Genomic DNA, 54,532 nt, shown 5'->3' on the forward strand with positions numbered 1-54,532 from the left:
AGCCACTTGTAAGCACTGCGGAGGCTGATCCCGGCTTCCGCCGCTAGGGTCTTGGGACGGCGGTGACACTCCGACCCTGGCGACCTCACACCCCCGTGTCAGCTGAGCAACGTGGTGGGGCGACACACTTAGTAGGGAATTACCGCAGCCAGAGCCGTGATGGCGACAGCCTAAGTGGAGGCTCATACAATGATTTTGCCAGCGTGAAATTGCATGACTGCATAAGAGAGCGCGCCCAAATCCTAAGCACGCTGCTTTGATGGCAAAGAGAACTCTGAATCACCAATCACCATCTAAAGCATCAGAAGAACTGGGACATCGGTCGAAATAGTAGCCATAAAGACCAACCAACTGAAAACCAAAGATCTTGTCTACTAGTCAAGCGCTCAGGGGTGACTCGACGATCTGAAAACGCATTCCGGGCATCTGGGTCTCGCGGAAACCGGGAGCCAAGCAGAACCCCCCTGGCCAGGCCCGACGTGGGTACGAGGAGAAGACGAACGACAAAATCGTTACAACCACAAGGAGATCAGACAATCTGATTCCGGCCATCAAATGGAGGCGAATCCGCCTCCATTTCGCCTAAATCAAGCCCAGAAACCGAGTCCAATGAGTCAGCAGATGCCAACAAAAGCGTCGCTGCGGCAGAGAGTCTTGTTGAGACGCCTTCCGGACTCAAACCAGGCCGCCGCCAGTCATCGGTGTATCGAATAGAACATCGTCCACGCAAATCCAATGCATCTTCTTGGCCCAGCTGATTAAGGACAATTCCAAGAGCATCACACATGCAGCAAAGGGTGATCGGCTCCATCGGTTTGCGTACCCAAACAGCGGCGCATCGCGCCAATTCTGTGTGAGGACTCCCATGAAACTCGTCCAGCAACTCCTGCTGGCCCCAGCAGCCCTGGGTCTTCTGGCCCCGATGGCTGCATCGGCCGCCGATTTCAACCTTGACGCCGTCAACAAGTACGCCGGCACCGAGGAACAAGTCACCAGCATCACCCAATTCTCCGACGTCCAGCCCACCTCCTGAGCCTATCAAGCACTTTCAAACTTGGTTGAGCGCTACGGCTGCGTCGCCGGCTATCCCAACAGCACCTTCAAGGGCTCTCAGCCCCTGACTCGCTGGGAAGCTGCTGCCCTGCTCAACGCCTGCCTTGATCGGATCACCGAAGTGACCGACGAACTCAAAAGGCTCATGGAGGAATTCAAGAAAGAACTCGCCGTGCTGCGCGGCCGCGTCGATGGCCTCGAAGCGAAGGTGGGTGAGCTGGAGGCCAATCAGTTCTCAACCACCACCAAGCTCCGTGGTGTAGCCACCTTCGTGGTCGGGGGCAACTCCTTCGGTGGCTCCAACAACCCCCTGGTCGAGTTCAACAAGGCCGCCCAGGGGGCCGTCACGTTCAACTACGACCTGCGCCTCGCCTTCGACACCAGCTTCAGCGGCAAGGATTTGCTCCGCACCGAGCTGAGGGCCGGCAACTTCCAGGTTTCCCGCTTCGGAGCAGGGACGACCGTCCTCAACCTCCTCTCCAACGCCTGGCAACAACCGCCAACCGCGGACACGGTAGCGATCAATCGCCTCTTGTATCAGTTCCCGATCGGCTCAGAGTTCACCGCCACCGTCGGCACAAAAGTCCGTCAGGACGACATGCTGGCCCTGTGGCCGACGGTGTGCTCATCCGATCCGATCCTGGCCTTCTTTGTCCACAACGGCACCTACTCCGTCAACCTCGGCTCCGGCGCCGGCCTGTGGTGGAAAAGAAACAACTTCTCGGTCAGCGCCAACTACGTCAGTGCGAACGGGAATCAGGGCAATCCCAACCTGGGAGGCATCGGCACCAGCGGATCGCAATCCACCGGTACGGTGCAACTGGCCTACACACAACCCCGCTGGGCGATCTCAACCGCCTACACTTACAGCCAGAGCCAGGGCCCCAACATGGGCACGTGGAACGGCGCTGTTCCACTGGTTGCACTCGGCGGTGGTGGTAACACCTCGCTCAAGACCAACGCTGTTTCCATCAACGGCTACTGGCAGCCTTCCACCACTGGCTGGACCCCCTCGATCAGCGCCGGATGGGGCTACATCAGCTACAGCTCCGACAGTTTTGATGGGGGCCCAGGCGTGGGTTCTTTCTCCGCCAACGGTCTCAAAAGTCAGTCGTGGTTCGTAGGCCTGAACGGGAAGGATGCGTTCGTCAAGGGCAACGAACTCGGTGCTGCCGTCGGCCAGGCACCGTTCATCACCAGTTATGGCGGTTACAGTGGTTGGGAAAACCAGTTCGGCGACACACCTCGCGACTCAAACTTCATCACGGAGCTCTGCTACAAATTCCAGATCACTGACAACATCAGCGTGACTCCAGCAGTTTTCTACATCAGCAATCTCAATGGACAGGGACAACAACCCACTGCCAACGTCGCCGGTCCCGGTCAGGGCTTAAACAACTTCGGAGCCCTGGTGAAGACCACCTTCAAGTTCTGAGTCTTGCCCCAGGCCACGGCCAGATTTTCACACACACAAACCGCTCGAGCCGTGGCGATCCGCCACGGCTTTTCTTCTGGGGCTGATGCAGACGTTGATCCAGCCAGGGGCCGCCTTCAGCCGCTGGTGGTGGATCTGAGGCGGATCGGGCGGTTGTTTCGACCGGACAGTGGGGGAGGCCGAACCGGTGGGGGGCACCGTACCGGGCCGGTCGGTTCTCCCCATCGATGTCCCCAGGGACCTTGGCCACAGTGTCGTCACGGGTGAAGCGTTCTCACCCCCAACCACTCCAACCCGAGGACAACCCATGCTGACCCTGCGCCAATCCCCCCTCGATCTTTTCGGTCGCCTGGAGCAACAGGTGCTCCAGGCCGAGCGGGTTCCCGCTGCCGAAATCCATGACAATGAGCAGGCTTACACGATCGTTCTGGAGCTCCCTGGCGTGGACAAGGGCTCCATCGACGTCAAGGCCACCGACCGATCCCTGGTGATCAGTGCTGAGCGCAAGTCCGAAACCTGCCTGCGCTCCGACGACGGCGCTGCCGAATCCAGCGGCCCCCTGCACAGCGAATTCCGCTATGGCACCTGGAGCCGCACCTTCCGCTTCCCTGGCGGCCTCGACAGGGAGCGCCTGGAGGCCCGCTACCGCGATGGCCTGCTCACCGTCACCGCCCCCAAGGCCCAGACCAGCACCACGGTGTCGGTGAAGGTGGAGGACTGAGGCGCCCAGGCGACGCCGGGATGGCCCCCGAGCCCACGAGACGGTTCAGTGTTAGGTCCCAGCCCCGGCTCTTGCCGGGGCTTTTTGCTGGGGGCTTGAGACTGGGCCGAGCCGATCTGAACCCGACGGCTCATTCGGTGTCGTCGTGGGCGAACCGGCTATAGAGGAAATCGAGCGCCCGGTTGCGCAGGTCGTAATAGAGGGGGTCCTCCATGATCTCCTCACGGTTGCGGGGCCGCGGGAAGCTGATCTCCATGATTTCGCCGATCTTCGCGGCCGGGCCGTTGGTCATCATCACCAGCCGATCGGCGAGGAACAGGGCCTCGTCGATGTCGTGGGTGATCATCAACACGGTGCACTTCTGGGTGTTCCAGATCGTGAGCAGCTCCTCCTGCAGTTCCTCCTTGGTGATCGCATCGAGGGCCCCGAAGGGTTCATCGAGGATCAGCACCTCCGGCCGGATCGCCAGGGCCCGGGCGATCGCCACCCGCTGCTTCATGCCGCCGGAGAGCTGCAGGATCTTCTTCTCGGCCGCCTCGGTGAGCCCGACCATCGCCAGGTGCTCCCGGGCAATCTCCTTCTTCTCCCGCTCGGGAAGATGCGGCTTCGCCGAATCGATCGCCAGATACACGTTTTCGTAGGCGGTGAACCAGGGCAGCAGCGCATACCCCTGGAACACCACCATGCGGTCGGGCCCCGGTCTGGTGATCGTGTTGCCATGCAACACCACCTGGCCCTCGCTAGGGGTGGCGAAGCCCGAGACCATGTTCAGCAGGGTGGACTTGCCGCAACCGGAGTGGCCGATCACGCACATGAACTCCCCCTGGTTCACGGCCATGTCGATGCCATCCAGCACCGTGTAGGGCCCCTTGGCCGTGGGGTACACCTTGCTGACGTTTTCGAAACGCAGGAACGCTTCGGTGGGCGGCGCGCCGAGGTCGGGCACGGGGGACTGGATCACGGCGGACATGGGAGGGATGCGGTGGAGAGAAACTGGACTGGAAACGAAGCCATCAAGGGGAGGTCCGCTGGCCGGCGTCAACGGCGACTGGGGGGCGCCAGGGGGATCTCGGCAACGCTGAAATCACGCTTGATCACCTGGGCATTGAGGTAACCAATCGGGTCATCGGCGTTGAAGGGGAGGCCGTCGAACAGGTCGATGCCCTGGCGCTGGTAGCTGACCGCCTCGAGCCCCAGTTCCCGGGCAGCGGTGCTGAACACCCCCACCTGGCAGACCCGCTCGAGGATCTCCACCCAGTTACGCGGCAGGGGGATCTCACCCCAGCGGGCCATCTGGGTCATCATCCAGAGGTGCTCAGTGCGGCTGGGACGGTTCAGGCCTTCGCCGAAGAAGAGGTGATGGGGCACGGCCGCCTCGCTCTCCGGGCCGGCCCGGTCAACGTCGGGGCTGCCCTCACTGAAGCGGATCAGCTCCGGCTTGATGCCGAGATAGCGGCGATCACTCAGCAGCTCGCTCAGCTCCGCCCAATGGGCCGGATCAGCGCAGTACTGGCAGGCCTCCAGCAAGGCCTTGGTGAGGGCGATGTGGGTGTTCGGGTAGGCCATCGCCCAGTCTTCACGCACGCCCAGCACCTTGCCGGGGTGGCCGGGCCAGATCGCCAGGTCGCCCGCCATCGCGATGCCATGGCCGTCGCGGATCGCCCGGTCCAGCCAGGGGGCGCCCACGCAATAGCCATCGATGCTGCCGTCCTTGAGGTCGGCGAGCATCTGGGCCGGCGGCAGGGCCTGCAGGTGCACGTCCTTGTCGGGATCGATGCCGTTGGCCGCCAGCCAGTAGCGCAGCAGCAGATTGTGCATCGAGGCCTCATGCACGATTCCCATCGTGTGGGGCTCGCGCTCATGGCTCTTGAGATAGGCGCGGTAGTCCTCCACGGTGTGCACGCCCTGCTCAGCCAGGCGGCGCCCCAGGGTGATGCCGTTGCCGTTGCGGCTCAAGGTGAGCGCCGAAACGATCGGCAGCGGCGCGCCCCCATGGCCGCCGGCCGTCATCCAGGTGGGCATGCCCGCAGGCATCAGCGAGGCGTCGAGGGTGCCATCCACCAGCCCATCGACAATGCCGCGCCAGGTGGGTTCGCGGATCAGCTGCACCTCGTCGAGGCCATGCTTGGCGAACAGGCCGTGGGCTTCGGCCACCGCCAGGGGCGCACTGGCGGCCAGGGGCAGGAAGCCCAGATCCAGGTTCACCTTCTCGAGGCCGTGGCGGGCCACCGTCTGGTGGGGCCGGGCCCGCCACTGCTTCACCCGCTTCTGGCGGTTGAGGAAGTAGATGATCTCCGAGCGCAGGCTGTAATAGCTGGGGTGGTGCACCACCTCCAGCCGCTGGCGTGGCCGGGGGATGTCCACCTCCAGGATGCCGCCGATCCCCGAGCCCGGGCCGTTGGTGAGCATCACGATGCGGTCGGAGAGCAGCACCGCCTCGTCCACGTCGTGGGTGACCATCACAGCGGTGAGTTCGTGCTCATTGCAGATCTGCATGAGCTTCTCCTGCAGGTTGCCCCGGGTGAGGGCGTCGAGGGCACCAAAGGGCTCGTCGAGCAGCAGCAGCTTGGGGCGGATCGCCAGGGCGCGCGCGATCGCCACCCGCTGGCGCATGCCACCGGAGAGCTGCTGGGGCAGCTTGGCCTCGGCGGGACCCAAGCCCACCATCTCGATGTGCTCCTGAACGATGGCGTTGCGCTCCTCCCTGGGGAGATCGCCCATCACTTCATCGACGGCCAGGCCGATGTTCTCGCGCACCGTGAGCCAGGGCAGCAGGGAATAGTTCTGAAACACCACCATCTTGTCGGGGCCGGGGCGCTTGACGGCTTCGCCGTCGAGCAGCACAACACCTTCGGTCGGAAGATCCAGACCGGCGATCATGTTCAGCAGGGTGGACTTGCCACAGCCGGAGTGACCTATCAGGGAGATGAACTCTCCCTTCGTGATCTCTAGATCGATACCCTTGAGGGCCAGGTAGGTGCCGCCGCCGCGCAAGTCGAAACTCTTGTCGATTGTGCGGACGTCAACCAGGGATGTCGTCATCGTTGGGGGTTGGCTCTGATGGGCCAAGGCAAAGGAACGGGGCGATCAAGAGGCGGGGTGGCGGTCACTGACCCGGGGAGATGCGGGTCTGCAGCCAGGCCATCAGGCGATCGAGCACCAGACCGATGGCACCGATCCAGATCACACCGAGCACGATCTCGCCCACGTAGTTCTGCTGGTAGGCGTCCCAGATGAAGAAGCCGATGCCAAGGGTGCCGGGCATCACGATCTCAGCGGCGATGATCGCCAGCCAGGCCAGGCCGATGGAGATGCGCAGGCCGGTGAAGATGTAAGGGAGAGCCGAAGGGATCAGCACCTTGGTGAAGAAGCGCCGGTTCGACATCTGCAGCACGAGGGCCACATTGCGGTAATCCTGGGGAATCTGGCGCACCCCTTCGGCGGTGTTGATCAGGATCGGCCAGATCGCGGTGATGAAGATCACGAAGATGGCCGCGGGCTGGTTCTTCTGGAAGAGCACCAGGGCGATCGGCACCCAGGCCAGGGGCGCCACCATGCGCAGGAACTGAAACAGGGGATCGAAAGCCCGGTTGATCGTGGGCTTCAGCCCGATGGTGATGCCCACGGCGATGCCCACCAGGGCGGCGAGGGTGTAGCCCTGGGCGACCCGGCCCAAACTGGCCATCGTCTGCCAGAACAGGCCCTTATCGAGGCCGCCCCGGTCATAGAAGGGGTAGAGGATCAGGTTGCGGGTGCGCTCCTCGGTGAACAAGCTGGTGGGCGCCGGCAGGGCGATCATTTTGGTGATCGAAAGGATCTGCCAGAGCAGCAGGAACCCACCGATGCCGAGCAGCGGCGGCAGCCAGCTGCCGGAGCTGCGGGTGAGCCATCCCAGGGGACTGGGGGTCGCACCCGGGCGGCGCGGTGAGGTGGGGACCATGAAAGGAAGACTCCGAAAAACGAGGAAGGGGAAGGGATTCGGTCCGCAGCGGCCGAGACCGGGCAGTGGACCTTAAGGGAATTGGAGCCGAAGTGACTCAGTGTCTTGAAAAACTCCAGGGGTTGGAAGCCCCTGGAGATGGATCAATCCAGACTCACTTCTTAATCTTCAGGCTGTCGAGATAGGCCTGGGGATTCTCCGGGTCATAGACGACGCCATCGAAGAAGGTTTCCTTGCCGCGGCTGGAGCCGGTGGGGATATCGGCGGCGGGTAGGCCCAGTTCCTTGGCCGCCTGGAGCCAGAGATCGTCGCGAACCGTTCTGTCGTTGATCGCCTTGGCCTGTTCGACCGAGTCGATCACCCCCGGATAGAACTTCCAGCGCATCGATTCGAGCAGGAACCACAGGGTCAGGCTCTTGTAGGGGTAGGAGATCACGCCCCGATCGCTGGCCCAGTAGAGCGGTCCCATGGCCGGGTCGGTCTCGGGCTTGCCGGCGGCACCCATCAGGTACTCACCCTTGAGCGACTGCTCCAGCACCGGCACCGGAATGTTGTACCACTTGCGGGAGCTGAGGATCTTGGCGGCTTCGGCCTTGTTCTCAGCCTTGTCGAGCCACTGCTGGGCTTCGATCACCCCCTTGAGCAGGGCCACGGCGGCCTTGGGGTGCTTGTCCACCCAGTCGGCCCGCACCGCCAGATACTCCTCAGGGTGCACCTTCCAGAGCTGGGCGGTGGTGGCCGCCAGGTAGCCCACCTTGTCCTTGACGATCCGGGAGGGCCAGGGGTCGCCGGTGGAGAAGGCCTGCATCGTGCCGTTCTTCATCCCCTGGAGGGTTTCAGTGGCGGGCACCGTGAGCAACTCCACCTGCTTGTCGGGGTCGACGCCGCCTGCCGCCAGCCAGTAACGGATCCAGATCTCCTGGTTGGCCTTCGGGAAGGTGTAGGAGGCCTTGAACTTGTTGCCCGTCTTCTGGGCAAAGGAATCGAAGAAGCCCGGGGAGGTCTTCTTGAGATCGACGCTGAGGTTGCCGTCCTTGACGGCGTTGGCGGCGGCGATGCCGTTGCCCTGGCTCATCAGCATCGCCAGCACGACCATCGGAACCTTCTTGCCATCGGTGATCGCGCCTTCACTGATCATCTGGGGCATCGGCATCTGCCACTGACCACCGTCGATGCCACCCCCGGCGGAGCCGAGTACCACGTTGTCGCGGGCGGAGGGCCAGCTGGCCTGCTTGGTGAGGTTCACATCCAGGCCATGCTTGGCGAAGAAGCCCTTCTCGACCGCCACCACCAAGGGCGCGGCCTCAAGGATGGGGATGAAGCCAAGACTGATCGTCTTGGTCTCCAGGCCCTTATCAGTTGCGGCCGAAGGAGCTGTCTTGTCGCCCCCACCGCCTGCGGTGTCTGGGGGATTGCCCAAGCACCCCCCCAGCATCACACTGCCGACCAGGGTTGCGCTCATGAGAGCAAGGAATTGACGACGCTTTGACATCGAATCAAGGGCAAAGGAAAGGAGCTGATCGACAACCTGTTGATCAGCGAGGGAATGTGAACGTTCAAAAAAGCTGGGGAAAATTCAGCCTGCCAATGGCAAAACCAGTGGCCGAATCAGGGGGCCCTAGGGATGGATCATGGGTCACCGTTGCGGCGGTCGAGAGAAGTTAATGGCTGGGCGAGCCGGTTGGGTGCTTTGGTAACGCAGGATCACCAATGGCAGCGATCAGCGCAGCCAATCAATCCCCGCCGCCGTCAAACGTCGACTTCGCCCACCCGCCTGTGGCCCGGTCAGTGCTCGCTCAAATGCCGCACCCGCGCTGACATCTTCCCCTCTGGGTCGACCCCGGCGAAGGTGGGCGGCAGCCAGACCCTGACCACCAGCAACACGGCCATGGCCATCAAAAAGGCGCAGACCGCCAGAATCTGACGCCAATCGGCTTCGAGCACGCCTTTGACGATCACCTCCCGCAGGGCCGAAACGATGGCAATCTCCACCGACACCCCGATCGACACCCGCTGCTCCTGCAAATAGATGATCAACAGGCGGAACAACTCCACCAGGATCAGGATGTAAAGGATGTCGGCCGTGACCTCATGGAATTGGGGCGCGGAAAGCAGGGCCATGAAGATCGAGCGCAGCTCCAGCACCATCACGCAGAAGAGCCCCATGCAGAGGCAGATGGCGATGAGGTCCTGAATCGACTCGAGGGCCTGAACGATCTGGACCCGCCTGAACTGCTGGTGCCAGGGCACCGCTGGGGCTGGGATGACCGGGGTCTCGGTCGTGGTGGCTTGGGTCATGGCGGTGGGTTAACGGGAGAAGAAGGGAAGAGAGTGGTCACAGGGTCCAGGGGTGTCCGTGGATTCCATGGGGAAGCAGCAGGTCGACCTCTCTTGTGGCCACGATCAGGCCCCTGGATTTGAAGCGGCTCAGGGCCTTGGTCACGCTCACCCGGGTCATGCCGGTGAGATCAGCCAGCGTGCGGTGGGTCAGGTTCATCTCCTGAAGGGACAAGACGGTGCCCTGGCTGTTGATGATCCCGAAGCGCGCTCCGATCCAGTGCAGCAGGTGAATCAACCTGGTATCAACAGGGCGAAGCCTGCCGATCCGGAGCAGGGTGATCGCCTGGGCCATCTGGTTGTTGAGGCAAACAGTCAGCTCCTCATTCGAGGGGCTGACTTCCTCGACGCTGACCCTGGTGAGGCAGACGATCTCGCTTGCTTCCCCCGCTAAATTCAGGGGGGCGATCAGGTCGCCGGGACCCGCCAACCCGATCGTCACCACATCACCCTCCGATGTCCAGGTGTTGGAACGGATGTAGCCATCAGCCAATCTCCAACAGAGATGGGAGGGGAGGAGGCTTGAGGGTTCCAGCGTAAGCTGAAGATTCTTTACATTTAGGCTGTTCATCATGGCCCATGGCAAGGGGAAAACACATCAAACGTTCGTATTCGTGTGGCGTCTCGCTGGGTGGTGGTGAACACTAAGGACTGGAGCGTGACCTTGGACTCAATCTGGCCACAGGATTCTTAATCCAGGCAATCAGCTCTCGTGATCGGATAACCTGTTCCCCCATTCCTCACACATTTGGGTTCACGAATCAGCCTCGAAGATGATGTCCACCGATCCCAATGATGGCGCTCCGAGCGTGAGTCCCGGGCAGGGAACTGATCCCTCGGGCCTGGGCTGGCTGGTCCGGGGTCGGCCCGTGAGCCTGGCCACCCGGCATGGCAAGGAGCGCGTGATCGCCAGGCCTTTTCGCAAGGGGCTGGGGTCTGAGCTGGTGCTGGCCACCAGCTTCGACACCGACAGCCTCGGCACCTTCAGCGGCGAGCGCCCTCGGCTGGAAGCGGCCGAAACCACCTGCCGCCTCAAGGCCGAAGCGGGGATGGCGGAAACCGGCCTGGATCTGGGCCTGGCCAGCGAAGGCAGCTTCGGGCCCCATCCGGCCCTCCCCTTCCTGCCCCTGGCAATCGAGTGGATGACCTGGGTGGATCAGGCGCAAGGCCAGGTGATCACCGAACGGCTGGTGGGTTGTCGCACCAACTTCAATCACTGCACCGCCGACGCCGGCAGCGACCTGGATCCATGGCTGGAGCGGATCGGCTTCCCGGCCCATGCCGTGATCGTGCGGCCCCATCAGAGCGACGCGCAACCCTTCCTGCGCAAGGGTCTCCAGGGCAGAGCCGAGCTGCGGGAGGCGATCGCCCTGGCCAGCCATGCCTCCACCGATGGCCTTGCCCTGGTCGAAACCGACATGCGCGCCCACCGCAATCCCACCCGGATGGCCTCGATCCGCCGCCTCGCCTTCCGGCTGGTGCGCCGGATCGCCACGCCCTGCCCGGCCTGCGGCGCTCCGGGCTGGGGGAAGGTGGATGTGGTGGCTGGTCTGCCCTGCGGGTGGTGCGGATCCCCCACCGAATGGATCCAGCACGAGCTCTTCGGTTGCCCCAGCTGCCCTCACACCGAGCCACGGCCGCGCTCTGACGGACTGACCCAGGCCGATCCCCAGCACTGCCCCTTCTGCAATCCCTGAGCGGCCCTTCCTATCGGAACCATTAGCGAGGCCAATGGCCGGAGGCCTTGCAGGGGCTGGAATGGGACCAAAGAAAACCGAGGGTCTTTCTAGAGTTCAGCCATCCGCAGGAGTTGTCGATGAGCGTTGCCACCGCCGCCCCCAGCCGCCTTTCGCTCCAGTGCGAAGCGATCGGGCCCGACACCACCACGATCCGCTCCCTCGACTGGGACCGCAGCCGCTTCGACATCGAATTCGGCCTGCGCAACGGCACCACCTACAACGCCTTCCTGGTCCGCGGCGAGCGCACCGCCCTGGTGGACACCAGCCACGCCAAATTCCGTGACACCTGGTTGCCGCTGTTGGCCGAGCAGATCGATCCGGCCACGATCGACCATCTGATTGTTTCGCACACCGAACCCGACCACTCGGGCCTGATCGGCGACCTGCTGGAGCTCAACCCAGAGATCGAAATCGTCGCCTCCAAGGTGGCGATCGCCTACCTGGCCGATCAGGTGCACCGGCCCTTCCGCAGCCGGGCGGTGAAGAGCGGCGAGGAGCTCGATCTGGGCACCAACCCCGAGAGCGGCGTGCAGCACCGCTTCGAATTTCTGAGCGCCCCGAACCTGCACTGGCCCGACACGATCTTCTCCTTCGACCACGGCACCGGCATCCTCTACACCTGCGACGCCTTCGGCCTGCACTACTGCGGCGATGACGTCTTCGACGTCGATCCCGGCGCCATCGCCCCCGATTTCCGCTTCTACTACGACTGCCTGATGGGCCCCAACGCCCGCAGCGTGCTGCAGGCCCTCAAGCGCATGGACGCCCTGCCGGAGATCACCACGATCGCCACCGGCCACGGCCCCCTGCTCAGGGAGCACCTGAACCTCTGGGTGGGCGACTACCGCGACTGGAGCAGCCAGCGCAGCGCCAATGAGACCTACGCGGCCGTCTGCTACATCAGCCAGTACGGCTTCTGCGACCGGCTCAGCCAGGCGATCGCCCGGGGCATCGGCAAGACCGAGGCCGAGGTGCAGCTGGTGGACCTGCGCGCCACCGATCCCCAGGAGCTGGCGGCCCTGGTGGGGGGTGCGGCGGCGGTGGTGGTGCCCACCTGGCCGATCAGCCCCGACGCCGACATCCAGCAGTCGATCGGCACCCTGCTGGCGGCCCTCAAGGCCAAGCAGTTCGTGGCCGTCTACGACGCCTACGGCGGCAACGATGAACCGATCGACAGCATCGCCACCCAGCTGCGGGGCCTGGGGCTCAAGGAGGCCTTCAGCCCCCTGCGGGTGCGCCAGGTGCCCGATGCCACCGACTACCAGCGCGGTGAGGAGGCCGGCACCGACCTGGGCCAGCTGCTCACCCGCGACAAGACGATCGCGGCGATGAAGAGCCTCGACGGCGACCTGGACAAGGCCCTGGGCCGGATCAGCGGCGGGCTCTACATCGTGACCGCCCAGCAGGAGGAGCGCAGCAGCGCCATGGTCGCCAGCTGGGTGAACCAGGCGAGCTTCGATCCGCCGGGGATCTCGATCGCCGTGGCCAAGGACCGGGCGATCGAGGCGCTGATGCAGGTGGGCGACCGCTTCGTGCTCAACATCCTGCGGGAGGACAACCACCAGGCCCTGCTGCGCCATTTCCTCAAGCGCTTCCCGCCGGGGGCCGACCGTTTCGCCGGTGTGGCGACCCTGGAGGGAGCCGCCGCCGGCGGGCCGGTGCTGAGCGAGGCCCTGGCGTTCCTGGGCTGCCGGGTGGTCCAGCGCATGGAGGGGCCCGACCACTGGATCATCTATGCCGAGGTGGAGGAGGGCACCGTGGCCGACAGTGAGGCCGCCACCGCCGTGCACCACCGCAAGGTGGGGAACCACTACTGATGGCCCTGATACCCACCGCGCCGGCCCCCGGCAGTGATCGCCGCGTGATCGTCCTTCCCGTTGATGACGGGTTGGCCTGCCTGCGCGGGCTCAGCCCGAAGCGGCTGCGCTTCGAGGTGGAGTACGGGCTGGAGCGCGGCACCAGCGCCAACAGCTTCCTGTTCAGCGCCGGAGCCAACAGCGCTGGCCAACCCGTGCCACCGGTGCTGGTGCACCCCCCCGGTGAATCCTTCGCCGCGCCGTTCCTCGAGCAGCTCTCGGCGCTGGTGCGCCCCGGCGCCGCCCTCAAGGTGGTGGTGGGCCACGTCAATCCCAACCGGGTGGGGCTGCTGCGCCTACTGGCCCAGCGCTGGCCCGAGCTGATGCTGGTGGCCTCGAACGCCGGCGCCCGGCTGGTGGAGGAGCTCTGGGAGCTGCGCAAGCCCAGCGCGGAAGGCGCCGCCCAGGAGCCTTTGCCGCCCCTGCCGCCGATCGATGTGGTCAAGCAGGAGGTGAGCCGCGATCTGGCCTCTGGCCACCGCCTCACCCTGATTCCCGTGCCCACGCCCCGCTGGCCCGGAGCCCTGGTGGCCTTCGAAGAACAAACCGGCCTGCTGCTCAGCGGCAAGTTCTTCGCCGCCCACCTCTGCAGCGAGGCCTTCGCCGAGGCCAACTCCAGCAGCACCGAAGAAGACCGGCGCTACTTCTACGACTGCCTGATGGCGCCGATGGCGCGCCAGGTGGAGTCGGTGGTGGACCGGCTCGAAGAGCTGCCGATCCGCACCATCGCCCCGGGCCATGGACCGGCGATCGAGCAGAGCTGGCGCAGCCTGCTGGCGGACTACCGTCGCTGGGGCACCAGCCAGGGGAAGGCCAAGCTGGCGGTGGCCCTCCTCTATGCCAGCGCCTACGGCAACACGGCCACCATCGCCGACGCCCTCGCCCAGGGGGTGTCGCGCGCGGGGGTGCGGGTGGAGAGCATCAACTGCGAGTTCGCCCCCACCGAGCAACTGCTGGCGGCGATCCGCGGCTGCGACGCAGTGCTGATCGGCTCCCCCACCCTCGGGGGCCATGCCCCCACCCCGATCGTTTCGGCCCTGGGCACCCTGCTGGCGGAGGGTGACCGCGACAAGCCCGTGGGGGTGTTCGGCAGTTTCGGCTGGAGCGGCGAGGCGATCGAGCTGCTCGAGAGCAAGCTGCGCGACGGCGGTTTCCGCTTCGCCTTCGAGCCGATCCGGATCAAGTTCAGCCCCGACGGCCCCACCCTCAGGCGCCTGGAGGAAACGGGCACCGGCCTGGCCCGGGAGCTGCTCAGGGGCCAGCGCAAGCAGCAGCTGCGCAGCGGTGGCCTCGGGGAAAGCCTCTCCAACCCGGCGCTGCTCGCCTTGGGCCGTGTGGTCGGGCCCCTCTGCGTGCTCACCGCCTCCAAAGGCGGCGGCCCAGAGCGGATCAGCGGCGCCATGGTGGCCAGCTGGGTGGCCCAGGCCAGCTTCTCGCCGCCGGGGCTGACCGTGGCGGTGGCCAAGGACCGGGCCGTGGAGGAGCTGATGCACGTGGGCAGCGTCTTCGCCCTCAACGTGCTGGCCGAAGGACGCTCCAGCGCACCGATGAAGCAGTTCCTGCAGCCCTTCCCCCCCGGCGCCGACCGCTTCGCGGGCCTGGAGCTGGAGGAGACCCCCGGCGGCCAACCGGTGCTGCCGGAGGCCCTGGCCTGGCTGGAGGCGCGCATCACCCAACGGATGGAATGCGGCGACCACTGGCTGGTCTACGCCCAGGTGAGCCACGGCGGCCTGCTCGATGGCAGCGCCACCCCGGCGGTGCACCAGCGCCGCAGCGGCGCCTTCTACTGAGCTCGAACCCTGGGAGGGGTGGTCGCTTGCACAGGGAACGGGGGCAGGGGGGAGCGGGCCCTGAGGAAGCAGGGGGCCCGGAACAGGCTGAGCTGATTGAAACGATGCACCCTGGGAGGGGAACCGGGGCGGCCGTAGCGCAGCACATAGAGCCCGTCGAACTCCATCGGGCCGATGGGTGCCATGGAGGCCCAGCCCAGCCCCCTGGCCAGCTCAGGCATCCGACGGTGCTCCCAGAACAGCACCACGGTGCCGCCCTGGTAGGCCGGTTCGCCCAGGATCTCCTGGCCATCGAGGAAGGAGTCATCGCGTGAGGACTGGGCGATCGAGATGTTGACGCCCGTGGCCACCCCGAGAGGCACGGCGCTCTGGTAGCTGCGGGCGTTCTTGCTGGTTTCTGGATTGAGGAAAAAGGTGCGGATGTGCGTGGGGCTGCCGAAACAGGCGGGGATCAGGCGCGCCAGGTTGATGGAGCGCAGAAAGCCGTTGACCGAGAGGTTGTAGTTGCCATCCCCGGCAGCCACCTTGTCGCCATGGCGCAGCAGGATCACCTGCCGGGGCGTGGCGGCGGTGGGCGGAGGCGCAGCGGTGCCGAGCAGCAGCACCAGGAGGCTCCAGCCCGCTGCCCTGAGGGCGACCAGAGGACGCCGGCGCTGGGGCGGCCGGCACAGGAACGGGGTTGGGCGAGGGGGCATGGGATCCCTGCGTTCACAGGGACCTTGGACGACCCTGCCCAGGCGCTGGGCCCATTGTGACGCCGGGGGGGGCCGTCGGTGGTGATGCCGGAGACAGCCGCATTCCCGCTGCGGCCCTGGAGTGGAGAGACGATCGAAAGGCCCTAAGCCGAAGTCGCTCCGACTTCGTGTAAGCTTCTTCGCATCCTTCAGCCCTCCCCCATGGACCTCTCCAAGCCCAGCACCACCGCCAACCTCGAAGCCGCCTTCGGCGGTGAGAGCATGGCCAACCGCAAATACCTCTTCTTCGCCGATGTGGCCAAGCAGCTCGGCAACTCCGAGCTGGCCAAACTCTTCCGCGACACCGCCGCCCAGGAAACCGAGCACGCCTTCGCCCACTTCCGCCTGCTCCACCCCGAGCTCGTCGTGGCCGATCCCGCCACCCTGAGCGATGCCGAAAAGCAGGCGGTGCTCAGCCGCTGCCTGGAGCTGGCGATCGAAGGCGAAACCTATGAGTACACAACGATGTACCCGGAGTTCGCCGATCAGGCCCGCGCCGATCGCGATGGCGGCGCTGAAGCCGAGTTCAACGAGCAGATCGCTGAATCCACGGAGCACGCCGGCCTCTTCCGGAAGGCCGCCAGCAACTTCGGCCTGCTCACCCCCATCGAGCACCACCACGCCGACCGCTACAGCGTCGCCCTCGAAGCGCTCCAGGGCCTCGGCACCGCCGGCGAAACCGAACCCGTGGCCGGCAAGTGGATCTGCAAGGTCTGCTCGGTGATCTACGACCCAGAACTGGGCGACCCCGATTCCGGCCTCGCCGCCGGCACCCCGTTCGAGGCCATTCCCGACGACTGGAGCTGCCCGCTCTGCGGCACCCGCAAGGCCAACTTCATCCCCTACCGGGAGCCTGAGTTGGTGGCGGCCTGATCGGCGCAGGCGCTGCAGGGCACCGTCTCATTGAAGCGGCTGAAGTCAAGCACCCGACTGTCCTCGTCGTCCACGACGATGTCGGCAAAGCGGGCATTCAGCCTCAGGTCGGCGGGCCGGTAGGTCCAGCGGGCGTGGACGGGACTCTGCAGGGTCTCGTCCACCCCCTGGAAGGCCGCGAGCAGCTCCCCGTGGCGGGCGGCCAGGCTTTCCGCAGTGTGTCCCTGGAGCGGACTTTGATCATCGATCGTGTGCATCAGCGTCCACATCAGCTGGAAGTGAATCGACTGCTCCCGCAGCAGGGTCAGGGGCACCAGGCGCCGCAGCCTGAACCCCTCGCTGCTGAGCTCCTCCAGGGCCAGGTAGAGCCGCATGCGCCCATCGAGGATGCCGTTGCGGCGCACGTTGGCGATCCGGAAGGTGAGCGTGGGCACGCCGTTCCAGGGCTCGACCGTGGCCACGGTGCTGAACAGGATGCGCGCCCGGCTGCGAGAAAACCGGGCGAAGGCCAGGCCCGTGGTCACCGCGATGAAGATCAGTCCCCCCAAAGCCTCGAGGGTCACCACCAGATTCACCCAGAGGCTGGCGGGATGGAGAACGCCGTAGCCGATCGAACCCAGGGTCTGGACGCTGAAGAAGAAGGCCTCGGCGAACCCGGCCGGGCCTCCACCGGGAACCCCGCCGATGCCGCCCGGATCGAGCAGAAAGAGCAGGGCGAAGACGAGATTGAGGACCAGATAACTGGCCGCGATCAGCCCCACGAAGCCCGGCCAGGGGATGGCCAGCATCAAGTGGTAGGGCTCGCGCCAGTGGTGGCGCCAGTCATCGAGCTTCTCGGCCCGAAACACCCCGTCCTGCTTGCGCAGCCGCAGGGACCGCAGCACGGGGGCCCTGGGAGTGGACCGGCGCTTCCCCAGGAACCGGACCATCAGCGCTGGGAGGTTGCTGGCTTGGGCCGCCCGGCCTGGAGGCCATCGGCCCCCCAGGCATGGAGGCTCCGGAGCACGGGCACCAGATCCAGGCCCCGCGGCGAAAGCCTGTACTCCACCCGGGGCGGCACTTCGGGGTAGATGGTGCGCTCCAGGACACCATCGGCCTCCAGTTCCCTGAGCTGTTGGGTGAGCACCTTCGCGCTCACCCCTGAAAGGGCGCGGCTGAGATCGGAGAAGCGCCGCATCCCGATCAGCAATTCCCGCAGGATCGCCAACTTCCAGCGCCCCTGCATCACCCGCAGGGCCAGCTCGGCGGGGCACTCCCCCTCGCCGTTCCGGGCCACGAACTCGTTGGGGAGCCCCATGGTTTCGCTCAGGTAAGGAAGGCACGTTGGGGTGCGTTCTTGCGGTGCGCTGGCGGGTGGCTGCACAGTTCGAACGTTGATGGTGCGACACGCTCTGCAAATCATGGCCGACTCCAGCCCAAAACCAACAGCCCTCGCCCTGGACGCCGGCACCCATGCCCTCTGCCGCTGCGGGCTGAGCAAAAACGGCGCCTTCTGTGACGGCAGCCACAAAGGCACGGGCACGACCCCTGGGATCCTCAGCCTGGAGGCCCCCCAGACCGTCTACCTCTGCAGCTGCGGCTCCAGTGCCAACCCCCCGTACTGCGACGGCAGCCACACCAAGCTGGCGGCATCCGCTGTCCCGTCGCCACGGGCCGCTGCCGCGAAGCCCTGGTGGCAGTTCTGGGGCTGAACCGTCCCCTCGCCCCCTGTCCTCCCCCAGCCATCCCCCCCATGACCGACCTGTTCAGCCCCCTGCGTCTCGGCTCCCTGGAGCTGCCCAATCGGGTGTGGCTGGCGCCGCTCACGCGCTGCCGCGCCGAGGAGGACCACATCCCCGGCCCGCTGATGGCGGAGTACTACGGCCAGCGGGCCAGCGCCGGCCTCTCGATCGCCGAGGCGACGATGGTGATGGAGGGGAATTCTGCCTTCTGGCATGAGCCCGGCATCCATTCGGCGGCCCAGTTGGCGGGCTGGCGCCTGAGCACCGACGCCGTGCATGGGCGCGGCGGCCGGATCGTGCTGCAGATCTGGCACGGGGGCCGCGCCTGCCACCCCCTGCTCAACGGCGGCCGCCAGCCGGTGGCCCCCAGCGCGATCGCGATCACCGGCGATGAGGTGCGCACCCCGGAGGGCAAGCAACCCTATGTGCTCCCCCGGGAGCTCGCCGACGACGAACTCCCGGGGATCGTGGAAGGGTTCCGGCTGGCCGCCCGCAACGCCATCGCCGCCGGCTTCGATGGCGTCGAAGTCCATGGCGCCAACGGCTACCTGCTCGATGAATTCCTGCGCGATGGCAGCAACCAGCGCAGTGGCCCCTACGGCGGGCCGATCGAGAACCGGGCGCGGCTGCTGCTGGAGGTGCTGGAGGCCGTGCGGGCCGAGACCGATTTGGTGGGCCTGCGGATCTCTCCGTTGAACAGCTACAACGCCATGGTGGACAGCGATCCGATCGGGCTCTCCACCTGGCTGGCCACGCGCCTGAACGACGCGGGCCTGGCCTACCTGCATGTGATGCGCGGCGACTTTTTCCAGCAGCAGCACGGTGACGTGCTCACCCCGATCCGCTCCCACTTCCAGGGGGTTCTGGTGGCCAACATGGGCTACGACGCCGCCGAAGCCAACGCCGCCATCGGCGCCGGCGCCATCGATGCGGTGGCCTTCGGCTCCAGCTTCCTGGCCAACCCCGACCTGCCCGAGCGCCTGCGGCGTGGCGCTCCGCTCAACGCCCCCGATCCCACCAGCTTCTACAGCCCCGGCCCCGCGGGCTACACCGATTACCCCTTCCTGCCATGACAAGCCTCAGCAGCCTCACCCGCCCGGTCTTCCGCCCCGCCGCCGAGCGCTTCCACAGCCGCCTCGATTGGCTCGACAGCTGGCACAGCTTCTCGTTCTCCAACCACTACGACCCCGCCTGGATGGGCTTCGGGCCCCTGCGGGTGATCAACGACGACACCATCGCCGCCGGCCGTGGGTTTGGGATGCATCCCCACAACGACATGGAGATCGTCACGGTGATGGTGGAGGGCGAGCTCAGCCACCGCGATTCGATGGGCAACGGCGAGGTGTTGCGCGCCGGTGAAGTGCAACGCATGAGCGCCGGCACCGGGGTGGTGCACAGCGAGATCAACCAGAGCGAGCGCCCCTGCCGGCTGCTGCAGATCTGGATCGAGCCCAGCCACCGCGGCATCCCCCCCGCCTACGAGCAGAAACCTTTCAGCCCCAGCGAGGACTGGACCCTGCTGATCGATCCCAGCCGGGAGGCCGGCGCCATGGCGATCGACCGGCCGCTACGGCTGTGGCGGGCCCAGCCCGGGGCCGGCCAACGGCTCGTGCTGCCGCAGGAGGAAGGCCACCACTACTGGTTGCAGCTGATCAACGGCGCCGGACGGCTCGACCCCAGCGACGGCGCTCCCGGGAGCTTGGAGCGGGGCGATGGCTATGGGTTTGCCTCAGGGCGCAATGGCGGCGACGGCGCCCTCTTTGGCCTCACCGCCCTGGATCAGGGGGCTGATCTGCTGCTGTTCGAGCTGGATTGAAGCGAAGGATGCAACACGGCCGCGGCCAGCCCGCTAAAGAGATGAAATCACCACCTGAAGCGGGCGATGGCGGAGCAGCGCAAGCCGTACGGGAGCCAGGCCCAGCGGATCTTCCGCGAACCCCGTACCCCGGGGCCCCAGCTCGGGGTGGTGCGCTATCGAGGCTTCCTGCTCATTCCCCAGGACGATCTCACCTGGCTGGTGCGTCCCGAGCGCAGCCCCATGGAGGTGCTGCCCTTTCGTACCCCAGCCAGCTCGGTGGCTGATGTAAAGGCCCTGGTGGACTGGCGCCTGGGCGGAGCTCAGGCCGCCTGAGGCGGGGTGGGGTTGGAGCCATCCACCTGGAACGGCAGCACGAGGGTGGCCCAATGCTCCGGGCGCTCGGGCCGCTTTCGGCGGGCCTGACGCACGCCGAAGGGAACACGAATCACATTCGTCCCCTCCACCGTATGAATTTCACCGCGACTGGCGGATTGTTGAAACGCCGCCATCAGGGGCGGAAGATCAACCGAACGGGCCGGAAATCGGCTGGCACCGCCCTTTGTTCCGCCGGCCTCAGCCGTGAGGGAGGTGGAGGGGGCTTTGGGCCCTTCGGTTGTCGGTGTGCCGTCTCCGTTCATGATCCCCATCGATCAAGCGGTGAAATGATGAAACCCCCCAAAAGAGGGGAGGATTCATAGCCTTGAAGGCCGGAATGTAGCGCCTTTTGGCAAGGGAGCCCACGCTGCCCGGCAACTTACACCGGTGTGAGCACCGGCACAGCCAGCTCCTCCACCGAAGGGCAGGTGCATGCAAGGTTGCGGTCGCCGTAGGCGTTATCAATCCGGGCCACGGCGGGCCAGATTTTGTTGTCTTTGAGCCCCTCCACGGGGAAGGCGGCCTGCTGGCGGCTGTAGGGCCGATCCCAGACCTCGGCCGTGACGGCCTCAACGGTGTGGGGGGCGCGCTTGAGCGCGTTATCGAGCGGATCAGCCGCACCCGATTCAATCGCCGCCGCCTCGGAGCGGATGGCCACCATGGCCACGCAGAAACGATCGAGTTCGGCCAGGGATTCACTTTCGGTGGGCTCCACCATCACCGTGCCGGCCACCGGCCAGCTGACGGTGGGGGCATGGAAGCCGTAATCCATCAGCCTCTTGGCCAGATCCTCCACCTCGACGCCGGCACTGCGCTTGATCGGCCGCAGATCGAGGATGCATTCGTGGGCCACCCGGCCATTGGCGCCGCGGAACAGCACCGGAAAGTGGGGCTCCAGCTGCTCGGCGATCCAGTTGGCCGAGAGCAGGGCCACACTGCTGGCCTCCCGCAGGCCGGCGCCGCCCATCAGGCGGATGTACATCCAGCTGATCGGCAGGATCGAAGCGCTGCCCCAGGGGGCCGCCGACACCGGGCCGATCGCCTGATCGCCGCCACAGTCCGCCAGGGGATGCCCGGGCAGAAACGGAGCCAGGTGCGCCGCCACCCCAATCGGCCCCACCCCGGGGCCGCCGCCACCGTGGGGGATGCAGAAGGTCTTATGAAGGTTGAGGTGGCAGACGTCGGCGCCGTAGAGGCCCGGCTTGGCCAGGCCCACCTGGGCGTTGAGGTTGGCGCCATCGAGGTACACCTGGCCGCCGTGGCGGTGCACCGTCTCGCAGAGCCGGCGGATGCCGGTCTCGAACACCCCGTGGGTGGAGGGATAGGTGACCATGACCGCCGCCAGGCGCGCGGAATGGAGGGCGGCCTTGGCCTCTAGATCCATCAGGTCGATGTTGCCCTGCCCGTCGCAGGCCACGGGCACCACCTGCAGGCCGGCCATCACGGCGCTGGCCGGGTTGGTGCCGTGGGCGCTGGTGGGGATCAGGCAGACGGTGCGCTGGTCATCGCCGCGACTGCGGTGCCAGGCCCGGATCACCAGCAGGCCGGCGTACTCCCCCTGGGAGCCCGCATTGGGCTGCAGCGACACGGCGGCAAACCCGGTGATCACCGACAGCCAGCCCTCCAGATCCGCCACCAGCTTCTGGTAGCCGGCCGTCTGGGAGGCGGGGGCGAAGGGGTGGATGTTCGCGAAGGCGGGCCAGCTCACCGGCGCCAGCTCGGCGGCGGCGTTGAGCTTCATGGTGCAGCTGCCCAGGGGAATCATCCCGTGCACCAACGAGAGGTCTTTGGCGACCAGCCGCTGGATGTAGCGCAGCAGCTCGGTTTCGCTGCGGTGGCGGTGGAACACCTCCTGGCGCAGCCAAGGGCCCGAGCGCAGGGGGAGGCCCGCCAGCAGCTGACGCTCGGGTTCAGCCTCGGTAAGACCCGCCTCCAGCTGCTCCAGCAGGGCGGCGGCAGGTGTCACGGCCTGTCCGGCGGCCAGGGCCGCCAGCAGCGCGTCCAGCTCGGCGGGGCTGCTGAGTTCATCGAGACTGATGGCCAGGCGATCGGGGGCCTCCAGGCGCAGGTTGAAGCCGGCGGCCTCGGCCCGCGCCAGCAACGCGCCGGCCTGGGGCGTCACAAGGCTGACGGTGTCGAAACCTGGGCCGCCTTCGGGCTCCAGCCCCAGCTGCTGGAGGCCCAGGGCGAGGGCCGCGCGCAGGCGCAGCACCCGGCGGGCGATCGCCGCCAGCCCATCGGGGCCGTGGTGCACGGCGTAGAAGCTGGCCAGCACCGCCAGGAGCACCTGAGCGGTGCAGATGTTGCTGGTGGCCTTGTCCCGGCGGATGTGCTGCTCGCGGGTCTGGAGGGCCAGGCGCAGGGCGGGGTTGCCCTCGGCGTCGAGGGAGCGCCCCACCAGGCGGCCGGGAATCTGGCGCTTGTGCGCTTCGGTGGTAGCGAAGAAGGCGGCGTGGGGGCCGCCGAAGCCCAGGGGAACGCCGAACCGCTGGGCGCTGCCCACGGCGATGTCGGCGCCGAGGGCGCCCACGGGCTCCAGCAGCACCTGGGCGAGGGGATCGATCGCCACCGTGACCAGGGCACCGCCGGCATGGGCGGCCGCGATCACCCCGCTGGGATCCCAGAGCAGGCCCCGGCGACCGGGCAGCTGCAGCAGCACCCCGAACACCTCGGGGGCGAAAACGAAGCTGTCCGGATCGGCGACCACCAGCTCAATCCCCAGGGGTTCCGCCCGGGTGGTCAGCACCGCCAGGGTCTGGGGCAGCACCTGCTCGTCCACCAGGAAGCGCAGGGCGCTGGAGCGCTTGCAGGCGCCGCGGCTGAGGGCCATGGCCTCGGCGGCCGCCGTGCCCTCATCGAGCAGGGAGGCATTGGCGATCGGCAGACCCGTGAGCTCGCTGATCAGGGTCTGGTAATTGAGCAGGGCCTCCAGGCGCCCCTGGGCGATCTCGGCCTGGTAAGGGGTGTAGGCGGTGTACCAGGCGGGATTTTCGAACACATGGCGCTGCAGCAGCGCCGGGGTGGCGGTGCCGTGGTAGCCGAGGCCGATCAGGCTGCGGCGCCCCCGGTTGGCTGCCGCGATCGCCGCCAGCTCGGCGAGGGCCTGGTTCTCATCACAGCCCTCGGGCAGGCCGGCGGCGGCCTCAGCCGGATCGAGCAGGATGTCGGCTGGCACCACCTCAGCGACGAGGCGCTCGAGATCGGGGGCCCCCAATTGCCGCAGCATCTGCTCCTGTTCGGCAGCTGAAGGGCCGATGTGCCGGCGGGCGAAGGCTCCTGAACTCACGCCAGCGGCCCAAAGATGGCGTGGATCCTAAGGAATCCCCACGGGGCTGGAGCGCAGAACGACCGCTGCGAGCGCCGGCCCCGGCAGGCTTCCCTCGGCCTATGTCAGGCGCCTTCCACCTTGGCGCGGTAGCTGGGGCCATCGAGAAGGTCCCCCAGCTGGGCGGGGTCGCTGGGGCGCACCACCAGCAACCAGCCCTCGCCGTAGGGGTCGTTCTGCAGCTCCTCGGGGCTGGCGAGCACGGCCTCGTTGCGCGCTTCCACCGTGCCGCTGATCGGGGCGTAGACCTCCTCCACCGCCTTGACCGATTCCACAGTGCCGAAGCTGGCACCGCGCTCCAGGGCGCTGCCGGCCTCGGGCAACTCGACGAAGACAATGTCGCCCAGTTGATCGACGGCAAATGAACTGATGCCGATGCGCACCAGCTCGCCTTCGGAGCGCACGAACTCGTGGCTGTCGGCGAAACGCAGGTCGTCGGGGATGCTCAGGGCCATCGCGGTGAGGCGATCAAGGGCCCCCCAGTGTGGCCGACGTGGAGCGCAGGGGCGCCAGGGCGACCAGCGCCCGCTCCAGGGCCAGCTCGGCGTGGCAGCGGTGGGTGCCCCCCTGGGCGTAGAGCACGAAGGGCTCCCGCAGGGGGCCATCGGCGGAGAATTCGCTGGTGCTGCCATCAATAAAGGTGCCACCCGCCATCACCAGCTCGCTGGCGTAACCCGGCATCGGGGCGGGCACCGGATCGAGGTAGGAGCCCACGGGCGAGCAGGCCTGGAAGGCGCGGCAGACGGCGATGAGCGGCTCGGGGGCCCCGAAACGCACCGCCTGGATCAGGTCGCTGCGCGGGCCACCCACCAGCGGATTCACCCCGTAGCCCAGGTCGCTGAACACCGCCGCCACCAGCTCGGCGCTGACCAGGGCCTCGGCCACCATCTGGGGCGCCAGGAACAGCCCCTGGAACAGCAGGCGGTGCAGGTCGAAGCCCGTGCCCCCCTCGCTGCCGATGCCCGGGGCGGTGAGGCGGCAACAGGCCTGCTCCACCAGCTCAGAGCGGCCGGCCACGTAGCCGCCGGTGGGGGCGATCGTGCCCCCGAGGTTCTTGATCAACGAGCCCGCGATCAGGTCGGCCCCCACGGCGGTGGGCTCCTGGTCTTCGACGAGTTCGCCGTAGCAGTTGTCGACGAAGCAGACGCAGCCGGGCTGGAGGGCCTTGACCCGCTCGATCAGCCGGCCGATCTCCGCCACTGCCAGCGCCGGCCTCCAGCTGTAGCCGCAGCTGCGCTGGATCAGCACCATCCGGGTGGGCACGGCCAGGGCGTCCGCCAGGGCGGCCCCATCGACGGCACCGGCGGCGGTGAGCGGCAGTTCGTCGTAGGTGATGCCGAAGTCGATCAGGGAGCCCTGGCCCGAGCCGCGGAGGCCGATCACCTCTTCAAGGGTGTCGTAGGGGCGCCCGGTGATCGCCAGCAAGCGATCCCCCGGGCGCAGCACCCCGAACAGGGCGGCGGCGATGGCGTGGGTGCCGCTGACGAACTGCAGACGCACGGCGGAGGCCTCGGCCTGGAGCACCCGGGCGAAGACCCGATCGAGGGTGTCGCGGCCCAGGTCGCCGTGGCCGTAGCCACTCACCGAGGCGAAGTGGTGGGTGCCCAGGCGCTCAGCGGCGAAGGCCGCCAGCACCCGCTCCAGCCGCGGCCGCACCGCCGCCGTGCGCTCTGCCGCCAGGGGCGCCGTTCTCTCGATTGCAGCAGCCACACAGTCGACCGCCCAGCCCCTGCCCATCGATCCAACGTTTCGACCGCGGCCATGGTGGCCCGCCGGGGCGAGACGCACGGGTAGATTTTCCGCTCAAGCATTTCGGTTGAGAGTTCGTTGGTCGCCGTTCCTACCGAAGGCACCCGCCTGTCCGTGGCTCAGGAAGCCCGGATGCGCGCCGCCGTCACCGCCCCCCGTGTGCGCCTCCCCCGGGATCAACGGGTCTACAAGGCGGGCACCACAGGTTTCATGCTGGCGATCCATATCGGAGCGGTGGCGGCGCTATTGCCGATGTTCTGGAGCTGGCAGGGGGTGGCCGTGCTGGCGGTCCTCTACTGGGTCACGGTGATCGGCGTCACCTTGGGGTTGCACCGGCTGGTGGCCCACCGCAGCTTCGTCGCCCCCCCCTGGGTGGAGCGCACCCTGGTGGTGATGGGCACTCTCGCCTGCCAGAGCGGTCCGATCGAATGGGTGGGCCTGCACCGCCACCACCACAAATTCTCCGACCAGCCCAACGACCACCACGACGCCGCCCGGGGCCTCTGGTGGTCCCACAGCGACTGGATGCTGCACGAGATCCCGGCGGTGCGGGAGGTGGAGCGTTTCACCGGCGACCTGCAGCAAGACGGCTTCTACCGCTGGCTCGACCGCTGGTTCCTGCTCCTGCAGCTGCCCCTGGGGCTTGCCCTTTATTGGTACGGACAGCACGCGGGCGTGCACGGCGGTGGCCTCGGGCTGGTGCTCTGGGCGATCCCCCTGCGCCTGTGTGTCGTGTATCACGTCACCTGGCTGGTGAACTCGGCCACCCATGCCTTTGGTTACCGCAATTTCGATTGCCCGGATCTGTCGCGCAACTGCTGGTGGGTGGCGATCCTCTCCTTCGGTGAGGGTTGGCACAACAACCACCACGCCCACCCCTCGAGCGCCCGCCACGGCCTGCGCTGGTTCGAATTCGACATCACCTGGCAGCACATCAAGCTGCTTCGGGCCCTGGGCTGGGCCAAGCGCATCCGCGAGGCCAGCTACAGCGCCGCCTTCGGGGCCAAGGTCGGGGCCTCCGCCAACTCCTGACGGATCGCCGCCGCCAGATCATCGCTGCCCGTCTGCTCCAGCAGGCGGGCTTTCTGGCGCAGCAACTCAAGGAAGAGATCGGCGCTGAGCTCCTGGTCGGCCGCCACCCCCAGGGCGGTGAGGGTGCGGTGCAGATCGAGCAGTTCCCCATCCAATTCGGCGGCGGAGTAGTCGCTCTGGCCGGCGATCACAGCGGCGAATCGCTCGCGCCGCTGGCGCTTCTCGGCCGGATAGGCCGCCAGCAGCTGCTCCCTGCAGGCCCGCCAAGGTCGGCCGGCGGAGAGCAACTGGGCCAGGGCGGCGCTGAGGGGGGCGGCCTCACATTCGGCGATGCGCAGGTCAAAGGCGGCGGGCAGGGGCTCAAGGCCCACGAAGATCGCGAACAGCTCGGCGGGTCCGAGCACCTGGCCGTCCTCGCCGGCGAGGGCCAGGGCGGAGCTCTGCAGGGCGGCGAGCAGATCCGGGTGGCGCGCGAGGGGATCGGCGAGGGCGGGGGTGAGCGCGCCCGAGCGCACCTGCTCGGCCAGCAGCCGGTTGACAGCGCCGAGGGCGAGGAACACCTCCGGGCCGGGGGAGGCGAGCTTGCGGTTGCGCAGATTCGAGAGCTGGGAGTTGTGGATCCGGCCCAGGTCGAAGACCTCGGCGAGACCCGGGAGCACGCGGTGGGACCAGCCGTTGCGCCCATGCCAGGCGCTGATCAGATGGGCGAAGGCCTCGCGGCCTGATGCGAGCTGGTCTTGATATCCCACTCGATACGGATTCGTACTGCTACCATTTTATCGACCGATCAGGAGTTGGCCCATGACGGCCTCCGTCGCCCTACCCCCCACCGCCCTGCGCCAAGCCCAGGCCCTGCACCAGCCGCGCCGCGGCGAGCCCCAGGCCCGCGTGCCCAAGGGCGCCCACTGGCTCACCATCGGCTTCATGGTGGTTATCCATGCCCTGGCCCTGGTGGCCCTGCTGCCCCAGTTCTGGAGCGTGCCCGCCGTGGCGAGCTTCCTGGTGCTCTATTGGGTCACCGCCTGCCTGGGCGTGACCATCGGCTACCACCGCCTGCTCAGCCACCGCTCCTTCCGGGTGCCCCTGTGGCTGGAGCGCTTCTTCGCCACCTGCGGCGCTCTCAGCTGCCAGCACGGCCCGATCGACTGGTCGGGGCTGCACCGCCACCACCACAAGTTTTCTGATACGGAAGCGGATCACCACAACAGTCACAAAGGCTTCTGGTGGAGCCACATGGGCTGGATGTTCCACCAGATCCCGGCCATGGCGGCCGTGCCCCGGCTCACGGGCGACCTGGCCCGCGACCCCTATTACCGCTGGCTGAACAAGAATTTCCTGCTGCTGCAGGTGCCCCTGGGGCTGCTGTTGTTCACCATCGGCACCCTCACAGGCGCCGGCGGCTGGGCCCTGGTCCTCTGGGGCATCCCCCTGCGCCTGGTGGTCGTCTACCAATGCACCTGGCTGGTGAACAGCGCCACCCACAAGTGGGGCAAGGTGACCTACGCAAGCGGCGACGGCTCCCGCAACAACCCCTGGGTGGCGGCGCTCACCTTCGGCGAGGGCTGGCACAACAACCACCACACGTTCCCCCATTCGGCCCGCCACGGCCTCAAGGCCAGCCAGATCGACCTCACCTGGCTGCACATCCGCGCCCTGCAACGCCTGGGCCTGGCCACCGCGGTGCGCCTGCCGGCCTCTGGCCCCGCCGGCGGGCGGGCCGTCCGGGCCGTGGCGTAGGGTTGACAATCGCCTCACCGCAGCACGTTCCGCAGGAAGATCCATGGCCAAGCGCGTATCCGTCGTCCTCAGCGAAGACATCCTGAGTCTCGGCAAAGACGGCGATCTGGTGGAGGTGGCCCCCGGCTACGCCCGCAACTTCCTGCTCCCCACCGGCAAGGCCCTGGCCGTCACCCCGGCGGTGCTGCGCCAGGTGGAGCACCGCCGGGCCAAGGAAGCCGAGAAGCAGGCCGCCCTCAAGCAGGCGGCCGTGGATTTCCGCACCGCCCTCGACACCATCGGCCGCTTCACGGTCAAAAAGCAGACCGGCGGCGACGATGTGCTCTTCGGCACGGTCACCAATGGCGATGTGGCCGAAGCGATCGAAGCGGCCACCAAAAAAGAAGTGGAGCGCCGCGACATCACCGTTCCCGAAATCCATCGCACCGGCACCTACAAGGTGCAGGTCAAGCTCCACCCCGAAGTGGTCGCCGAAATCAACCTCGAAGTCGTGAGCCACTAGCCCCCAGGCAAGGGCCAAGGTGGGCTCAAGCAACGAGGCCGGACCCCCCAGGGGGTTCGGCTTTTTTGTGGCCAGCGGCACCCTGGGCGGCGTTCCAGGGTGCCTTGGGATGGAGGGCGATTGGCGTCTGGAGAGACAGGAGCCTCTGCCGGTGGGGCCTAGCTTGGGGCGATGGCGCACGCTCCCCTCCACGATCCCGACGGTCCCGAACCCTCGGGCGCCAGCGGTTCGGGGACAGGAAACACCCTCACGCCGGCGTTCCGGCGGCGGAACCAGGGCAGCGATGAGGCGCGCTTCGAGGCCCTCCCCGATTCGGTGCCGCCCCAGAACCTGGAGGCGGAGGAGGCGGTGCTCGGCGGCATCCTGCTCGACCCCGACGCCCTCGGCCGCATCGCCGACGTGCTCCAGCCGGAGGCCTTCTATCTCAGCGCCCACCGGGAGATCTACCGCACCGCCCTGATGCTCCACGGCCAGGGCAAACCCACGGACCTCACGGCCATGGCCGCCTGGCTGGCGGACACCGGTGCCCTGGAGAAGGTGGGCGGTAGCACCCGGCTGGTGGAACTGGTGGAGCGCACCCTCTCCACCGCCTCGATCGACCAGGTGGCGCGCCTGGTGATGGACAAATACCTGAGGCGCCAGCTGATCCGCTCCGGCAACGAGGTGATCCGGCTCGGCTTCGATCAGAGCAAGCCGATGGAGCAGGTGCTCGATGAGGCCGAGCAACAGATCTTCGCGATCAGCAACGAGAAGCCCTCGGTGGGTCTCACCCCCACCGCCGAGATCCTCACCAGCACCTTCAACGAGATCGAGAGCCGCTCCCTGGGCACGGCGGTGGCGGGCCTGCCGGTCAACTTCTACGACCTCGACGCGATCACCCAGGGGCTGCAGCGCAGCGACCTGATCATCGTCGCCGGCCGGCCGGCGATGGGGAAGACCTCGATCGTGCTCAACATCGCCAAGAACGTCGCCCAGCTGCACCAGCTGCCCGTCTGCGTGTTCTCCCTGGAGATGAGCAAGGAGCAGCTCACCTACCGGCTGCTGTCGATGGAGGTGGGGATCGAGAGCGGCCGACTGCGCACCGGGCGCCTGCACCAGGAGGAATGGCCGCTGCTGGGCCAGGGCATCAACACCCTCGGCCAGCTGCCCCTGTTCATCGACGACAAGCCCAACTCGGGCGTGCTGGAGATGCGCTCGCTCTGCAGACGGCTGATGGCCGAGCAGGGCAAGGAGCTGGGGCTGATCGTGATCGACTACCTGCAGCTGATGGAGGGCTCCAGCCCCGACAACCGGGTGCAGGAGATCTCGCGGATCACCCGGGGCCTCAAGGCCATGGCCCGGGAGCTCAACGTGCCGGTGATGGCCCTCTCCCAGCTCAGCCGCGGGGTGGAATCACGCACCAACAAGCGGCCGATGCTCAGCGACCTGCGCGAATCGGGCTCGATCGAGCAGGACGCCGACCTGGTGCTGATGATCTACCGCGACGAGTACTACAACCCGGAAACCCCCGACCGGGGCATCACCGAGGTGATCGTGACCAAGCACCGCAACGGACCGGTGGGCACCTGCAAGTTGCTGTTCGAACCCCAGTTCACCCGTTTCCGCAACCTGGCCGCCCCCGTGGGGCACTAGGGCTCGATGCCGTGCACGGCCAAGGCCGCCTGCACGCCGGGATCCGAGACCATGCGGGCGTAGAAGCGATCCACGGCAGGCCAGGGGGCGCGGCCCCCCTCGATCACCCGGCCCACCCAACGCAGCATCGGCACCGCGTAGGCATCCACCAGGGTGAGCTGCTCGCCCACGAAGGTGGTGCGTTCGCTCAAGTGGGCGTCGAGGGTGGCCAGGTGGCCCTTCACCAACCCCACGGCCGCCGCCTTCACCGCCGCTTGGGCAGCTTCGGAAGAATCGGTGGTGTAGCGGGCGGGAACGAACAGGGGGAAGAAGGCCGGGTGGAAATCTCCGGTGAAGAAGCATGACCACTGCAACACCCGGGCCTGGTGGGCCGGTTCAGGCCCACCGAGCAAATCTTCGCGGCCGGCGCTCTGGGCCAGATGCTGCAGCACGGCTCCCGCCTGGGTGATCACCTGGCCGTCGTCGAGCTTCAGGGCCGGTACGGCACCGGAGGCATTGATCGCTCGGTAGCTGGCGTCCCGGGGGGCGTTGATCGCCTCGTAGGGCGACCCGATCCACTCCAGCAGGATGTGGGGAGCGAGGGCGCAGGCGCCGGGGCGGTAGTAGAGCGTGACCACGGCAAACACCAGGGGTTGCCCGACCCTAGGGAAGGGTCCGACGGCGGGGCCGCTGGCTGATGCTCACAGGCGGCTTACGCTCCGGCTCCCTGCGGCTGCCGGTCCCATGCGCCACCTGATCGGATTGGGTCTGACCGCCCTGCTCGCGGGCTGCAGCCTGGTGGAAGAAACGAAACGCTCCTTTGACAGAAGCTTTCGCCCCTCGTTCATCAGCTCGTTCGTGACATCCTGCGTGAAGTCTTCAAGCGGCAAGGTGGATGAGGCCACCTGCCGGTGCATCGCCATGGATCTGGTGGATCACCTCTCGGCGCCTGACTTACTCAATCAAGAGAAGGTGCTTTCGCGCATCAACGAGACATCGCTCGATCGCTGCCGGCGCCCTGCGCTGAGCTGAGCCCCCGCCTCAGGGGCTGGTCGCCGGCACCCAGAACGTGCAGAGGGCCCCGGTGCGGCCGCCTTCGCTCAGCTGCAAGCAGGCGGCGTGGCTGGTGCGCGGTCGGTTGAGCAGGATGTCGGTGTGATGGGAGGAGCTCAGCCAGAGCTTGAGCACGCGTTCGGGGTTCCAGCGGCCGCTGGGCACCGGGCAACCGAGCACCTCACTCACTGGCCGAAAGGATCCACTGGCGGAACGGGCCTGGAAAGCCTGCCAGGCCCCCAGGTCGTGGTCGCAGCTGCCGCTGGCGATCAACTGCCGCAGCACGGGTTCGGCGTAGGCGCTGTTGGCGCTCGCCAGGGTGACCGGCAAGGACTGGAACGGGGCGCGGCCACCGCCGGCGCGAGTGCCGTTGACCAGGTCCAGCAGCGGATCACTGGGGGGGACCGCTGCGGTGGGGCCTGGAGCCGCCGGGATGCTGGAGGCCAGGGAGCGGGTCAGGCGCGCCAGGGCCTCGCCATCGGGCAAGGGCGAGCGGAACCCCTGCACCAAGGGGCCTTCGAGGATCTCCCGCAGGGCGGCGGCGCTGAGCAGCTGGCGGCTGAGCAGGGCGCCGCTCGCTGAGAGCCGCACCCGTTGGCCCGACTCCACCGCCACCGGCGGCTCACCTGTGGGGACGCCATCGCGCAGGGATTGCACCGCCACCGTCCCCTCCAGCACGCTGAGCTCCAGCTCACCGAAGGTGAGCAGATCGAGGACGTAGTTGGTGCCGCGCACACTCAGGCGGCTGGAGCGCGTGCAGGCGTTCTGCTTGCCCGACACCAACACCTGGCCGGCCCCGAGCAGGAAGCAATCGCTGCCCAGGCGCAGCCTGGAGAAGCGGTTGAGCCGGCCAGCGGCGCCGCTGGAGAAGGCGAGCTGGGCACGGCTGTCGCCTGTGCTCACCTGCTGGGGGCTGTGGGCCCGCGCCCCCACCCGCACCTGGCGCTCATCGATGGCGACCTGGCGACCATCAAGGATTTCCTGGACGGTTGCTGTTGAAGAGGTTGCTGTTGAAGCGGGAGCCGTGGAAGGAGCGGCGACGGTGGGGACGGCCCACAGCAACGCGAGAACTGGCACCAGGGCCCGCAGACTCGCCATCTCAGTGGGGCTGGCTGGCTTCCAGCACCCGCAGGCGCCGTTCCAGCTGCTCGATGCGCTCCAGGTAGGTGAGCGCCAGGGCCATGCCGGGCGTGTTGAGGCCGAAGTCGTCGCGCAGGCGGGCGGCGCGGCGGCCCTGGACCACGGTGCGGGAATAGAAGAGGAAGCCCGTGCGGCCGCCGCAGGTTTCGAGCACCCCCAGCTCCACCAGCTCGATCACCTCGTCGCGCTCGAGGCCCGTGCTCGCCAGCAGGTCGTCGAGCTCGATCGCCTCCTCGGGGCTCGACGGATTCAGGGGACGGTCAGACATGGCTGGGCTCTCCGGTGAGGTGGGCACGGGGATCGAAGCTGGAGCTGGCGGACAGTTCCTCGAACAGCTGCTTCTCCTTCTCGCTGATCACGCTGGGGGTGACGATCTGGAGCACGGCGTAGAGGTCGCCGGCCCCCTCGCCGCGCCGGGGCAGACCCTTGCCCGCCAGGCGCAGCTTCTGGCCGCCGCGGGCGCCTGGTTTCACGGTCAGCTTCAGGCGCCCATCGAGGGTGGGCAGCTCGATCTCGGCGCCGAGCACCGCCTCCCAGGGGGCAAGGGGCACCTGCAGATAAAGATCGTGGCCCGCCACCTCGAAGCGGGGATGGCGCGCCAGGCGGATGTCGATGTAGAGATCCCCCGGCTTGCCGCCCCCCAGCCCCGGGCCGCCCTTGCCCGGCACGCGCAGGCGCTCGCCATCGCTGACCCCCTTGGGCACGCGCACCCGGACGGTGTGGGGGCGACGCTGCACCCGGCCGTCGTCCCCCAGCTCGGCGACGCTGAACTCCACGCTCACCTCGGTGCCCGTGGCGGCGTCTTCGAGGCTGAGGCTGGTGGCGATCTCGAAGTCCTGGCCGCGGCGGGGGGCCCGGCCGCCACCCCCCGGTCGCTGGGGGCCGCCCGCCCCGCGCTGGGCGCTCCCATGGAAGCCGATGCGCTCGAGCAGCTCGGCCAGGTCGATGTCTTCGCCGGGGGCACCCTGCCAGAAGCGGCTGTCCCACTCGGCGCTGGGCTGGACGTTCTCGCCCGGACGGTGGCGGCCGAGCTGGTCGTAGGCCTCGCGCTTCTCGGGATCGGAGAGAGTCTCGTTAGCCTCGCTGATCGCCTTGAAGCGCTCCTCGGCGTCGGGTTCCTTGGAGACATCCGGGTGGTAGCGCCGCGCCAGGCGCCGGTAGGCCTTGCGGATCTCCTCGGCCGTGGCGCCGCGCTCCACCTCCAGGGCGGCGTAGTAGTCGACGTAGTTCATAGCGCCTCAGCCGGGCGCCGGGCCGCCTGGGGAACCTGAATCCACACGGCCATGGGGCGGTGGCGGGGGACGCTCCATCTTTGTAGCGCGCTGGGCGGTTGGAAAGTTGGGGCGTGGTGGGTAAAGGAGATCGTCAGGGCCTATGCCCAGCAGCCCATCCCCCGCGAGGCGCGCGCCCAGCAGGCCCGTCTATACATCCATTCCAGGTTCACCAGCAAGCAGCAGCTCTTCCTGGATTTCGTGCTCCAGCACTACGTGACGATGGGCGTGCAGGAGCTGGCCCAGGACAAGCTCACGCCCTTGCTGTGCCTCCGCTACCAGAACTCCATTGCCGATGCCGTCGCCGATCTGGGCAGACCCAAAGTCATCGGCCAGCTTTTTTCAGGCTTCCAGAACTATCTCTATGAGGCCACCGCCCGATGAGGGCTGCTTCGCCAACACCCGGCACCGCAAGCAGATCATGCCGACTAGCCCATGCGCCCGTAGTCCCAGAGCACCGGAGAAAGTCGATAGTGGCGAAGAACACGATCTGCCTGTGGTGCGACGGCACAGTGCTCGAGGCGGCAACGTTCTACACCTCAACGTTCCCGGATAGCGAGCTGGGCGCCATCTTCCATGCCCCAAGCGATTATCCCTCCGGGCGGCAGGGCGATGTGCTGACCGTGTTGTTCACGGTCTCCTGAATCCCTTGCCTGGGCCTCAATGGCGGCTCCGCCTTCCGCCCCAGCGAAGCCTTCTCCTTCCAGATCGCCACCGACAACCAGGAGGAAACGGATCGTCTCTGGCACACCATCACGGCGAATGGAGGCCAGGAGAGTGCCTGTGGCTGGTGCAAAGACCGCTGGGGAGTGTCGTGGTAGATCACCCCACGGGTGCTCACAGCGGCCCTGGCGCATCCTGACCCCAGCGCTGCCCAGCGTGCCTTTGCGGAGATGATGGGGATGACGAAGATCAACATCGCCACGATCGAAGCCGCCCTCCAGAAATGACAGTTTCAGCGACGCGATGGTTGGCCCCGGCATCGAGAAGAGAGCATGATTGACAGCGACTACTGCCGATGGATGGCAACGTACAACGCATGGATGAACCGCAAGTTCTACATGGTCTGCGCCTCACTTCCCGAGGCAGACTTATACGCGGATCGTGGTGCCTTCTTCCAATCCATCTACCTCACGTTGAACCACATCGCCTACGCCGATCTGGCTTTCCTTTCGCGCTTCACAGGCGACCCGGCTGACGCTCCATCGCTGGGAACCGATCTGTTGGGCAGCTTCGAGGCTTTGCACACCGAACGACAGCGACTTGACGATCGCTTGCTGCACTGGGTTGAGTCGATTTCAACCGACTGGCTGGCAAGCTCACTGACCTACACCAGCAAGGTCGACGGCCAAGCACGGACCCTGCCCCGTTGGGTGCTGGTCAGCCATCTGTTCCAGCACCAGACCCACCATCGCGGACAGGTGACCACCCTGCTCAATCAGCTCGGCCATGACGTGGGCAGCACGGACCTGCCGTTCATGCCGACGTTTCCCAGTGAGGCCTGAGCCCAGCCGCAAGCGTTGCCCGAACGCTCGGCCGCAGCCTCCGCCATGCTCTTGGTAGGGCTCTCACCATGACGTTCCCCATTCCCTCCGATGTTCAGGCCGCCTGGGACCGGGGCGACAGGATCGGAGCCCTGCGCACCTTGCGCGAGCGCACGGGCCTGGGCCTCAAGGAAGCCAAGGAGGCCCTGGAATCCGGTGCGGTCGCGATCCGCCCTGGAACGGCGTTCCTGGGCACGCCGCTCCGCAGGCCCCTGGGGACATCCCTGCCAGCCGCCGTCCACGCCGCCATCGCCCGTGGGGCCACGATCGAGGCGATCAAGCTCACCCGCCAAGCCACCGGCCTGGGCTTGAAGGAGGCCAAGGAGGCCGTGGACGCTGCGGCCAGGGGGGCGGAGACAGGAACCTCCCGACGCCGGTCCGCGCGCCATGGGGTGTCCGGTGAGACGCCGCCCCAGAACCTCCACTGGTCGGAGCTGGCCCAGGCCCTCGCCCTGGTGATGCTTGTGCTGCTCGTCGTCCGCAGGCTGCTGGGCCCATGAGTCCCCCAGCAGGATGGCCCACAGATCCGCCGGCCCTCCCCCTCTCCATGCCAAAGCCGAGCCTGCTCCATTCCCTGCGCACCTCGTTCGACGCCTCGATCGGGGATGTGTTCTTCGGGATGGAGGACGGCACCGTGTCGATCTTCGGCCTGGTGGCCGGGGTGGCGCTCACGGCCAGCTCCGGCAAGAGCGTGCTGATCGCGGGTGCTTCCGGGACCGTGGCCGCCGCCGTCTCGATGCTGGCAGGGGTGTTCCTCGACCTGCCGTCGGAGCAGGACAAGGAGCGGGTGAACACCCGCCGCCGTCTGGCGGCGGTGCGGGCCGATCCCACGGGTGAGATCGCGGCGCTGATGGGGTGCCTGGGCCGCACGGGCCTGCAGCCGGCCACCCTGGCGGCGATTGAGAGCGACCTGCCGGAAGGCCGGCGACGCTGCCGGACCTGGAGCGCCGGGCGGCGGTGCCCTCTGAATCCAGTCGCCAGCAGCCCTGGGCCCATGCGCTCTGGATGCTCGTGTCGGATCTGTTCGCGGGGCTGACGCCGGTGCTGGCCTTCGCCCTGTTGCCCCGGGAGCAGGCCCGGCCAGTGTCGTTGCTGATGACCCTGGCGCTGCTGGTGCTGCTGGGCTACGGCCGCGCCCGGATCGGGGAGCGCGCCCTGCTGACCACGGTGCTGACCACGGTGTCGATCGCCGGCTGTGCCGCCCTGGCAGGGGTGGCGATCGGCCTCTGGCGGAACCGGATCGGCTGAGGGGGCATGAGGGCGCGCAGGCCCCCCGCTCAGCCGGGGCCCCGGGCCCGCAACGCCGACACATCCCAGGCGCGGTCCTGGTCGGTAGGCAGCTCCTGCAGGTCGGATTGCAGCAGCTGCTCGAGATCCCGTTGCAGCTGGCGGGAGCGGGCGATCCGGGCGCTCTCGTCGTCCTCGAAGGCGGCCCCCTCCTGGAGGCCAGTTCATCGTGGTGGCGGAAGGTCTGGGCGAGGCGGTGGGCGCGGTGGGCACGCACCCCCAGCAGCCGCAGGGCATCGACGCCGACTTCGAGGGCGGAGCCGAAGGTTTCCCGCCGCACCACGGCCACCCCCTGGCGGATCAGGGCGTAGGCATGGCGGCGGTCGCTGGCGCGGGCGAGGATCTGCAACGGCGGGAAATGCTTGCGGGCCAGCGCCACGATCTCCAGGGCCTTGGCGGGGTCATCGATCGCCACCACCAGCAGCCGGGCCCGCTCGGCGCCGGCGGCATGGAGCAGATCAAGGCGGGAGGCGTCGCCTAGAACACCGTTAAGCCGAAGTGCCGCAGCAGATCGATCTGGGTGGGGCTGTGGTCGAGCACGGTGAGGCGGCAGCGGTTGGCGAGCAGCAGCCGCCCGACGATCTGCCCGAAGCGCCCGAAGCCGGCGATGATCACCTGGGTGTCGCCGTTGTCGATCGAATCGGGCTCCCGCTGGGGTGCCCGGGCCAGCAGGAGAGGCTGAATCCAGCGTTCGTGGGCCATCAGCATCAGTGGCGTGACCACCATCGAGAGCGCCACCACCAGCAGCGCCGAAAGCTCCTGCGGCAACACCTTCGATGTGGTGGCGAAGGAGAACAGCACGAAGCAGAACTCTCCCCCCTGGGCCAGGGCCAGGGCGAACAGCAGGTTGTCGCCGCTGCCCAAGCGGAACACCCGCCCCAGGGCCAGCAGCACCAGGAACTTCACCAGGGCCAGGCCCAGCACCAGGGCGAGCACCAGCACCGGACTGCGCTGCAGCAGCTGGAAATCGATCGAGGCCCCCACGGTGAGGAAGAACAGCCCCAGCAGCAGCCCCTTGAAGGGGGCGATATCACCCTTGAGCTCGTGGCGGTATTCGTTGTCGGCCAGCACCACCCCGGCCACGAAGGTGCCGAGGGCCGGGGACAGGCCCACCTGTTGCATCGCCAGGGCAATGCCGATCACCAGCAACAGGGCCGTGGCCGTGAACACCTCCCGCAGCTTCGTGGCGGCGATCACCCGGAACACCGGGCGCATCAGGAAGCGCCCGCCCACGATCATCGCCAGCACGATCCCGATCACCTGCGGCGCCTGCTGCAGCGGCGCACCTGCCGCAGGCGCATGGGAGCCTGTCTGCAGGGCCTCCGGTGCCTTCGAGGCCAGCAACGGCAAGAACGCCAGGATCGGGATCGCGGCGATGTCCTGGAACAAGAGCACCGAAAACGACGACTGGCCGGCGTCGGTCTTGATCAGGCCCACCGCCAACGCCACCGGGGGGCTGAGCCCCAGCAGGGCGCCCACCAACGCGATCGCCAGGGCCGTGACCAGCACCTGCAGACCGCCCAGCCCGAGGATCGGCAACCGCAGGCGCCAGAGCAGCGAGGGCTGCAGTTCGAGGCCCACCAGGAACAGCATCATCACGACGCCGAATTCGGCGAAGTGCATCACGTCCTGGCCTTCGCGGCCGACGACGTGGAGGCCGAAGGGGCCGATCAGCACCCCGGCGATCAGATAGCCGAGAACGGAGCCGAGGCCGAGGCGGTTGGAGATCGGCACCACCAGCAGGCTGCGGTAGTCGTCGGCGTGGGGGTCGAGGTCGGCGGCCTCCCGCAGGCGATGGGTGCCGAAGACCACGAGGGGAGGCAGGTAGTCCATGCCGCAGAGGGCGGCGGTCTGCTGGAAGGGGGCGAGCAGCTCCAGGATCGAGAAGCGGTTGGCGCCCTGCGGGCAGTAGGCCTCCTTCGGCCCACCCGTCGTGATCGCACTGAGACACCGCTTGCCGCGCAGGGCGTTGCCCCCCTCGCCGTAGGCGAAGCCGTGCTCAAGCACCAGGTCCTGCCATCCCTTGAGGATCGCCGGGGAGCTGTACCAGTAGAAGGGGTGCTGGAAGACGATCAGGTCGTGCCGTCGCAGCAACTCCTGCTCGCGGGCCACGTCGATGTGGAAGCTGGGGTAGTGCTCGTCGAGGTCATGGAGCGTGATCCCCTCCACGCCTTCGATCGCCTGCACCAGCCGCCGGTTGACGCGTGAGTTGTGGAACGCCGGATGGGCGAACAACACGAGCACGCGCGCCGGGTCGCCCATGGATGCGCTCGCTCTGGGGGTTGCGGGAGTTTTTTTTGGGGGGGGGGTGGACGAGACGGGTTGTTCGCCCGCCACCCCGGACGGCAGGCTCCGGGAGAGTGATGGCAGCAGCGGTCCGGCCCCATCCATCCCGCTCCCGTCGACGTGCCGCCAGGAAGCAGACGGTCGTTGGATCAACGCGGAGCGGAGCGAGCAGGCATGGTCGCCCGGGGAAGTTCCCTGGCTGAGGCGAGATCAAAGCCTGAAGTCCTGGACCCTCCCCCTATCCCCGATCGGCTTGCCCCTGGGGCCTCCGAGCCCGAGAGCCGCCGGGTTTTGCGTGCACTCCCGGCGGGAGCCCATGGCCGTCTGGCCATGCCCAAAAGTAGGGCAGCCCTGCCGTTCACTGGATGGAGCGATAAGCGTCCGCCAGGGTCCACCTAGAGCCTGCCCAGGCGGGCCCTGTCCGTACAGTGCACAAGAGCGAGGCGGGTGCTACCTGTGCGCTGAAGGGCGCCAGCGGCCACAACGAAAGCCTGCAGGTGTGCCGACTCGAGCGAAGCTGGGGTTTCAAGAAAAGCCAGCGGCACAAATCAAGATCCACGGACTCAATTTGACCCTGGTTCCTGGAATTCAGCCCTGGTCCGATGCCATCCATGCTTCAGCCATCGAGGCACTTCAACAACCAATCGACAAGCACTTTCATCACTTGATCGGCCTGGGGAGAACCGAATTCATCTACCCTTCGGATCGAAGTGAAGATGGCATAAATCATTAAAATCTCTATATTTGCAGGGCGGGCCAGCGAAACCAAAAGGCCCTACTTCGCCGTCTCCTTGCCAACATCGAAGCGCAGCTCGAACTCAAGGCAGACGATATCGGAATCACACTCTTCAAAACCCAGAAAGACAACTGGAAAATCCAGCGGGCTTCCGGCGGACGAACTCAGACTCGCCTGCAACATTGAGGTGTGACAGCCCGCAAGCCCATAGAGTTGAACGCTCCGTGCGGCGTTGCGGCTGCTCAGGTGGAAGCGGCAGGGATCGATGGGCGGCAGGCAGGGCGATCCCCCCCAGGCCGAAGGTCGGCCCCCATCAGGCGCTGGTGTCCGCTTCCTCCCCCTTGATCGTCGCCACCGGCGGGCGGCCCGCCAGCACCCGCCGCAGCCTCTCCCGGAACCACTGCAGGGGATGGTTCAGATCGAAGTCCCCGAGCAATCCCCGTTGGCGCAGGCTGTCCTCATAGCTGCGCAGCACGTCCCTGCGCCGGGCCACCTCAAGGGCCACAGCGTCGGCGAAGTCAGACCGGGAGGCCAGCAGGGCGTGGAAGCTCCCGCTGGGAACGACGAATAGCGTCGAGTCCTCGGCCGCCACCATCGTGGTGGGGTAAGGCACCTGGAGCAGCAGCGGCAATTCTCCGAAGAACTCACCGGCAACGAAGGTGAACAGCTTCCGGCTCACCTGCTCCGTCTCGTGGATGGCATCCACGGCACCATGGAGCACCATGTGGAAGCAGCGACCCTCCTCGCCCTGGCGGACCAGCACCGTGCCGGCTCCCACGGAGCGGCGGGCGCCGCTGCCCACCAGCTCCCGCAGGTGGCGCTGGTCCATGGTGCGAAAGCATGGATGTTCAGGCAAGGCCAGCTTCAGCGGATCCGGATGCGCGGTTGCGCTGGCGTCCCCCTGACCCCGCCGGACAGGCAGCAGCTGGACCTGCTGACGGGATCCGGCCAGTTCAATCTCCCGCTCCCGCAGCCCCTGTTCGATCGCGTAGTTGAGCGAACTGCGCAGGCTGAGGCTCGCCTGGATCGCCGAGGTCCAGGCCCAGAGCTCGAAGGCCAGCCCCTGAACCTGGAGTCCGTGGAGCAGCACCTTGGGTGGCGGATCGGCCAGCACCGATGGCTCGGCAAGTGCCGCTTCCAGCAGCACTTCGGTCACCGCCAGAGGATCGCTGCCATGGGCCACGGTCACCTCCACATCCACCCGGCCATCCGGGCTCTGGTAGCTGAGGTTCTTGACCGGCGCATTGGTGATGGCCGAGTTGGGGACCACGATCTCGGCGCCCTGGAAGGTGCGGATCACAGTGGAGCGAATCGAGATCTCGCGGATGTATCCGGTGGTGTTGCCGAACTCGATCAGGTCCCCCACGTTCAGCTTGCCTTCCATCAGCAAGGTGAGGCCGCTGCTGAGGTTGCGGGTGAGCTCCTGCAACCCAAAGCCCACCCCCACACCCAGGGCGCCGAAGAGCACGGCGAGGGCGCCGAAGTCGAGCCCCATTCCCTGGGCGACAACCACATAGCCCAGGGCGGCCAGGGCCAGGGACACGAGCGTGGCGAACGCCTCGCGCCGCCCCTCCGGCAGGGCGAACCAGCGCAGCACCCGACCCGCCAGCAGGCGCTTCAACAGCCGCGCCGCCAGGCTCACGGCCACCAGCAGCAGCAGCACCTGCAGAACCCACAGCAGGGAAAAACTCTGGGGGCCCAGGGGAAACAGCGGCACCGTGAAGAATCTCTGGAGGCGCTCGAGAGTCACCCTGGGGCTCCAAAGACAACAGACGTTCTAGCCAGTGGGAAGCCGTCGAGACCGCCGCTCGAATGAACCCGGAACCCGGCCCCTCAGCTCCCGTCCAGGATCGGTTGCGCGGCGGCCCTAACGCTCCCGGTGGGACTGGCCCCAGGCGCAGAGGGTCTGGAGCACGGGAATCAGGCTGCGGCCGTAGGCACTGAAGCCATAGCTCACCTGCGGCGGCCGGGTCGGCACCTCCTCCCGCTCCACCAAGCCATCGCGCACCAGGTCGCGCAGATGCTGGCTCAGCACCTTGTCGCTGATCTCCGGGATCCCCCGGCGCAGGTCGCCGTAGCGCTGGGGACCCTGTCCCAACAGCCAGAGGATCGGCACGGTCCACTTCCCCACCAGCACCTTGAGGGCGGCGCGCACGAAGAGGGTTCCTTCGATGGGATCCGCGCCCCTGGGCTGGATGGCGTTCATGGGAGCTGAGGCGTCCTGCTCTGGAACGCACCTGACGGTAAGTTCTTCCCCTCCAAGGCGGATCGCCATAGGTTGCCCATCGCTTTCCCTCGCTTCTCGGCGACCACCCCGACCATGACGCGACTGCAAGGCAAGGTGGCCCTGGTCAGCGGCGGATCCCGCGGCATCGGCCGGGCCATCGCCGAGCGGCTCGGCCGTGATGGCGCCGACGTGGCCCTCACCTACGCCGGCAACCGCGACAAGGCGGAAGCCGTGGCGGCCACGATCCGCGCCGGAGGGGTGCGGGCCCTGGCCCTGGCCTCCGATCTGCGAGAAGTGAGCCAGACCCGGGCCCTGTTCGCCGCCGTGCTGGAGCAGTTCGGCCGCCTCGACATCGTCGTCAACAACGCCGGGATCTCAGTGTTCAAACCCACCACCGACATCGACGAAGCGGACTACGACCGGGTCATGGACACCAATGCCCGCGGCACCTTCTTCGCCCTCCAGGAAGCGGCCCGCCACGTGGCCGACGGGGGCCGGATCATCAACCTGGCCAGCGGCGCCACCCGCCAGGCCCTGGCAGCCGCGGGGGTGTATGCCGCCAGCAAGGCGGCGGTGGAGCAGTTCGGCATGGCCCTGGCCAAAGAACTCGGACCCCGCGGCATCACGGTCAACCAGATCGGCCCCGGGGTCACCGACACCGACGGTCTGATCATGCCGGCCGAGGCCCTGAAGCATCTGATCGCCTCCACGCCCCTGGGTCGCCTCGGCCAGCCCGCCGATCTGGCGGACGTGGTGGCCTTCCTGGCCTCCGATGACGCCCGCTGGGTGAACGGCCAGACGCTCCAGGTGAATGGCGGCATCCTCTGAATCCACCCCCAGTAACCCCACCATGGGCGAGTCTCCTGCCAGCATCGACAACCGCTTCCCCGTCAACGCGATCCGCGTCGGCGATGGCATCGTGTTGATCAACGTCTTCCACCTCGACCCGGACCAGGCCGAAGCCTTCGTCGCCACGCAGGTGGGAGAGTACAAGCGTTTGCAAGGCGTGTTCCCCGGCAGCCTGAGCGCCAACCTGCACCTCAGCCTCGATCGCACCCGGGCCGTCAACTACGCCCACTTCAGCTCGGTTGACACCTACCTGGCGATGCGGGACAGCCCTGCCTTTGCCGAGCATCTGCTGCGACTCAAGGGGCTGGTGCGCCAGGCGGAGCCCCAGCTCTACAGCGTGATCTACACCCAGGCCGCCGACCAACCGATCTCAGACGAGCCCCTGCCGCCGCTGGCGGATCCAGCCCAGGTCCCGTCACTCGGCGCCGTCACCCCTCAATAGGACTGGGCTCTTGGCGAGGTCCCCCCAGGGCGACCTCCCGGCGCCATCGCTCCGCTGTGGAACGATGGTCTCACCGACCCGTTCATGCCAACGATGGGGAGACCAATCACCGGCTACAAGCTGCCGTCAGCCCAACGATCCGGCCTGCTTCTGTCCGTCCTCAGCGGTGCTCTCGCGGCTTCCCTGGTGGGTGTCCTGCTGATCAAGGTCCTGCCGGGCGGATCGGGAAGCATCGATCAGACCCTGCCCCAGACCGGTCCGCTCGGCAACCTGATCTCCACCATCGTGCCGTTGGTCTGGGTAGCTCTCTTCTCCGGTCTCGGCGCCGCCTTCTGGCTGGTCAGCGGCGGGGGCAACGATCCGCGCCGGGCGAGATGGGCCGTGCTCGGGCTCGTCGGCCTGTGCATGGTCTACCCGGTGCTCGCCAGTGGGGTGAGTCAGCTGAGCATCGCGATCGTGGGCAATGGGGTGACCATCGCTTGTGCGTTGCTGACCGCCAGGCTCTGCTGGCCCGTTTCACGGCTGGCGTCCCTGTTCCCCAGCCTTGTTGCGCTCTGGGTGGGCCTGGCCACCGCTGGCCTCGTGGCCTTGATGCTGGGCCTGCCGTACTGAAGGGCGCACAACCTCTGCGAGAGGAGACGCAGCCAGGGCCATCGCGGAACAAGGCGCGTTTGGAGACGCTTGCATGCGTCGGACCCGGCAGCCCTTGGGGCAAGGAGAGGCAGGCGGCCGTTGCAGCATCTTGATGGAGATCGCTGCACGGCGGAATCGGATTCTGAGCGCGTTCCTCCCCCGAGGACAGGATCAGCACCATGAGTAGCCTGTAAACGACAACTCGTGTCGGCTGTTGATGAAGCTCGGTTACACGATTCTGTATGTCGCCGATGTTGTCGCCTCCCTAGATTTCTACGGTCGGGCCTTTGGCCTTAACCAGCGCTTCCTCCATGAATCCGGGTCCTATGGGGAGCTGGAGACGGGGGAAACCACCCTCGCCTTTGCGCACCATGATCTGGGCGAGGCGAACGTTCCCGGAGGTCTCGTGCGCGCCGATGCATCGGCCCGGCCCCTGGGCATGGAAATCGGCCTGGTCACCGCTGACGTGCCTGCAGCCCACGGGCGGGCGCTGGCGGCAGGAGCCACGGAACTGTGCGCGCCGGTGAGCAAACCCTGGGGCCAGATCGTCTCCTATGTGCGCGCCCCCGATGGCTGCCTGATCGAACTCTGCACCCCGGTCGAGGCGTGATGGTCACGGGCAGGGAGCCACGCTCCGGCCCTGAACCCAACCAACCGACAGGACCAACGGGAACGCAGGAACCTCGCGAGCGTTCGATGCCTGTGGGACCACATCCACCCGTCAGATGGCTCAGCGGCAAGGTCAACGTCACCGTCGACAGATCATCGGACGATGGGACCCCACACGGCTCCAGGTCGTGGGGCTCGCCTCTCCTCAGCACCTGCCGCAGCCAACCCAGCGGGCTTGGAATGCCATCGCTTCGTTGGCTCCTAAGCTGCCTGGCAGGAGATCAGCAAGCTCTGCCACAGCAGGAAGACTGGCCTGGCCATGGAGCGCGGGGTGCATCCTTTGCCACCCCACCGCCCCCAGCGGCAACCCGATACCCGCCCCTGCGGCCCAACCCGGCGCCCCACGCCGAATTCGAGTCCAAGTTCCTCGCGGTGTCCGTTCCCTCTGTCACGACGTTCCCCGGCGTTGTCTCGGTCAGCGTGGGCCGCAGGGTTGGCCGGGGTGAATTGGAATCGGGCTGTCATTCCCCAGGGCATGGAACCGTATGTCAGTGAATGCTGGGTGCATCACTACGAGACGTTGGGGGGAGGGTCTTGCTGATGCCCCCGTTCCTGGCCCAAGGCGTTCACAATAACGATGAAACGAACCCTTCCCACCCTCGCCGCCTGCCTGGTGCTGGCGGCGCTACCCACCGGGATCGCGGCGGCGCGTGATCCCGTGGTGGCCCTACGCAGCGGCAGCAGCTTCGGCCATTGCGTGGGCTACTGCGACGAGGAACTGGAGCTGGTGGGAACCCGCGGGCGCTATGAGCGCCGGGCCTGGCGCGCTCCCACCGGCACAACGCTGGCACCGCAAATCCTGCGCACCAGCGTTCCCCAGCAGACCTGGCTGAAGCTCGTTCGCCTGGCGGACAACCTTCAACTCACAAAACCCCAGGTCGTGATCGGCTGCCCCGATTGCGACGATGGAGGCTCGGAATGGATCGAACTGGTCCGCCAGAGCGGGGCCAAACGGCGCATCGTGTTCGAGTATCACCGCTACCCCGCAAACGCTGAGGCATTGGGCCCGCAGCTCGCCGCCCTGCGGGAGACGCTGGCCAAAGCAAGCGCCGCCCGCGGTGATCGCTGAACGGGAGCGCAGGGCTTGAGCGCTGGCCGCCGGCCCAGCGCGGCCCACGGCTCCTGCAAGGCCACCCCCAGCTCCATCGATCAGGCCTTTCGCACCATCGACGACTGCCTGCGCAAGGAAGTGGGCTGCGGCACCGAGCCCAACGAGACCGAGCAGACCTGGGGTGGGTGGAGGCGGTGATCGGGGATTGCATCCGCTTCATCGACGATCGAAGCACAACCCCTTTAAAAACTCAAAGCGGCACTCGGCTCATGACGACTATCAACGTGCAGATGGGATACCTGCAAGCGTTGCCAGTGGAGTCCATCGCATCATCATGCAGGCTGATGCTGCCGTTGTTGGTCGCACTTTCTCAACCATCCAGTTCCACCACAGCCCGTACAACATCAATTCCGAACCAAAGGGACTCTCTCCACTGTTAAAGGCATCCAGGCGAGTCTACTCAAGACGATTGAGTTTTTTCTTTCCAAAGATGATCGATGATCAGACAATGGTCGTCGCCAAGTTCAATGCCCTCCCTGCCGAAATTCACCGCCTCGAAGCGATCGGCACGTACAAGCTGAACGGCTTGGCGGCACTGAAACAATCCCTGCTGCACCAGGCCTTCAACGGCGAGCTGTGAGAGCGGGCGGGCACGGGGCCACCCGCACCCGGCGAAGGACCCAGACGCCTGGGGCTGTTCGGGATCAGCAAACCCCGGGGGCAGCGAGGCGCCGCCCTGGCCCCATTTCGGTGTCAACGTAGACAGGCAAAGTCGGCGTCTTTCCGTCAGCCGCACCTAGCACGATTAAGCTGGCACCGAATCAACCTCATCCCATTGCCAACGGTCCCAAACGCACCGCTCCGTGCATCTGTCCTCGGCCTGGGCCACCACTTCATCGCTTCCCGTGAAGCGATGAAACGATTCGCCCCCTGGCTTCCTTGCCTGGCCTTTTCCCTGACCCTGGGCAACCCCGCCCTGGCGCAGTAAGCCAAGCAACGGGTTCCCAGCCATTGCAAGCCCGGAGAGTTTGCGCTCTTGAATGCGAACCTCTCCAAAGTGGTGCGTCCCAGAAGCGGTCCCGTCAGCTATTCCCTGGTCAAAACGGGCAAGGTGGTCTCCCTCTGCGCCGATCGCAAGCAGGAACCATTCCGATCCGTGGCCTACAGGTTTGGGGCCCCTGGCAAGATCGAACTGGAGAAAATTGCCACTACCAAACATCCCTTCAGCCTCTACAGCCGCAGCACCACACCCCACACCGGCGAAAACCTGATCTTCTTCCAATCCAATGGCTCCACCACCTACATCTCAGAGGCCACGGGCATGGGATCGGGCATCGGCTTGATCGTCGTCCAAGCCGGGAAAAGCTGCTCGACCTCTTCTCCGGCAACAGCCCTGGCACGGATTTCAATGCACAGCTCCGTGATCTCGACTTCGAGCGCGCCCGTTCGCCTGTGTTCGCCATCCGCAAACCGGCGGACAAGTTCTGAAGGCCGCAGGCCCACAAGCCCGGCAAGCACCCGGCACCGGCCACCCGAACCAGGCGGTAGCAAGATAGGGGGTCCGCTGGATCGGCCCATGAAAGAAATCAGCCTTCTGGAAGTGGTCCTCAGAGCCGGCGCCCGGGTGGCGGCGATCTCCGGCCTGGTGGCGCTCGTGATCTGGGGCACCTGGGTAATGCTCGACCTCAGGAACCTTCAACCCGGCTTCACGCTGCCCTGAGCGGCATCACCCAGTACCCCGCCATGGGCTGAGGGGAGACGCCCTGAAAGCAAGGCTGATGAGGACCGGCCCTTCCCGTGGCCGCAGGCTTGCGAAGCCGCTCCTGGAAGCGGCAGGGCTCAGCGATGAAGTGGTGATCCATGCCGAGCCCGGGCTGCTGTTGATTCGGGCCGTTGAATCACCGCGTGTGGGCTTGGCTGAGGTGGCCGCTACTCACCCCCCAAGGGCCTTCTCGATTCACCCGGCGCCACCACTTCGATGACGCAGCCTGGAGCGGGCGATTCAGGATCCTGGGCGGCGTGGCGAAGTCCACCTCGTGGCCATGAAGCCAACGTGCGGCCAAGAGACAAGAGTGACAAGGCCTTGGGTTGGGCTTCTCCCGATGCACCCCATGCCCCCATGGGCACGTTCGTCGTGGCTCCCCTCTCCCCCGGCGGGCAGCCCTGTCCCTTCCGTATCGCCTGGGTCTTCGAGAGTTGAGCAGGAGCGGCTGATCATGCGGCTGAGCCAACGTCAAGCCGAAACCATGGGCAGCGTGCTGGTGGTTGTCAGGCGATGGTGGCTCCCTGCGGGTTGGGCTGGGCAGGAGCCCGGTGAATGGAGGCATGAATCGCTCCAACATCGCGTTCCAGGGCCAGAATCCGACCCAGCAGCCGGAGGCCACTGGTAAGAGTCCCGCTGGAAACGGTCGCCATCGGGAAGCCCTTGATGGGCTGGATGCCCCGGCGGACCACTCCGCTTGTCGCAGCACCGCCCCCCTGGACTCCGGCTCCTGCGCCATCAGAACTCCATCGCCGGTGCCTTTGCCGATCGGGGCCAACCCCAGGGAATCGGCCAGCTGTTTGCGGGGCTTCAGCGCTATCACCACCAAGCCAGCACCGAGCCGGCGAGAACGTCACTCAACCCATGGATCGTTCAGCGGTCCTGGGACCTCCTGCCCGCAGGCGATTGGGGGTCGTAGCCGTTGCAGGCCCCATCCTTGGGGGCGACCTGGTCACCCCGTGAAACGATGAACGAACGACCTGGCCCAGCGCTTGACGAAGCCCCCAATCCCCCGGGCGACGCCACGATCTTGGCGTCGTGGCATCGCCATGCAGAGGCCTGGGCTGTGGCCGTCCGAGAGAACCAGATTGAAAGCCGTTCGTTGGTCACCAACAACGCGATCGTGGAGGCCGTGGCGTCTCGCGCTCCCCGGACCGTGCTCGATCTCGGCTGCGGCGAAGGGTGGTTGACGCGTCGTCTCGCCGATCAAGGTCGGGATGTCCTGGGCACGGACGCGATTCCGGCACTCATTCGCCAGGCCAAAGCAGGCGGGAAGGGGCGCTTTCAGGTTTTGTCCTACGAGGACCTGGCGAAAGGGGCGATGACGGAACGGTTTGATCTGGCAGTGGGCAACTTCTCCCTGCTGGGCCATACCTCCGTGAACGGTTTGTTCAGGGCGCTTCCCCAGCTGCTGAGGAACGGCGGCACCTTCATCGTTCAGACGATTCACCCCCTGCTGAGTTGTGGCGACCTCCCCTATGCCGACGGCTGGCGCGAAGGATCCTGGGCCGGCTTCAGCAACGCCTTCACGGACCCGGCACCCTGGTACTTCCGCACACTTGAATCATGGGTCAAGCTCTACACAGACCATGGCTTCTCCATCAAGGAGATCCGGGAGCCCCTCCATCCCCAGACCGGTAAGCCCGCCTCCGTCATCTTCATGGGACAAATCAACAGGTCATCGATCCCTGCCAACCGGCTTGGAAGCGGCGCTGATGCCTGCTAACCCACCCGCCACACCCGCACCCCCACCCGGGGGATGAAGGCCGAGAGGGTGGTGCGATCGGCGCTCAGGGCGATGGGGCCGAGCGGCAGCCGGATCCCTGGCTGAGGGGAAAGGCCCGGTGGCTGCACCTCCAGGGTCTTCAGCTTCCGGCCGCCCTGGGGATCCCAGGCCGTGAGGTCCCCGTCCGCTGCCACGAGCAGGCCGCCACGGCTCCAGTGCAACGTCTCCGCCCGGGCGGCCTGGGGGAGGGTCCTGAGCGGTTGGCCCGAGCGCCAGTTCCAGATCGCCAGCGGCGGGCCCTGGGAGCCCGCCACCGCCAGGGAGCGGCCATCGGGGGAGAAGCCCAGGGCCCGAACCACGCCCGCATCAGGATGCTCCACCGTGCTGAGCAACCGACGCCGGGGGAGATCCCACACCTCCAAGGGGTTGCCGTCGACCGCCGGCGCCACGGCGAGCAGGTGCCGATCGGGACTGAGCGCCAGCGGCAGATGGGGCTGTTGGTAGGGAGCAAAATTGGCCGGAATCGTCTGCAGGAGGCGGCCTGAGCCCAACTCCCACACCTTGAGGTCGTAGGGCTCAGGCTGGGGGGAACGGGTGTCAACGGCAGCCAGGGTCACCAGCCGATCGCCGGCCGCCGGCAGGGCCACGTAGGAGCCCTCCAGGCGCTGGTGCACCGCACCGCTGGGAAGCTGGCGCACCTGCACCTGCTCGATGGCGGCGGTGAACAGGTCGCGGCCATCGGCGCTGAAGCCCACGGAGGCCAGGCTGTCCTTCAGGGTTCTGGAGCCGCCCGAGGCCGCCAGAAAGCTTTGCAGCCGCCGACGGCCGGGGAGGTCCCAGAGATCGACGGAGGCCTCGCTGTACTGCACATCGATAATCGCCAGCTGCTGGCCGTTGGGGCTCAGGGCGAGGTCGTTGGGGATGCCCTCGTAGCCCGTCAGTTCGGCCACGACCGGAAACAGATCACCGGCCCGGGCGGGCACGGTGCGCAGCACCAGCCCAGGGGAGCTCAGGCCGACGGCGAGCACGAGGAAGCAGATCAGGTAGGTGATCAGCACGGCAGCGCCCAGGAGCTGGGTCGGCCGGAAGCGCTTCGGGGGCCGCACTCCGATCCAGGCACCGAGCCCCGCCCCCGCCAGGGCGCCCGTGGGGGCCAGCAGCGCGAACAGCACCATCGCCCAGAGGGCGCCATAGGGCCCACCAACGCGGGAGGCGGGGTTGGCCTGGATCGGCAGGGTGCCGATCAGCAGCATCCCCAGAAAGGAGCCGGCGATGGCGGGCTTGATCAGCCAGCGCCGGGGGGACGGGCTGGGCTGGCCCCGCTGGGCGCGCCGCCCGATCAGCGTCGCCAGGGCGCCCACCACGGCGCCGACAGCACTGCCGACGACGAAGCTGACCAGCGTCATCGTCAGCAGCCTGGGCAGCACGAGCTGCAGCAGGGCGCCAGCACTGAATGCGTCCATCGGCCTCCTGCAGGGGTCGACACTAGGGTGCCGGCCGCAATCAACAGCGGCACGATCTAAGCCAGCACCAGCAACCGTTACGTTCCTCCGAACGGTGAAGGGGCGATGCCGGAGCAGCACAAAAACGCGAGATTCGTGATCACCACAACCGTGCTGATTGTCCTGGCCCTGGCGTTTTCTGGGTGCATGGAGATGGTGACACCCCCATCCACCGATCCCGGGGCGTTGCTGCCGGCGGCCGGAACGATCTCCGCAGGGACCAGCCCACTCGCCGCAGTCTTGATCGTGCCCGCTCTGGGGGCAGGCAATTTCGCTGATGCCCCGGGGTCGGCTTCGGGGTTTCCCTGGGGCGCGGCCTCGGGCCAGCCAAGCTGCGGGGGAGCCCACCCCCGGACCGCTCACTCATTCAGCACCGATGCCGGAACCTCGGTGGAGTTGTCGCCGCACCGCAGCACCCGGCCCTTGGGGTTGTCCACCAGGGTGCCCAGCACCAACTGGGGATCGGCGGGACGAAACTGGCCGGGTTGGTTGTGGCGGCAGATGATCGTGATCAGCTTCGGGGTCTGGTTGGGGGTCAGAAACGTCCCGCCCACGTACGCGTGGCGCTGGGCCACCGTCGGGCCCTGGGCGGGGATCACATAGCTGTAGGCCGCCTCGGTGGTGGTGCGCACGGCGCTGTCGAAACGGGCCGGCAGGGTGAAGCCGAAGTCCTGCTGGATGGTGGCCACCGCGGCCCGGAAACGCCCGTTGGACTGGAAGTAGGTGCGCTGGCCCTCGGTCATGCGCGCCACGGCCGTCAGCGCCGCCTTCTGATCCGGGCTCGCCTGCTCGGGGATGGGCGGCGGCGTGGTCTGCGCCAGGGCACCGGCCGAGCCCGACAACGCCCCCAGGCCCAGGAGCAACCCCAGCAGCAGCCCGCGCGGAACAGGCACCCGGGCGACAACGACGGCGATCGGTCGACGGCGGGGGAAACGTTGGAACGGCATGGGAAGCAGCAGGTATGGGAAAGCAACGGCGGCTCCGCCAGGGCGGGCCAGGCCCAACGGACCAAGGGCACGATCCCGTAAGCGGCGACCGCTGACCAGGGGGCGGGGATGGGCGCCCACGCCGGCGGCTTCGACCACGCCGGTCTCAGTCCTGCAGGGCTTCGTAGAAGAAGGCGGCCGAGTGCCGCTCCCCTGGCCCAGGGCGATCTGGATGTTGAGGTGGGTCAGGGCCTCCAGGTAGCGCGCGCAGCACAGGGGGCCCACCAGCAGCGGCGCGAAACCCGCCACCGCCGCCAATTGGGCCACGATGGCACTGGCGGTGGCATCATCACCGGCCACGAAGACCGTGATCGGCCGGCCCCCCGGGCCGTGCAGCGGTCCCTCCATGGCATCGGCGAACATCGTGTTGAAGGCCTTCAGCAGCGCCGCGATCGACTCGGCGCCGGAGTTGTCGGCCCCCAGGCTCAGCGGCGACCAATCGCTCTGCAGGGGGTTGGTGGCATCGATCACGATCCGGCCCGCCAGCACCACCGCCTCCGCCCCGGCGACCGCCGCCTCGAGGCTCGCCGTGGGCTGGGCCAGCCGGCGGCTGGAGCCCCCCGACGCTGCCCCCTCCAAGAATCGCGATCGTCATGGTGGTGGCCCAGGCGGCGGTGGGCTGTGATCGTGGCGGGGGGCCCGTCGCCCTGGCAACCACGTACCCGCCGGTAAGTCGATGCGTTCGCCCCAGCCCAACGCCTTCCTGGCGGCCTGCCCCTCCCAGGCCCTGCTGGCCCGCATCGGCCGCGAATGGACGTTGCTGCTGCTGGTGCGCCTGGCCCAGGAACCGGTGCGTTTCGGGCGGCTGCGGCGCGACCTGCTCGCCGTGGCGGTGCCCTCAAGGCCTGGGCCGAGGCCGATTGCCTGCTGGTGGAGCCGTTGCGCGCGCCAGCGGCCTGCGCCGGTGGGGAAGAGGATCTGTCCGGCGACGGGGTGCCGGGCTAAGGCCCCGGGGGGCGGGGCAGGGGAACCAGCGGGAGCGTTTCAGTTCCTTCGGCACCGGCCGGCGGTGGCCTGCCAGGGGCGGTGGCCGTGGAGCCGATCGCAGCAGGGGCGCGCGCCGATCCAACGCGTGCAGCATGGGGACTTCGTTGGGACGAGATCACGGGCAGCAGGATGCTGTTCGCTGCCTTCAAGGTCAATCGGCTGGAGGGAATGGGAGCAGGCCAGCGAGTTGCCAACCCGCAGCAATCAACAATCGGCACCTACCGCGAAGGGAGTTTCTACGGCCCAACCTGTTCGCCTCAAATGGCCATCTGCTCGTAGGGAGCCAGCCTTCCAAGACACCAACGATCTTGGGGCGGGCAATCATTGATGAGAGAGCTTGTTCGAAAACCTGGCACGACCTACACAGTCGTGATCGCTACCGTCTTTTCCGTGGCCAGCTCCGTCGTGGTCCCGTCTTTGATTTGCACATGAATTGGCTGCGAAGATCTCCTGAGCGCCATTGGCATCGCCGTTGCCGTTCTCTCACTGGAGGTGCCAGTCGCCCCATGGCCCCTCGCAGGGCTCGTCGCACCAATCGACGGTCCTGAAAAAGAAATGCGGAACCTGGCCACCTATGACGGCCTTACGGGTGTGCTCAGGCGGCATGCTTTTGTCGATCGCATGGAAAGCTTCATGCATCTATCCAGACGCGAGGGGTTTTCCTTTTCTGTCATCGCCCTGGACATCGACATGTTCAAAAAGTCAATGAACGCCATGGCCATGCGGCGGGCGACGAAGTCTTGAAGCACTTTGTGACAACTGCTCAATCAATCCTGAGAAAAGGCGATTGCATGGGTCGCATCGACGGAGAAGAGTTTGAGATCATGCTTCTCAACACGTCCAAAGAGAGTGCCGATTCCTTTGCAACGCGACTGCATCAATCGATCACACAGTCTGCCGTTGCCTATGGGCACGCTTCCATCCGCTATTCAGCGAGCATGGGCTTGGTCTGTCTTTCCCCCAGGGCATGATGTCAAGCTTGGGGATCTTTTCAAACGCGCCGATCAGGCCCTGGATCGAGCCAAAGGTGAAGGTCACAATTGCACTGTTTCCCTGGCCGTTGACATGGAGTCCTGAACCAGTTCTCCGTCGATCAAGACACCCCGCAGGCGGCCCAGCTGCTGGGTTCGCCGGGGGAGGCCCGCGGCGGCCGATCGCGCCGCACCCCTGCCACCCCTGGTCCATCGGCCAGAGCGAGTCCCCTGCGCGACATGGCCATGGCCCACCAACGCATCGTTGTGCTGGGCGCGGGCTTTGCAGGGCTCTGCAGCACCCTGGGGGCCTACCGCCAGCTCGACGCCCTCGGCATCGGGCCCGACCAGGTGCAGGTGTCGCTGGTGAACCGCGCCCGCTTCCACGCCATCCGCGTGCGCGACTACGAAAGCGACCTGGGTCCCCTGCGGGTACCCCTCGATGATCTGCTCACCCCGAGGGGGTGGAGCTGATTGAGGCGGAGGTGATCGGCATCGAAACAGCGGGCCGGCGCATGCAACTGCAGGGCACCGCCGGACCCAGCGAGCTTGGCTACGACCGGCTGGTGCTCGCCCTGGGCAGCGTGCTCGCCCGCCCCGACCTGAGGGGCCTGGAGACCCACGGCTTCGATGTGGACACCTACGCCGGCGCCGTTCGGCTGGATCAGCACCTGCGTTACCCGGTGCTCCAACCCGCCAGCCCTGGCCAGTTCACGGTGGTGGGGGGGGGGCCGGCCTCACCGGCCTGGAGCTGGCCTGTGAACTGCCGGGGCGGCTGCGGGATCTGCTGGCGCAGGCGGGGCGCAGCGAGCCCGTGCGGGTGGTCCTGGCGGATCACCAGCCCCGGGTGGGGTCAGGCCTGGGCGTCCATGCCCTGCCGGTGATCGAGGCGGCCCTGGCCGAACTGGGAGTGGAGAGCCGAGGCGGCCTGGAGGCCGTGGCCGTCACCCCGGAAGGCCTGGAGCTCAGGGGCGGCGAGACGATTCCGGCGGCCACCGTGGTCTGGTGCGCCGGCCTGCGCGCCCATCCGCTCACGGCCGCCTTCGGGGTGGACCTGGACAGGCTCGGGCGCCTGCCGGTGG

At 67.1% G+C, this 54,532-nt stretch carries 57 protein-coding genes and 4 pseudogenes (1 of these 61 cut by a window edge); 35 read left to right on the top strand and 26 right to left on the bottom strand.

Features of this window, described 5'->3' with window-relative positions; translation table 11 throughout:
* Positions 1-529 precede the first annotated feature (529 nt).
* Positions 530-811 (bottom strand): hypothetical protein, encoded by a 282-nt coding sequence (locus tag KBY88_RS11135; protein WP_254940147.1) that lies wholly within the window; start codon positions 809-811, stop codon positions 530-532.
* A 54-nt stretch (positions 812-865) separates the two neighbouring features.
* Between KBY88_RS11135 and KBY88_RS11140 the strand changes: the two are divergent.
* Together KBY88_RS11140 and KBY88_RS11145 are read left to right on the top strand one after the other, a co-directional pair.
* Positions 866-2,488 (top strand): annotated as a pseudogene (locus KBY88_RS11140) (iron uptake porin).
* Between the two features lie 307 nt (positions 2,489-2,795).
* Positions 2,796-3,209 (top strand): Hsp20/alpha crystallin family protein, encoded by a 414-nt coding sequence (locus KBY88_RS11145; RefSeq protein WP_254940011.1) that lies wholly within the window; start codon positions 2,796-2,798, stop codon positions 3,207-3,209.
* A 130-nt stretch (positions 3,210-3,339) separates the two neighbouring features.
* On the opposite strand, the gene KBY88_RS11150 is transcribed toward KBY88_RS11145, so the two are convergent.
* From KBY88_RS11150 to KBY88_RS11175, 6 genes are all read right to left on the bottom strand, one after another.
* The gene (locus KBY88_RS11150; protein ID WP_254940012.1) at positions 3,340-4,179 is read right to left on the bottom strand and encodes a nitrate ABC transporter ATP-binding protein; all 840 of its coding nucleotides are present in this window, start codon (positions 4,177-4,179) and stop codon (positions 3,340-3,342) included.
* A 68-nt stretch (positions 4,180-4,247) separates the two neighbouring features.
* The gene (locus KBY88_RS11155; protein WP_254940013.1) at positions 4,248-6,251 is read right to left on the bottom strand and encodes an ABC transporter ATP-binding/substrate-binding protein; all 2,004 of its coding nucleotides are present in this window, start codon (positions 6,249-6,251) and stop codon (positions 4,248-4,250) included.
* Positions 6,252-6,315: 64 nt separating this feature from the next.
* Positions 6,316-7,149 (bottom strand): nitrate ABC transporter permease, encoded by an 834-nt coding sequence (gene ntrB / locus KBY88_RS11160; protein ID WP_254940014.1) that lies wholly within the window; start codon positions 7,147-7,149, stop codon positions 6,316-6,318.
* Between the two features lie 154 nt (positions 7,150-7,303).
* On the bottom strand, positions 7,304-8,641 hold the full coding sequence (locus KBY88_RS11165; protein ID WP_254940015.1) for a CmpA/NrtA family ABC transporter substrate-binding protein: 1,338 nt from the start codon (positions 8,639-8,641) through the stop codon (positions 7,304-7,306).
* 293 nt (positions 8,642-8,934) lie between these two features.
* Entirely contained in the window at positions 8,935-9,447 is a 513-nt protein-coding gene (locus KBY88_RS11170) for a phosphate-starvation-inducible PsiE family protein (RefSeq protein WP_254940016.1), read from the bottom strand.
* Between the two features lie 37 nt (positions 9,448-9,484).
* A complete protein-coding gene (locus KBY88_RS11175) occupies positions 9,485-9,928 on the bottom strand; it encodes a Crp/Fnr family transcriptional regulator (protein ID WP_254940017.1) in 444 nt (147 codons plus the stop codon).
* Positions 9,929-10,262: 334 nt separating this feature from the next.
* Here KBY88_RS11175 and KBY88_RS11180 point away from each other — a divergent pair, with 334 nt between their 5' ends.
* The 3 genes from KBY88_RS11180 to KBY88_RS11190 all read left to right on the top strand — a co-directional run bounded on the left by KBY88_RS11180 (position 10,263) and on the right by KBY88_RS11190 (position 14,871).
* Positions 10,263-11,183 carry a DUF6671 family protein gene (locus tag KBY88_RS11180; RefSeq protein WP_254940018.1) on the top strand — a complete coding sequence of 307 codons (921 nt, stop codon included), beginning with the start codon at positions 10,263-10,265 and terminating at the stop codon, positions 11,181-11,183.
* A gap of 119 nt (positions 11,184-11,302) precedes the next feature.
* Positions 11,303-13,042 (top strand): diflavin flavoprotein, encoded by a 1,740-nt coding sequence (locus KBY88_RS11185; RefSeq protein ID WP_254940019.1) that lies wholly within the window; start codon positions 11,303-11,305, stop codon positions 13,040-13,042.
* The gene (locus KBY88_RS11190) at positions 13,042-14,871 is read left to right on the top strand and encodes a diflavin flavoprotein (protein WP_254940020.1); all 1,830 of its coding nucleotides are present in this window, start codon (positions 13,042-13,044) and stop codon (positions 14,869-14,871) included. Before KBY88_RS11185 ends, KBY88_RS11190 begins: the two co-directional genes overlap by 1 nt.
* Here KBY88_RS11190 and KBY88_RS11195 read toward each other — a convergent pair.
* Complete coding sequence (locus KBY88_RS11195; RefSeq protein ID WP_254940021.1) at positions 14,865-15,566, bottom strand: hypothetical protein; 702 nt, start codon at positions 15,564-15,566, stop codon at positions 14,865-14,867. The two genes, KBY88_RS11190 and KBY88_RS11195, sit on opposite strands and share 7 nt — an antisense overlap.
* Before the next feature lie 201 nt (positions 15,567-15,767).
* Here KBY88_RS11195 and KBY88_RS16030 point away from each other — a divergent pair, with 201 nt between their 5' ends.
* Positions 15,768-16,478: a rubrerythrin family protein gene (locus KBY88_RS16030; protein WP_261348754.1), complete on the top strand. Its 711-nt coding sequence runs from the start codon at positions 15,768-15,770 to the stop codon at positions 16,476-16,478.
* Here KBY88_RS16030 and KBY88_RS11210 read toward each other — a convergent pair.
* Together KBY88_RS11210 and KBY88_RS11215 are read right to left on the bottom strand one after the other, a co-directional pair.
* Positions 16,448-17,362 carry an ion channel gene (locus tag KBY88_RS11210; protein ID WP_254940022.1) on the bottom strand — a complete coding sequence of 305 codons (915 nt, stop codon included), beginning with the start codon at positions 17,360-17,362 and terminating at the stop codon, positions 16,448-16,450. The two genes, KBY88_RS16030 and KBY88_RS11210, sit on opposite strands and share 31 nt — an antisense overlap.
* Before the next feature lie 44 nt (positions 17,363-17,406).
* On the bottom strand, positions 17,407-17,775 hold the full coding sequence (locus tag KBY88_RS11215; protein WP_254940023.1) for a winged helix-turn-helix transcriptional regulator: 369 nt from the start codon (positions 17,773-17,775) through the stop codon (positions 17,407-17,409).
* A 103-nt stretch (positions 17,776-17,878) separates the two neighbouring features.
* On the opposite strand from KBY88_RS11215, the gene KBY88_RS11220 reads away from it, so the two are divergent.
* The 4 genes from KBY88_RS11220 (at position 17,879) to KBY88_RS11235 (ending at position 20,330) form a co-directional block, all read left to right on the top strand.
* Positions 17,879-18,169, top strand: a complete 291-nt coding sequence (locus KBY88_RS11220) for a CDGSH iron-sulfur domain-containing protein (protein ID WP_254940024.1) — start codon at positions 17,879-17,881, stop codon at positions 18,167-18,169.
* 41 nt (positions 18,170-18,210) lie between these two features.
* Positions 18,211-19,272, top strand: coding sequence for an alkene reductase (locus KBY88_RS11225; protein ID WP_254940025.1), 1,062 nt, complete (start codon positions 18,211-18,213; stop codon positions 19,270-19,272).
* Positions 19,269-20,015: a pirin family protein gene (locus KBY88_RS11230; RefSeq protein ID WP_254940026.1), complete on the top strand. Its 747-nt coding sequence runs from the start codon at positions 19,269-19,271 to the stop codon at positions 20,013-20,015. Before KBY88_RS11225 ends, KBY88_RS11230 begins: the two co-directional genes overlap by 4 nt.
* Before the next feature lie 66 nt (positions 20,016-20,081).
* Positions 20,082-20,330, top strand: a complete 249-nt coding sequence (locus tag KBY88_RS11235; protein ID WP_254940027.1) for a hypothetical protein — start codon at positions 20,082-20,084, stop codon at positions 20,328-20,330.
* Here the strand turns inward: KBY88_RS11235 and KBY88_RS11240 are convergent.
* The 4 genes from KBY88_RS11240 to KBY88_RS11255 all read right to left on the bottom strand — a co-directional run bounded on the left by KBY88_RS11240 (position 20,318) and on the right by KBY88_RS11255 (position 25,434).
* Entirely contained in the window at positions 20,318-20,506 is a 189-nt protein-coding gene (locus KBY88_RS11240; RefSeq protein ID WP_254940028.1) for a hypothetical protein, read from the bottom strand. The two genes, KBY88_RS11235 and KBY88_RS11240, sit on opposite strands and share 13 nt — an antisense overlap.
* Positions 20,507-20,751: 245 nt before the next feature.
* A complete protein-coding gene (gene gcvP / locus KBY88_RS11245) occupies positions 20,752-23,598 on the bottom strand; it encodes an aminomethyl-transferring glycine dehydrogenase (protein WP_396103049.1) in 2,847 nt (948 codons plus the stop codon).
* Positions 23,599-23,762: 164 nt separating this feature from the next.
* Complete coding sequence (gene gcvH, locus KBY88_RS11250) at positions 23,763-24,152, bottom strand: glycine cleavage system protein GcvH (protein ID WP_254940030.1); 390 nt, start codon at positions 24,150-24,152, stop codon at positions 23,763-23,765.
* A 13-nt stretch (positions 24,153-24,165) separates the two neighbouring features.
* Positions 24,166-25,434 (bottom strand): methionine gamma-lyase family protein, encoded by a 1,269-nt coding sequence (locus KBY88_RS11255; RefSeq protein ID WP_254940031.1) that lies wholly within the window; start codon positions 25,432-25,434, stop codon positions 24,166-24,168.
* A 144-nt stretch (positions 25,435-25,578) separates the two neighbouring features.
* On the opposite strand from KBY88_RS11255, the gene KBY88_RS11260 reads away from it, so the two are divergent.
* Complete coding sequence (locus KBY88_RS11260) at positions 25,579-26,478, top strand: acyl-CoA desaturase (protein ID WP_254940143.1); 900 nt, start codon at positions 25,579-25,581, stop codon at positions 26,476-26,478.
* Here the strand turns inward: KBY88_RS11260 and KBY88_RS11265 are convergent.
* A complete protein-coding gene (locus tag KBY88_RS11265) occupies positions 26,430-27,227 on the bottom strand; it encodes a DUF8644 domain-containing protein (RefSeq protein ID WP_254940032.1) in 798 nt (265 codons plus the stop codon). The two genes, KBY88_RS11260 and KBY88_RS11265, sit on opposite strands and share 49 nt — an antisense overlap.
* Before the next feature lie 52 nt (positions 27,228-27,279).
* Here KBY88_RS11265 and KBY88_RS11270 point away from each other — a divergent pair, with 52 nt between their 5' ends.
* From KBY88_RS11270 to dnaB, 3 genes are all read left to right on the top strand, one after another.
* A complete protein-coding gene (locus tag KBY88_RS11270) occupies positions 27,280-28,215 on the top strand; it encodes an acyl-CoA desaturase (protein WP_254940033.1) in 936 nt (311 codons plus the stop codon).
* A 43-nt stretch (positions 28,216-28,258) separates the two neighbouring features.
* A complete protein-coding gene (gene rplI / locus KBY88_RS11275; protein ID WP_254940034.1) occupies positions 28,259-28,717 on the top strand; it encodes a 50S ribosomal protein L9 in 459 nt (152 codons plus the stop codon).
* A gap of 171 nt (positions 28,718-28,888) precedes the next feature.
* Positions 28,889-30,349 (top strand): replicative DNA helicase, encoded by a 1,461-nt coding sequence (gene dnaB / locus KBY88_RS11280; protein WP_254940035.1) that lies wholly within the window; start codon positions 28,889-28,891, stop codon positions 30,347-30,349.
* Here dnaB and KBY88_RS11285 read toward each other — a convergent pair.
* Positions 30,346-30,966 carry a glutathione S-transferase family protein gene (locus tag KBY88_RS11285; protein WP_254940036.1) on the bottom strand — a complete coding sequence of 207 codons (621 nt, stop codon included), beginning with the start codon at positions 30,964-30,966 and terminating at the stop codon, positions 30,346-30,348. The genes dnaB and KBY88_RS11285 overlap by 4 nt on opposite strands.
* A 106-nt stretch (positions 30,967-31,072) precedes the next feature.
* Between KBY88_RS11285 and KBY88_RS11290 the strand changes: the two genes are divergently transcribed.
* Positions 31,073-31,360, top strand: a complete 288-nt coding sequence (locus KBY88_RS11290; protein WP_254940037.1) for a hypothetical protein — start codon at positions 31,073-31,075, stop codon at positions 31,358-31,360.
* A gap of 9 nt (positions 31,361-31,369) precedes the next feature.
* Here the strand turns inward: KBY88_RS11290 and KBY88_RS11295 are convergent, their stop codons facing one another.
* The 3 genes from KBY88_RS11295 to KBY88_RS11305 are packed head-to-tail and all read right to left on the bottom strand — an operon-like array spanning position 31,370 to position 33,753.
* The gene (locus KBY88_RS11295) at positions 31,370-32,479 is read right to left on the bottom strand and encodes a FecR family protein (RefSeq protein WP_254940038.1); all 1,110 of its coding nucleotides are present in this window, start codon (positions 32,477-32,479) and stop codon (positions 31,370-31,372) included.
* A gap of 1 nt (position 32,480) precedes the next feature.
* The gene (locus KBY88_RS11300; protein ID WP_254940039.1) at positions 32,481-32,789 is read right to left on the bottom strand and encodes a chaperone modulator CbpM; all 309 of its coding nucleotides are present in this window, start codon (positions 32,787-32,789) and stop codon (positions 32,481-32,483) included.
* A complete protein-coding gene (locus KBY88_RS11305; RefSeq protein WP_254940040.1) occupies positions 32,782-33,753 on the bottom strand; it encodes a DnaJ C-terminal domain-containing protein in 972 nt (323 codons plus the stop codon). Before KBY88_RS11305 ends, KBY88_RS11300 begins: the two co-directional genes overlap by 8 nt.
* Before the next feature lie 51 nt (positions 33,754-33,804).
* On the opposite strand from KBY88_RS11305, the gene KBY88_RS11310 reads away from it, so the two are divergent.
* The 6 genes and pseudogenes from KBY88_RS11310 to KBY88_RS11335 all read left to right on the top strand — a co-directional run bounded on the left by KBY88_RS11310 (position 33,805) and on the right by KBY88_RS11335 (position 36,584).
* On the top strand, positions 33,805-34,176 hold the full coding sequence (locus KBY88_RS11310; protein ID WP_254940041.1) for a type I restriction-modification enzyme R subunit C-terminal domain-containing protein: 372 nt from the start codon (positions 33,805-33,807) through the stop codon (positions 34,174-34,176).
* Positions 34,177-34,265: 89 nt separating this feature from the next.
* Positions 34,266-34,613 (top strand): annotated as a pseudogene (locus KBY88_RS11315) (VOC family protein).
* A 174-nt stretch (positions 34,614-34,787) separates the two neighbouring features.
* Positions 34,788-35,297 carry a DinB family protein gene (locus tag KBY88_RS11320; RefSeq protein WP_254940042.1) on the top strand — a complete coding sequence of 170 codons (510 nt, stop codon included), beginning with the start codon at positions 34,788-34,790 and terminating at the stop codon, positions 35,295-35,297.
* Positions 35,298-35,365: 68 nt separating this feature from the next.
* Positions 35,366-35,836 carry a ribosomal protein L7/L12 gene (locus KBY88_RS11325; protein WP_254940043.1) on the top strand — a complete coding sequence of 157 codons (471 nt, stop codon included), beginning with the start codon at positions 35,366-35,368 and terminating at the stop codon, positions 35,834-35,836.
* Between the two features lie 47 nt (positions 35,837-35,883).
* A complete protein-coding gene (locus tag KBY88_RS11330; RefSeq protein ID WP_254940044.1) occupies positions 35,884-36,372 on the top strand; it encodes a VIT1/CCC1 transporter family protein in 489 nt (162 codons plus the stop codon).
* Positions 36,342-36,584, top strand: a complete 243-nt coding sequence (locus tag KBY88_RS11335; protein ID WP_254940045.1) for a VIT1/CCC1 transporter family protein — start codon at positions 36,342-36,344, stop codon at positions 36,582-36,584. Before KBY88_RS11330 ends, KBY88_RS11335 begins: the two co-directional genes overlap by 31 nt.
* A 376-nt stretch (positions 36,585-36,960) precedes the next feature.
* Here KBY88_RS11335 and KBY88_RS16280 read toward each other — a convergent pair.
* From KBY88_RS16280 to KBY88_RS11355, 4 genes and pseudogenes are all read right to left on the bottom strand, one after another.
* Positions 36,961-37,176 (bottom strand): annotated as a pseudogene (locus tag KBY88_RS16280) (NAD-binding protein); the annotation flags it as partial.
* Positions 37,101-38,885: an NAD(P)H-dependent oxidoreductase gene (locus KBY88_RS11345; protein ID WP_254940047.1), complete on the bottom strand. Its 1,785-nt coding sequence runs from the start codon at positions 38,883-38,885 to the stop codon at positions 37,101-37,103. The gene KBY88_RS11345 and the pseudogene KBY88_RS16280, both read right to left, overlap by 76 nt.
* A 1,073-nt stretch (positions 38,886-39,958) precedes the next feature.
* Entirely contained in the window at positions 39,959-41,395 is a 1,437-nt protein-coding gene (locus tag KBY88_RS11350) for a mechanosensitive ion channel domain-containing protein (protein WP_254940048.1), read from the bottom strand.
* A gap of 117 nt (positions 41,396-41,512) precedes the next feature.
* Positions 41,513-41,851, bottom strand: coding sequence for a winged helix-turn-helix transcriptional regulator (locus KBY88_RS11355; protein WP_254940049.1), 339 nt, complete (start codon positions 41,849-41,851; stop codon positions 41,513-41,515).
* Between the two features lie 114 nt (positions 41,852-41,965).
* On the opposite strand from KBY88_RS11355, the gene KBY88_RS11360 reads away from it, so the two are divergent.
* From KBY88_RS11360 to KBY88_RS11390, 7 genes are all read left to right on the top strand, one after another.
* Positions 41,966-42,700, top strand: coding sequence for a glucose 1-dehydrogenase (locus KBY88_RS11360; protein WP_254940050.1), 735 nt, complete (start codon positions 41,966-41,968; stop codon positions 42,698-42,700).
* Between the two features lie 22 nt (positions 42,701-42,722).
* The gene (locus tag KBY88_RS11365; RefSeq protein WP_254940051.1) at positions 42,723-43,163 is read left to right on the top strand and encodes an antibiotic biosynthesis monooxygenase family protein; all 441 of its coding nucleotides are present in this window, start codon (positions 42,723-42,725) and stop codon (positions 43,161-43,163) included.
* A 93-nt stretch (positions 43,164-43,256) separates the two neighbouring features.
* Positions 43,257-43,775 carry a tryptophan-rich sensory protein gene (locus KBY88_RS11370; protein ID WP_254940052.1) on the top strand — a complete coding sequence of 173 codons (519 nt, stop codon included), beginning with the start codon at positions 43,257-43,259 and terminating at the stop codon, positions 43,773-43,775.
* Positions 43,776-44,013: 238 nt separating this feature from the next.
* Positions 44,014-44,406 (top strand): VOC family protein, encoded by a 393-nt coding sequence (locus KBY88_RS11375; RefSeq protein WP_254940053.1) that lies wholly within the window; start codon positions 44,014-44,016, stop codon positions 44,404-44,406.
* A 636-nt stretch (positions 44,407-45,042) separates the two neighbouring features.
* Positions 45,043-45,534 (top strand): hypothetical protein, encoded by a 492-nt coding sequence (locus tag KBY88_RS11380; RefSeq protein ID WP_254940054.1) that lies wholly within the window; start codon positions 45,043-45,045, stop codon positions 45,532-45,534.
* Between the two features lie 15 nt (positions 45,535-45,549).
* Positions 45,550-45,714: a hypothetical protein gene (locus KBY88_RS11385; protein WP_254940055.1), complete on the top strand. Its 165-nt coding sequence runs from the start codon at positions 45,550-45,552 to the stop codon at positions 45,712-45,714.
* A 7-nt stretch (positions 45,715-45,721) separates the two neighbouring features.
* Positions 45,722-46,156: a restriction endonuclease subunit S gene (locus KBY88_RS11390; RefSeq protein ID WP_254940056.1), complete on the top strand. Its 435-nt coding sequence runs from the start codon at positions 45,722-45,724 to the stop codon at positions 46,154-46,156.
* Between the two features lie 659 nt (positions 46,157-46,815).
* Here the strand turns inward: KBY88_RS11390 and KBY88_RS11395 are convergent.
* A complete protein-coding gene (locus KBY88_RS11395; RefSeq protein ID WP_254940057.1) occupies positions 46,816-47,034 on the bottom strand; it encodes a hypothetical protein in 219 nt (72 codons plus the stop codon).
* A 58-nt stretch (positions 47,035-47,092) separates the two neighbouring features.
* On the opposite strand from KBY88_RS11395, the gene KBY88_RS11400 reads away from it, so the two are divergent.
* Both KBY88_RS11400 and KBY88_RS11405 read left to right on the top strand, forming a co-directional pair.
* A complete protein-coding gene (locus KBY88_RS11400; protein WP_254940058.1) occupies positions 47,093-47,236 on the top strand; it encodes a hypothetical protein in 144 nt (47 codons plus the stop codon).
* Between the two features lie 1,144 nt (positions 47,237-48,380).
* Positions 48,381-49,004, top strand: a complete 624-nt coding sequence (locus KBY88_RS11405; RefSeq protein ID WP_254940059.1) for a class I SAM-dependent methyltransferase — start codon at positions 48,381-48,383, stop codon at positions 49,002-49,004.
* Here KBY88_RS11405 and KBY88_RS11410 read toward each other — a convergent pair.
* Both KBY88_RS11410 and KBY88_RS11415 read right to left on the bottom strand, forming a co-directional pair.
* The gene (locus KBY88_RS11410) at positions 49,001-50,467 is read right to left on the bottom strand and encodes a WD40 repeat domain-containing protein (RefSeq protein ID WP_254940060.1); all 1,467 of its coding nucleotides are present in this window, start codon (positions 50,465-50,467) and stop codon (positions 49,001-49,003) included. The genes KBY88_RS11405 and KBY88_RS11410 overlap by 4 nt on opposite strands.
* A 398-nt stretch (positions 50,468-50,865) precedes the next feature.
* Positions 50,866-52,071 carry a type IV pilin-like G/H family protein gene (locus KBY88_RS11415; protein ID WP_254940061.1) on the bottom strand — a complete coding sequence of 402 codons (1,206 nt, stop codon included), beginning with the start codon at positions 52,069-52,071 and terminating at the stop codon, positions 50,866-50,868.
* 171 nt (positions 52,072-52,242) lie between these two features.
* On the opposite strand from KBY88_RS11415, the gene KBY88_RS11420 reads away from it, so the two are divergent.
* The 5 genes and pseudogenes from KBY88_RS11420 to KBY88_RS11440 all read left to right on the top strand — a co-directional run.
* Entirely contained in the window at positions 52,243-52,437 is a 195-nt protein-coding gene (locus KBY88_RS11420) for a hypothetical protein (RefSeq protein ID WP_254940062.1), read from the top strand.
* 663 nt (positions 52,438-53,100) lie between these two features.
* Positions 53,101-53,450 (top strand): annotated as a pseudogene (locus KBY88_RS16290) (GGDEF domain-containing protein).
* Between the two features lie 246 nt (positions 53,451-53,696).
* Entirely contained in the window at positions 53,697-53,924 is a 228-nt protein-coding gene (locus KBY88_RS11430; RefSeq protein ID WP_254940064.1) for a hypothetical protein, read from the top strand.
* Complete coding sequence (locus KBY88_RS11435; RefSeq protein WP_254940065.1) at positions 53,915-54,334, top strand: FAD-dependent oxidoreductase; 420 nt, start codon at positions 53,915-53,917, stop codon at positions 54,332-54,334. The genes KBY88_RS11430 and KBY88_RS11435 overlap by 10 nt, the downstream gene beginning before the upstream one ends.
* Positions 54,238-54,532: the 5' end (the start) of an FAD-dependent oxidoreductase gene (locus tag KBY88_RS11440; protein ID WP_254940144.1), read on the top strand. The gene runs 422 nt beyond the window's last position; only the first 295 of its 717 coding nucleotides appear in the window; its start codon is at positions 54,238-54,240; its stop codon lies beyond the right edge, outside the window. Before KBY88_RS11435 ends, KBY88_RS11440 begins: the two co-directional genes overlap by 97 nt.

Source organism: Cyanobium sp. Morenito 9A2 (assembly GCF_024345575.1).
Taxonomy (GTDB): domain Bacteria; phylum Cyanobacteriota; class Cyanobacteriia; order PCC-6307; family Cyanobiaceae; genus ATX-6F1.

Bases quoted from the DNA above. Each gene is read 5' to 3' on its own strand.
- KBY88_RS11135 (WP_254940147.1), bottom strand. From the start codon at position 811: ATGGAGCCGATCACCCTTTGCTGCATGTGTGATGCTCTTGGAATTGTC.
- KBY88_RS11145 (WP_254940011.1), top strand. From the start codon at position 2,796: ATGCTGACCCTGCGCCAATCCCCCCTCGATCTTTTCGGTCGCCTGGAG.
- KBY88_RS11150 (WP_254940012.1), bottom strand. From the start codon at position 4,179: ATGTCCGCCGTGATCCAGTCCCCCGTGCCCGACCTCGGCGCGCCGCCC.
- KBY88_RS11155 (WP_254940013.1), bottom strand. From the start codon at position 6,251: ATGACGACATCCCTGGTTGACGTCCGCACAATCGACAAGAGTTTCGAC.
- ntrB (WP_254940014.1), bottom strand. From the start codon at position 7,149: ATGGTCCCCACCTCACCGCGCCGCCCGGGTGCGACCCCCAGTCCCCTG.
- KBY88_RS11165 (WP_254940015.1), bottom strand. From the start codon at position 8,641: ATGTCAAAGCGTCGTCAATTCCTTGCTCTCATGAGCGCAACCCTGGTC.
- KBY88_RS11170 (WP_254940016.1), bottom strand. From the start codon at position 9,447: ATGACCCAAGCCACCACGACCGAGACCCCGGTCATCCCAGCCCCAGCG.
- KBY88_RS11180 (WP_254940018.1), top strand. From the start codon at position 10,263: ATGTCCACCGATCCCAATGATGGCGCTCCGAGCGTGAGTCCCGGGCAG.
- KBY88_RS11185 (WP_254940019.1), top strand. From the start codon at position 11,303: ATGAGCGTTGCCACCGCCGCCCCCAGCCGCCTTTCGCTCCAGTGCGAA.
- KBY88_RS11190 (WP_254940020.1), top strand. From the start codon at position 13,042: ATGGCCCTGATACCCACCGCGCCGGCCCCCGGCAGTGATCGCCGCGTG.
- KBY88_RS11195 (WP_254940021.1), bottom strand. From the start codon at position 15,566: ATGCCCCCTCGCCCAACCCCGTTCCTGTGCCGGCCGCCCCAGCGCCGG.
- KBY88_RS16030 (WP_261348754.1), top strand. From the start codon at position 15,768: ATGGACCTCTCCAAGCCCAGCACCACCGCCAACCTCGAAGCCGCCTTC.
- KBY88_RS11215 (WP_254940023.1), bottom strand. From the start codon at position 17,775: ATGGGGCTCCCCAACGAGTTCGTGGCCCGGAACGGCGAGGGGGAGTGC.
- KBY88_RS11220 (WP_254940024.1), top strand. From the start codon at position 17,879: ATGGCCGACTCCAGCCCAAAACCAACAGCCCTCGCCCTGGACGCCGGC.
- KBY88_RS11225 (WP_254940025.1), top strand. From the start codon at position 18,211: ATGACCGACCTGTTCAGCCCCCTGCGTCTCGGCTCCCTGGAGCTGCCC.
- KBY88_RS11230 (WP_254940026.1), top strand. From the start codon at position 19,269: ATGACAAGCCTCAGCAGCCTCACCCGCCCGGTCTTCCGCCCCGCCGCC.
- KBY88_RS11235 (WP_254940027.1), top strand. From the start codon at position 20,082: ATGGCGGAGCAGCGCAAGCCGTACGGGAGCCAGGCCCAGCGGATCTTC.
- KBY88_RS11240 (WP_254940028.1), bottom strand. From the start codon at position 20,506: ATGGCGGCGTTTCAACAATCCGCCAGTCGCGGTGAAATTCATACGGTG.
- gcvP (WP_396103049.1), bottom strand. From the start codon at position 23,598: ATGCTGCGGCAATTGGGGGCCCCCGATCTCGAGCGCCTCGTCGCTGAG.
- gcvH (WP_254940030.1), bottom strand. From the start codon at position 24,152: ATGGCCCTGAGCATCCCCGACGACCTGCGTTTCGCCGACAGCCACGAG.
- KBY88_RS11255 (WP_254940031.1), bottom strand. From the start codon at position 25,434: ATGGGCAGGGGCTGGGCGGTCGACTGTGTGGCTGCTGCAATCGAGAGA.
- KBY88_RS11260 (WP_254940143.1), top strand. From the start codon at position 25,579: ATGCGCGCCGCCGTCACCGCCCCCCGTGTGCGCCTCCCCCGGGATCAA.
- KBY88_RS11270 (WP_254940033.1), top strand. From the start codon at position 27,280: ATGACGGCCTCCGTCGCCCTACCCCCCACCGCCCTGCGCCAAGCCCAG.
- rplI (WP_254940034.1), top strand. From the start codon at position 28,259: ATGGCCAAGCGCGTATCCGTCGTCCTCAGCGAAGACATCCTGAGTCTC.
- dnaB (WP_254940035.1), top strand. From the start codon at position 28,889: ATGGCGCACGCTCCCCTCCACGATCCCGACGGTCCCGAACCCTCGGGC.
- KBY88_RS11290 (WP_254940037.1), top strand. From the start codon at position 31,073: ATGCGCCACCTGATCGGATTGGGTCTGACCGCCCTGCTCGCGGGCTGC.
- KBY88_RS11295 (WP_254940038.1), bottom strand. From the start codon at position 32,479: ATGGCGAGTCTGCGGGCCCTGGTGCCAGTTCTCGCGTTGCTGTGGGCC.
- KBY88_RS11300 (WP_254940039.1), bottom strand. From the start codon at position 32,789: ATGTCTGACCGTCCCCTGAATCCGTCGAGCCCCGAGGAGGCGATCGAG.
- KBY88_RS11305 (WP_254940040.1), bottom strand. From the start codon at position 33,753: ATGAACTACGTCGACTACTACGCCGCCCTGGAGGTGGAGCGCGGCGCC.
- KBY88_RS11310 (WP_254940041.1), top strand. From the start codon at position 33,805: ATGGGGCGGTGGCGGGGGACGCTCCATCTTTGTAGCGCGCTGGGCGGT.
- KBY88_RS11320 (WP_254940042.1), top strand. From the start codon at position 34,788: ATGATTGACAGCGACTACTGCCGATGGATGGCAACGTACAACGCATGG.
- KBY88_RS11325 (WP_254940043.1), top strand. From the start codon at position 35,366: ATGACGTTCCCCATTCCCTCCGATGTTCAGGCCGCCTGGGACCGGGGC.
- KBY88_RS11330 (WP_254940044.1), top strand. From the start codon at position 35,884: ATGCCAAAGCCGAGCCTGCTCCATTCCCTGCGCACCTCGTTCGACGCC.
- KBY88_RS11335 (WP_254940045.1), top strand. From the start codon at position 36,342: ATGCTCGTGTCGGATCTGTTCGCGGGGCTGACGCCGGTGCTGGCCTTC.
- KBY88_RS11345 (WP_254940047.1), bottom strand. From the start codon at position 38,885: ATGGGCGACCCGGCGCGCGTGCTCGTGTTGTTCGCCCATCCGGCGTTC.
- KBY88_RS11355 (WP_254940049.1), bottom strand. From the start codon at position 41,851: ATGAACGCCATCCAGCCCAGGGGCGCGGATCCCATCGAAGGAACCCTC.
- KBY88_RS11360 (WP_254940050.1), top strand. From the start codon at position 41,966: ATGACGCGACTGCAAGGCAAGGTGGCCCTGGTCAGCGGCGGATCCCGC.
- KBY88_RS11365 (WP_254940051.1), top strand. From the start codon at position 42,723: ATGGGCGAGTCTCCTGCCAGCATCGACAACCGCTTCCCCGTCAACGCG.
- KBY88_RS11370 (WP_254940052.1), top strand. From the start codon at position 43,257: ATGGGGAGACCAATCACCGGCTACAAGCTGCCGTCAGCCCAACGATCC.
- KBY88_RS11375 (WP_254940053.1), top strand. From the start codon at position 44,014: ATGAAGCTCGGTTACACGATTCTGTATGTCGCCGATGTTGTCGCCTCC.
- KBY88_RS11380 (WP_254940054.1), top strand. From the start codon at position 45,043: ATGAAACGAACCCTTCCCACCCTCGCCGCCTGCCTGGTGCTGGCGGCG.
- KBY88_RS11400 (WP_254940058.1), top strand. From the start codon at position 47,093: ATGAAAGAAATCAGCCTTCTGGAAGTGGTCCTCAGAGCCGGCGCCCGG.
- KBY88_RS11410 (WP_254940060.1), bottom strand. From the start codon at position 50,467: ATGGACGCATTCAGTGCTGGCGCCCTGCTGCAGCTCGTGCTGCCCAGG.
- KBY88_RS11420 (WP_254940062.1), top strand. From the start codon at position 52,243: ATGGACGTTGCTGCTGCTGGTGCGCCTGGCCCAGGAACCGGTGCGTTT.
- KBY88_RS11430 (WP_254940064.1), top strand. From the start codon at position 53,697: ATGGCCCACCAACGCATCGTTGTGCTGGGCGCGGGCTTTGCAGGGCTC.